This is a genomic window from Actinoplanes sp. HUAS TT8 (assembly GCF_051380535.1).
Taxonomy (GTDB): Bacteria; Actinomycetota; Actinomycetes; order Mycobacteriales; family Micromonosporaceae; genus Actinoplanes.
Window position 1 is genome coordinate 7,122,057 of record NZ_CP195646.1, and the last position, 56,764, is coordinate 7,178,820.

A 56,764-nucleotide genomic window follows, 5' to 3' on the forward strand; every position below is an offset into this window, starting at 1 on the left:
ACAGTTCTGCTACGCCGTGGCCGACGTGCTGTACAGCTTCGACATCTGGTCCACCGGCACGATGACCGAGCCCACCCCGAGCGACCTGCTCTACCTGAGCAGCACGGTCCTGGCCGGCGCCGCCGTACTGATCTTCATCCGGCGGCGCACCCCCGGCTGGGACCTCGCCACCGGAATCGACGCGCTCGTCGTGGCGATCAGCGCCGGACTCCTCACCTGGGAATTCTTCGTCGAACCGGTCGCGCGGGACTCCGACCTGACCTTCTCGGCGAAACTGACCGAGGTCGCGTACCCGATCCTGGATCTGATGCTCCTGATCCTGGCCGTCCGGCTGCTGCTGCGCTCCGGTGGGCGCACGCCGTCGCTCAACCTGCTCTTCGGGTACCTGCTGCTGATGTTCGGGGCCGACACCGCGTACGCCATCGTGGGTCTTCTCGGTGGGGAGAACGCCACCGAACCGTTCACGGGCGGCGTGTGGGTGATCTCGCTCGGCCTGATCGCCGCCTGCGCGCTGCACCCGAGCATGCGCGACTTCGACTCGCGCAGCCAGATCTCCGCGCCCGACGCCACCCCGGCCCGGCTCACCATGCTCACCTGCGCCGTCCTCATGGTGCCGGGCCTGCAACTCGCCGAACACCTGGCCGGGCTGCCCCTGAACATCCCGCTCACCAGCATCGCCTGCGCGATCATGTTCCTGCTCGTCCTGGCCCGCATGGCCGGCCTGGTCGCGGCCCAGCGCCGGGCCGCCGACACCGACGGGCTGACCGGCGTCCACAACCGCCGCTACTTCGAAGAAGCCCTGGTCACCGAGTGCCGCCGCGCCGCCCGGGCCGGCTACGGCCTCGGCCTGCTCATGATCGACATCGATCACTTCAAAAGAATCAACGACACGTACGGCCACCCGGGCGGCGACCGCGTCCTCCGCGAACTCGCCCAACGCCTCGCCGCCGGCGCCCGCGCCGGCGCCCTGCTCGCCCGCTACGGCGGCGAAGAGTTCATCGCGCTGATCCCGCACGTCACCGCCGGCGAACTCCCCCAGATCGCCGAACGAACCCGGATGGCCATCGCCGACCTGCCCATCGCCGTCACCGACCAGGCCCTGATCACCGTCACCGCGTCCGTCGGCGCCGCCGCCTCCCTCAGCCCCGCCACCGACCCGGCAGAGTTGCTGCGGGCGGCTGATCAGGCGCTCTACGCCGCCAAGTCGGCCGGGCGGAACCGGGCGGTGGTCGCCCCCGACCTCCACACCCCAACCCCCACCCGAACCTGACCCCACCCGTCCCCCATCCCTCACCACCGTCCCCACCAGCCACCAGCCAACGGTCGCCCACCGCTCGACCGCCATCCACCACCCAGCGGTCATGCACCGCCCGACGATCCCCCGGGGCCTCTGGTGGTTGGCTAGCACCAGCTCGGCTTGCCCGGCTGGCGCTGACGGCTCAAAACCGGCCGCGAGACAGCACTCTGCGCCAGCCCAAGCCGCGCAGCTGGCGCTGACGGCTCAAAACCGGCCACGAGACAGCACTGAGCACCAGCCCGGGCCGCGCGGCTGGCACTGACGGCCCGAAACCGGCCGCGCGGCAGCACTCAGCACCAGCCCGGGCCGGGCGGCTGGCACTGACGGCCCGAAACCGGCCGCGCGGCAGCACTGAGTGCCAGCCCGGGCTGCGCGGCTGGCGCTCAGTGCTGTTTCCCGGGCTCGATACACGCGTTGGCTGGGGTCGCTCGGCTGGGGTGCGATGGGCCGCCGGGCGGCTCGGGGCTCCTGGCCGGTGGGTGGGGGCGTGTGGGGGTGTGTCGGGTGGGGGTGGGAGGGGCGCGAACTGGTGGTCGCGGGGCATGTTCACGCCGTGGCAACCGGTCGTGGATAGGTTCGGGGCATGCCTGCCTCTGAGTATGTCCGGAACCTGCGTGACCGGGTCGGCCATGAACTGATCATGTTTCCGACCGTGGCGGCGATCGTGGTGAACGATCGTGGGGAAGTGCTGCTGCATCAGCGCAGCGACAACGCGAAGTGGAATCTGATCGCCGGGCTGATGGATCCGGGTGAGCAGCCGGCCGACGCGATCGTGCGGGAGGTCGAGGAGGAGACCGCGGTCCAGGTGAAGATCGAACGGCTGGCCGGGGTGGTGGCGCACGAGGTCACGTACATGAACGGTGACCACTGCCAGATGGTCAACATGTTCTTCCGGTGCCGGGCGGTCGGTGGCGAGGCCCGGGTCAACGACAGCGAGTCACTGGAGGTGTCCTGGTTCCCTCTGGACTCCCTGCCCGAACTGGATCAGTTCACTCACCGCATGCTGGCGCTCGCCCTGGAGGATGACGCCCCGCCGTACTTCGCCGCCCCGGGCGAGGGCGGTTTCTGACCGCCCGCCAGGCACACAGAGACCAGCGCCACCCGCCGGGCTCGAAGGAACCACCGCCGGCCCCCAGACCGGCCAGCCGTCCCGGAGCCGGGCCACCCGGTTAGGGCGGGGCCGACGCGAGGCCGGGCCACCCGGCCGCAGCGGGGCCAACGCGGGGCCGGGACGGGGTGGGGCCACCCGGCGGGGTGGAGCAGGCACGGGGTCGAGCAGGCCGCGGGGTCGAGCAGGCCGCGGGTCGAATAGGCCCGGGGTCGAGCAGGCCGCGGGTCGAGCAGGCCGCGGGTCAGGCCAGCCAGCCGGGGCGGATCAGGCCGGCCTCGTAGGCGTAGACGACCAGCTGCGCCCGGTCCCGCGCCCCCAGTTTGATCATCGTGCGGCTGACGTGGGTCTTGGCGGTGGCCGGGCTGATCACCAGCCGGGCGGCGATCTCGTCGTTGGAGAGGCCTTCGGCGACCAGGGCCATGACTTCGCGTTCGCGGTCGGTGAGCTGGTCCAGTTCGCGGGGTGGTTCGGGGCGGCGGCCGGTGCCGGAGCCGGCGAATTCGCCGATGACGCGCCGGGTGACGCTCGGGGACAGGAGGCCGTCGCCGGCGGCGACGGCGCGGACGCCGCGGATCAGCTCGACCGGCTCGGTGTCCTTGACGAGGAAGCCGGAGGCGCCGGTGCGCAGGGCTTCGAACACGTATTCGTCCAGTTCGAACGTGGTCAGGATGACGACCCGGGTGTTGGCGCAGGCCGGGTCGGCGGCGATCCGTTTGGTGGCTTCCAGCCCGTCGACGCCGGGCATCCGGATGTCCATGAGGACGACGTCGGGCCGGGTGGCCCGGACCAGGGTCACGGCCTGGACGCCGTCCGCGGCTTCGCCGACGACCTGGATGTCCGGTTCGGCGTCGAGCAACGCGCGGAATCCGGCCCGGACCAGCGCCTGATCGTCCGCCAGCACCACCGAGATCATTTCTCCCCCTCCGATGTAACGTCCGTAATGTCGGCACCGCTGTCATCCGGCGGATGGAGCGGCTCGGCGGCCTCGGGCGGCGGCCTGGTCGGCAGGATCACCGTGACCAGGAAACCCCCGGTAGGGGGCCGTCCCGCCTCCAGTCGCCCGCCCAGACTCTCGGCTCGCGCACGCATCCCCGCTATGCCACTGCCTTTGTCCGAATCCGGCGAGGCCGGGACGGACGGCGTGGACGCAGATGCCGGGGAAGCGGGCGGGGCCGGGGAGGCGGGCGGTGGCACCGGCTCGGCCGCGGCCGGGCCGGCGTTGCGCACGGACAGGTAGAGCGCCGCCGGCAGATACCCCACGGCCACATCCGCCTCGGGTTGCGGCCCGGCATGCCGGCGCACGTTGGTCAGCGCCTCCTGCACGATCCGATAGGCCGCCCGGTCCACCTCGGCCGGCAGTTCCCGCGGCTCCCCGGTGACGGTGGTCCGGACCGGGATGCCGGCCGTCGCCGTGAGCTCGTTCAACGTCTTCAGCCCGAGGACCGGCTGGCGCGGGGCGGCCTCGCCCTCGGTGCGCAGCACGCCGAGCACCGACCGGACCTCGCGCAACGCTTCCGCGCTGGCGCTCTTGATCGCGGTCAGCGCCTCGCGGGCTTGTTCGGGCCGCTGGTCCATGAGGTGCAGCCCGACGCCGGCCTGCACGTTGATCAGTGACAGGTGGTGGCCGAGCACGTCGTGCAGTTCGCGGGCGATCCGTAGTCGTTCCTCGGAGGCCTGCCGGCGTTCCTGCTCGGCGCGGGCCCGGGCCTGTTCGGCGCGGGCCTTGGCCTGTTCGGCGTAGTTCTCCGCGCGGATGCGGGCGGCGCCGCCGAGCAGGATGACCAGCCCGAGGCCGGTGGCGACCAGGCAGGCCTGCCCGGTCTTGGGTTGCACCGACGGGTCGAGGCCGAGCGGCCCGGCCAGCCCGAGGGTCACGCCCAGCCAGATCGCCCAGACGGTGGCGGCGCCGATCAGCGCGGTCTGGCGGCGACCGGTGCGGGCCAGGGAGTAGAGCGCCACGAAGGCGGGTGCGGCGTACACGGCGTGGAACGCCAGGTGGGTGGTGAGGAGGATCGACGCGGCCGAGGCGGCCAGGAAGACGCTGAGCGGGGCGCGGCGCCGCCAGAAGAGTGTCACCGGCCCGGCCAGGAGCAGCAGGGTGGTGAGGTTGTCCCAGGGCCGGAGCAGCCGCTCGTGGCTGGACAGGACGTTGGTGGCGATCATCTGGATGACCGTGGTCACGATCACCGCGTTGGACGGCCAGCCACGATGGGCCTGCCGGACCCGGTGCCGCCAGTGAGGGGCCGGGCCCGCGTCGGTGGAGGGTTCGTCGAATGACGACGGCCTCCGGACTCGCTCCCTCATGCCGCCGAAACTACGTCACCACAGCGCCCCCGGCATCGGCCCTGAGTCAGGAACCCCACGTACGACCACGGGCGTACGCCGCCACGCCGGGTACGCCCACGGACGTACGCGCAAGGGGTCTTGATCGTGGAAAGCACCGCGGACGAATGCGCCGCCGGGCCGACGTCGGGGCCGAACCCGGCGCGGACCCTGGGGAGCAGGAAAACGTCGAGGAGGACATCGTGCATCCCGAGAATCCCACCTGGTCCGGGCCGGCCCGGCTGCGGACCTCCGACACCGAGCGCGAGGAGATCGCCGAGGTCCTGCGCGCCGCGATGGCCGAGGGGCGACTGAGTCTGGACGAGGGCGAGGAGCGACTGACCACCGCGTACGGCGCGAAGTACCGCGACGAGTTGGACCGGCTGACCCACGATCTGCCGTTCGCCGGGCGGCAGGCGCTGGCCCGGATGCCGCACCGCCGGGCCGCGACACGCCGGTCCCTGCAGCGGCATGCCAGTTTCATCATGATCGTCGCGGGTGTCCTGATCGGACTATGGGTCCTGTCCGGGGCCCACTTCTTCTGGCCCTTGATCCCCATCTTCTTCCTGGTCACGGGCCTGATCCGGCACGCCCGGTGGGGTCGCTACGAGTTCCGGTACTCGCACCGGATGCACCTGCGGCACTAGCCCGAACTGTCGGGTGGCCGACTCCACTGCGTCCTCGACGTCCCGGTCGTTGATCTTCGTCCCACGCTCTGCGAGAGTGTCGCAGTTTGTTCGGGGAGGGACGACGCACATGATGGGTCCGTCGCACGCACTGTCGGGGGCGGCCGCCTGGCTGGCCGGCAGCTGGGCGCTCGATCAGTTCGCTGATTATCACCAGACGCCGCTGATGATCGGCGTGGGCACCGCGATGGCCGCCGGTGGCGCGCTGCTGCCCGATTTCGATCTGTCCGGGAAGGTGACCACCAACCAGGGCGGCGCCACCGTGGCCCGGACCTTCGGCGTGATCTCGCTGTTCGTGGCCGAGGTGATCGAGAAGATCTCGCTCGGCATCTACACCGCGACCAGGCAGAGCCGGGACCCGAAGCGGGACCACGGGCACCGCACGTTCACGCACACGCTGCCGTTCGCCGCGCTGATCGGCTGGGGCACGACCGCGCTGGCCGCGCACTACGGCAAGTGGGCGGTGGTCGGCATCATCTTCTTCATGGCCGGCCTGGCGCTGCGCGGGCTGTTCGAGAAGTGGGCCGAGAAGGCCGGCTGGCTGATCGTCACGCTCGCGTCGGCCGGCATCGCCTGGTTCACCGCGGCCAACCTGCCCGGTGACCGCGGTTATCCGCTGCTCGGCTTCGCGGTCGGCGCCGGCTGTGTGGTGCACCTGCTCGGCGACATGATCACGAAGAACGGCGTGCCGATCTTCTGGCCGATTCCGACCGGCCGCGGCCGGATGTGGCGCATGATCGGCATCCCGAACCAGTTCGCGGTGAAGGTCGGCGGCAAGACCGAGACGGTCATCCTGACCACGGCGTTCACGATCATCTCGTTCGTGTCGCTGATCGGCCTGTTCGCCCCGATCCTGCTGGAGCGCCTCCACCTCGACGTGTGGGCCTCTAAATAACTTGAAACCGATTATTCGGTACGGACGAGCCGCGCCAGCACCTTCTCGACGATCCGGTCCACGGGCAGCGTCGCGTCGATGCCCACGCCGCTCTCCTCCGGGGCCAGCGGTTCCAGGATGGCGAACTGCGAAGCCACCAGAGTGCCCGGCATGAAGTGACCCGACCGCCCGCTCACCCGGGCGGTCGCCACTTCCGGGGTCAGCACCAGGTGCACGAAGAAGGCCTGCTGATTCCCGCCGCGCAGCACGTCCCGGTACACCCTTTTGAGCGCCGAGCAGCTCACCACCAGGCCGCCGTCCCCGGCTTCGGCGATCTTCCGCGCGATCGCTTCGAGCCAGGGCGCGCGGTCCTCGTCGGTGAGCGGCACCCCGCCGTGCATCTTGGCCACGTTCGCCGGTGGATGAAAATCATCGGCTTCCGCGTACGGCACACCGAGCCGCACCGCCAGGGCCTGGCCGATCGTGCTCTTGCCGCATCCCGCGACGCCCATGACCACGATCGGCACCATCCGTGTTCCCCCTGTAGGTCAGTCGATCGAGTAGGCCAGGTTCGGCCGCAGCCAGCGTTCCACCTCGCCGACCGGCATGCCACGCCGGGCCGCGTAGTCCTCGACCTGATCCTTACCCAGTCGTCCGACGGTGAAGTACTTCGCGTCCGGGTGGGCGAAGATCAGGCCGCTGACCGCCGCGGCCGGGGTCATCGCGAACGACTCGGTCAGCGCCACCCCGATCCGGCTGGTGTCGAGCAGCTGGAACAGGTCCTTCTTCTCGCTGTGGTCGGGGCTGGCCGGGTAGCCCAGGGCCGGGCGGATGCCGCGGAACCGCTCGGCGTGCAGGTCCTCCAGCTTGGGCTGCGAGCCCGGCTCGAACCAGTCGCGGCGGGCCTTGAGGTGCAGGTACTCCGCGAACGCCTCGGCCAGCCGGTCGGCCAGGGCCTTGACCATGATGGCCTTGTAGTCGTCGTGCTCGGCCTCGTACTTGGCCGCGAGCTTCTCGGCGCCGTGGATGGCGACCGCGAAGCCGCCCAGGTGGTCCCCGGCCGGGGCGATGTAGTCGGCCAGGCAGCGGTTGGCCCGGCCGGCCGGCTTCTCGGTCTGCTGGCGCAGCATCGGGAAGCTCCGCCCGTTCTCCAGCACGATGTCGTCGCCGTCGCTGTGCGCGGGCCAGAACGCGTAGAGGCCGCGGGCCTGGAACGACCCGTCCGCGATGATCTGGTCGAGCATCGCGTTGGCGTCGTCGAACAGTTCCTGGGCGACCGGCTCCTTGAGGATCGCCGGGTACTTCCCCTTCAGCTCCCAGGCCAGGAAGAGGAACTGCCAGTCGATCATCTCGCGCAGCTCGGCGATGGTCGGCTGCACCTCGCGGACGCCGGTGAAGACCGGCGTGGGCAGCTCGGTGAAGTCGACGCGCTCGGCGTTGGCCCGGGCCTGGGCCAGCGTGAGCAGCGGCTGGGAGTGCCGCTTCTCGTGCTGCTCGCGCAGGCGCTCCTGCTCGGCCCGGTTCGCCTCGTCCAGCTTCAGCGACCGGTCGGCGTCGAGCAGGTCGGAGACGACGCCGACGACGCGGGAGGCGTCCAGGACGTGGACCGTGGAGCCGTCGTAGGCCGGGGCGATGCGCACCGCCGTGTGCTGCTTGGACGTGGTCGCGCCGCCGATCAGCAGCGGCAGCTTGAGCCCGCGGCGCTGCATCTCGGCGCCGACCGCGACCATCTCGTCCAGCGACGGCGTGATCAGGCCGGAGAGCCCGATCGCGTCGGCCCCCTCGGCGATCGCGGTGTCCAGGATCTTGGCGGTCGGGACCATCACGCCGAGGTCGATGACCTCGTAGTTGTTGCAGCCCAGGACCACGCCGACGATGTTCTTGCCGATGTCGTGGACGTCGCCCTTGACCGTGGCCAGCACGACCTTGCCCTGGCCGCGGGCGCCCTCGGCCTTGTCCTTCTCCATGTACGGCAGCAGGTAGGCGACCGAGCGCTTCATCACCCGGGCGCTCTTGACCACCTGGGGCAGGAACATCTTGCCGGAGCCGAACAGGTCGCCGACGATGCCCATGCCGTCCATCAGCGGGCCCTCGATCACGTCGAGCGCCCGGGGCAGCTTGAGCCGGGCCTCCTCGGTGTCGGCCTCGATGAAGTCGACGATGCCGTGCACCAGCGCATGCGAGAGCCGCTCCTCGACCGTCGTCTCGCGCCAGGACAGGTCGATCTCGCGCTTGGCGCCGCTGCCGGTGACCGTGGAGGCGAAGGTGACCAGGCGATCGGTGGCGTCCTCCCGGCGGTCGAAGAGCACGTCCTCGACCAGCTCCAGCAGGTCGGCCGGGATGTCCTGGTAGACGGCGAGCTGACCGGCGTTGACGATGCCCATGTCGAGACCGGCCCGGACCGCGTAGAGCAGGAAGGCCGAGTGCATGGCCTCGCGGACCACGTCGTTGCCGCGGAACGCGAACGACAGGTTGGAGATGCCGCCGCTGGTGCGGGCGCCCGGGCAGCGCTGCTTGATCCGCGGGAGGGCGTCCAGGAACGCCTTGGCGTACCCGTTGTGCTCGGCGATGCCGGTGGCCACGGCGAGCACGTTCGGGTCGAAGATGATGTCGGTCGGGTCGAAGCCGTCGCCGACCAGCAGGTCGTAGGCGCGTCCGCAGATCTCGACCTTGCGGTCGGCGGTGTCGGCCTGGCCCAGCTCGTCGAAGGCCATGACCACGACGCCGGCACCGAAGTCCCGGATCCGGCGGGCGTGGGCCAGGAACGGCTCCTCGCCCTCCTTGAGGCTGATCGAGTTGACCACGCCCTTGCCCTGCACGCACTTGAGGCCGGCCTCGAGCACGTCCCACTTCGAGCTGTCGATCATGATCGGGATCCGGGCCACCTCGGGCTCGGTCGCGATCAGGTTGAGGAACGTGGTCATCGCCCGCTCGCTGTCCAGCAGGTCGGCGTCCATGTTCACGTCGAGCAGGTTGGCGCCGCCGCGGACCTGGTCCAGGGCGACGTCGACGGCGGCCTGGTAGTCGTCGGCCTCGATGAGCCGGCGGAACTTGGCCGAGCCGGTCACGTTGGTGCGCTCGCCGATCATGACGAAGCCGGTGTCCGGGCCGATCGCGAACGGCTCCAGGCCGCTGAACCGGGTGGTCGCGGCCGGCGGGGCGATGACCCGCGGGGCGGTACCGGCCACCGCGGCGGCGACCTGGGCGATGTGGGCCGGGGTGGTGCCGCAGCAGCCGCCGACGATGTTGACCAGGCCCGAGTCGGCGAACTCGCCGATCAGCGCGCCGGTCTCCTCGGGCGTCTGGTCGTAGCCGCCGAACGCGTTGGGCAGGCCGGCGTTCGGGTGGGCGGCGACGAACGTGTCCGAGAGGCGGGCCAGCTCGGCCACGTGCGGGCGGGCCTCGGTCGCGCCGAGCGCGCAGTTCAGGCCGACGACCAGCGGGTGGGCGCGCTCGATGGAGCGCCAGAAGGCCTCCACGGTCTGCCCGGAGAGCGTGCGGCCGGAGAGGTCGACGATGGTGACCGAGACCCAGAGCGGCAGCTCGGGGGCGACCTCGTGGGCTGCCGCGATGGCCGCCTTGGCGTTCAGCGTGTCGAAAACGGTCTCGATCATGATGAGGTCGACGCCGCCTTCGGCGAGCGCCGAGATCTGCTGCGCGTACGAGGTCTTGACCTGATCGAAGGTGACGGCCCGGTAGGCCGGGTCGTCGACCTTGGGTGACAGCGACAGCGTCACGTTCAGCGGGCCGACGTTGCCGGCCACGAACCGGCGCCGCCCGTCGGCCGCCTCGGCCTCGTCGGTGGCCTGCCGGGCCAGCCGCGCGGCGGCCCGGTTCATCGCGGGCACCAGGTGCTCCAGCCCGTAGTCGGCCTGGGCGATGGTGGTCGCGGTGAACGTGTTCGTCGTGACGATGTCGGCGCCGGCCGCGAGGTACTGCCGGTGCATGTCCAGGATCACGTCGGGCCGGGTCAGGTTCAGCAGGTCGGGGTCGCCGGTGACGTCCTGCTCGTGGTCCGCCGGGATGACGTCGGCGCGGTAGTCGGCCGGGGTGAGCCGGGCCCCCTGCAGCAGCGTGCCGGCGGCGCCGTCCAGCACCAGGACCCGCTCGGTGAGGAGTTCGCGCAGCGTGGTGACGGTCTGAGTCACGGGTACACCTCCGAGAGAAGTCGGAGGCGCCCTTGTTTCGGGTGTATCACCGGTCGAGCGTGACGGGTGGGCCCGCTGCAGCGCCTCTCGGCCGGAGCAACAACTTTACCCGCGTTCTTACTTCGCGTCGGCGTAGGAACCAACCTCTGAGACGTCCAGCGGGAACCGCACCTCGGTGTCGCCGAAAAGCATCCGTCCGGCTCGGGCGGCACACTCCCGGACCGTCTCGGCCACCTGTTCGGCCTGCTCAGCGGGGCAGTGCACGACGACCTCGTCGTGCACGAACAGGACGAGCTCGGCGCGGGTGCCGGCCAGCGCGGTGCGCAGGGTGGCCAGCAGGATCAGCGCCCACTCGGCGGCGGTGGCCTGGATCACGAAGTTCCGGGTGAATCGTCCCCTCGCCCGTCCGGGTGGCGGTGCCACCTCATCGGGTGGATCCAGCCCGGCGTCGCGCGGCCCGGACGCCGGTGGGCAGGTGCGGCCCAGCCAGGAGCGGACCAGCCCGCCGTTCTCCCCGACCCGGGCGGCCTGCTCGACGTAGTCGAACGCGGTCGGGTAGTGCCGCCGGAGCACGGCCAGGGCCGGGAGCGCGTCGCCGCCGGTCTGCCCGTACATGGCGCCGATCAGGGCGATCTTGGCCTTGCCCCGGTCGCCGCCGAACGAGTTCTTGGCCAGCGCGGCGTAGAGGTCACTCTCGGCCGCGGCCCGGGCCATCCCCCGGTCGCCCGAGACCGCGGCCAGGACGCGGGGTTCGAGCTGGCCGGCGTCGGCGACCACGAACCGCCAGCCCGGATCGGCCACCGCCGCGCGGCGGATCACCTTGGGCACCTGCAGGGCACCGCCGCCCCGGGCACCCCAGCGGCCGGAGACGACCCCGCCCGGCACGTACTCGGCGTGGAAACGGCCGTCCCGCACCCAGGAGTCGAGCCAGGTCCAGCCGTTGGCCGTCCAGATCCGGTAGAGCTCCTTGAACTCCAGCAGCGGGCGGACCGCCGGGTGGTCGACCTGGCGCAGCACCCAGCGGCGGGTGTTCGGGATCTGGATGCCGGCCCGGGCGAACGCGCGGACCACCTCGGCCGGCAGGTCCGGATGCAGGCCGTCGGTGCCGAACGCCTGGTTGATCTCGGCGGTCAGCTCGGCCAGGCGGCGCGGCGGGCCCATCGGCTGGGGCGGGCCGAGCAGCTCGCGCAGCACCTGGTCGTGCACGTCGGCGCGCCAGGGGAAACCGGTGTGCCCCATCTCGGCGGCGACCAGAGCGCCGGCCGACTCGGCGGCCACCAGCATCCGGAAGCGGCCCGGGTGCTCGGTCTCGGCCAGGCGGCGCTGCTGATCGCCGTACGCCTCAAGCAGGTCTTCGATGTTGATCTTGTTGGGTGTGGCCGCCTCGAAGAGCGCGCCCTGGCTGAAACCGGGCGGCTCGGCGTCGGGACGCGCGTGATCGGGCGGAACCGGCCGGCCGTGCAACCGTGCGGTCACCGCGGCGAGCCCCCGTGGCTCACCCCAGCGACCGGCGTGCCCGAGCAGCAGCGCCTCGGTCAGTTCGAGGTCGTGACAGCGTGCGACCCGGACGCCGGCGCGCAGCAGCGCGGGGTAGACGTCGGCGGTGGCCGGCCACACCCAGCGCGGCTGCTCGGCGGCCTCACGCGCAGCGATCGCCGCCGGCAGGTCGGGCGCCTGGTGAGGCGCTCCGACCGGCCGCCCGTCGGCACGCAGATCCTGCAGCCGACCGTCAGGGAGAACCGCTACGAGCACACGGTCATTTCTACTTCACGGCGCCCGCGGTGAGGCCCGCCTGGATCTGCCGCTGGAAGATCGCGTACACGATGATCATCGGAATGATCGACAGGGTCAGCGCGGCGAACAGCGTGGACCACTCGGCGTGGTATCCGGCCTGGACGCTGATGTTGGCGATGCCCTGGGTGAGCACCCAGTTCGAGTCCGACCCGGCACCCTGCATGATCACCACGGGCAGCAGGTACTGGTTCCACTGGCCGACGATGTTGAAGATCGTGATGCTGATCAGGCCGGACTTGGCCATCGGCATCATGACCTGGAAGAACCGCCGCAGGTGGCCGGCGCCGTCCATCAGCGCCGCCTCGTCGATCTCGGCCGGCAGCGTCCGGAAGAACGCGGTGAGGAAGAACACCGTGAACGACAGCGAGTACGCGATGTAGACCAGGATCAGGCCGGTGAACGTGTTCAGCAGGCCCAGGCTCTTCACGATGCCGAAGATCGGGGCCAGCGCCATGAACGTCGGGAACGCCAGGCCGGAGACGAACAGGTAGTAGATCGCCCGGTTGCCCGGGAAGCGGTACCGGGCCAGCACGTAGGCGGCCATCGAGCCGAGCAGCATGGTGCCGGCCGTGCTGATGGCGACCACGACGATGCTGTTGATGAAGTACTGCCCGATGTGCGCCTCGGTCCAGGCGTCGGTGTACGTCTTGAACGAGAAGTGCTCGGGCAGGGAGAACGGCTTGCCCAGGAAGATCTCGGTGTTGCTCTTGAACGAGGCGAGCAGCACCCAGATCAGCGGGCCGGCGGTGGCCAGCGCCCAGATGAACAGGGCGATGTGCGCGACACCGTTGAGCGGGTTGAGCTTCCGCTCCCGGGCCGCCGCGGGGGCCGGCTTGGCCGCGACCGCGGGCGGGCTGGTAACGAGGTTCGTCATGTCTATTCTCCGCGGGTCAGGCGTTCACGGCGTCGCGACGGGTGACCCGCAGGGTCAGTGCGGCGAACGTCAGGGTCAGGAAGAACAGCACCACGCCGATCGCGGAGGCGTAACCGGCCTGCGAGTTCTGGAAGGCGTTCAGGTAGATCTGGTAGCTCAGCACCTGAGTCGCGTTGTTCGGGCCGCCCTTGTTCACCGACATGATGTTGACCAGGGCGAACAGGTCGAAGGCGGCGATGCCGAGGTAGACCCAGGCGACCTGCAGGGTGTCCCAGAGCAGCGGCAGCGTGATCCGGAAGAACAGCGTCACCTTGGTGGCGCCGTCCAGCGCGGCGGCCTCGTAGATCTCCTGCCCGATCGAGCCCATGCCGGCCGAGAAGAGCACCACGTAGAAGCCGATCTGCTGCCAGATCAGCACGACCGCGATGCAGACCAGCGCCCAGCGCTCGTCGGCCAGGAACAGCCACGGCGACCAGGAGTCCGGGAAGAGGCCGTTGAGCATGCCGCTGCGGTCCGAGCCGAAGACCCGGCCGAAGATCACCGCGACGATGGCCAGGGCCAGCAACTGCGGGAAGAAGAAGACGACCCGGTAGACCTTGGAGCCCCAGACGCCCTGGGTGGTGCCGCCCTTGCTCTTGCCGCCGACGTTCAGCAGGAACGCGAAGAACAGGGCGATCGCGATGGTGACGACCGGCATCGCGATCAGGATGTAGATGTTGTGCCGCAGGGCGATCCAGAACACCGGGTCGTCCCAGAGCTTCACGAAGTTGTCGAAGCCGATGTAGTGGAAGCCGCCGAAGCCCGACCAGTCCGTGAAGGACAGCTGGAACATCTGCAGATAGGCGCCGACCACGAACACCAGATAGAGCGCCAGCGGCACGACAAGGAAACCGATGATGAAGGGATACTTGCCGTGCCGCATGACGCCTACCTAGGGGTTGAGAAGAGCAGCTGGATCAGGAACGGGTGAACTTGGTGATCGAGGAGTCCTTCGCGACGGCCTGCGAGGCCGCCTCCATGGTGTCGCAGAACTTCTGCGCGTCGCCGCCCTTGAACATCAGCTGGTTGGCGGCCTCACGGGAGGCGTCGTCCAGCTTCTTGTACCAGGTGTCGAACAGGTAACCCATGAAGACGTCCTGGCCGGCCTTGCTCAGGGCGTCGTTCGCGCTGGTCAGACCGGGGCTGATGGTCACGCCGTCGGCCGCGCCGGCCACCACGGTGAGCGACTTGGTGAGCTTGGTGAAGCCCAGCGCCGCCTCCTTGGAGAGCATCGTGCGCAGGTACTCCTTGCCACCCTGCGGGTTCTTGCCCTTGGCGGCGGCGAAGTAGATCTCGCCGGCCGCGGCGTTGATCGCGGTCGCCGGGAGCTTGTCGGCCGCGGTGACGCTCGGGAACGCCATCATCGCGTACTCGAAGGTGGCCGGGGTGCTGGCCGCCTGCTCGTTCTCCAGCCACGAGCCGCACGGGTAGAAGGCGACCTTGTCCTGGTCCTGCTGGAGCTGCACCTCGGTGTGCTTGAGACCCAGGAAGGACTTGTCGATGTACTTGTTGCCGACCTCGCCCCAGGCCTTCGCGGCCTGCAGGACGGCGTCGTTCGTCCAGGCGCCCGGCTTCAGGTTGTCGATGTCCTTGAGCACCTGCTCGGTGCCGATCTTGGCGGCGCTCGTCATGATCGCGCGGACCATGTAGTACGAGGCGTTGGCGCCCGCGTAGCCGAACGGCGTGATGCCGGCCGCCTTGATCTTGTCGAGCAGCGCGGTGAAGTCGGCCCAGCTGGTCGGGATCGTCCAGCTGTTCTTGTCGAAGAGCTTCTTGTTGTACCAGAGGCCGAAGACGGTGAACGAGTAGTTCACCGCGAACGGCTTACGGGCGCCGTCGACGTCGTAGGTGCCCTGCTCGACCGCGCCCGGGACCAGGGTCTCGGCGACCGTCTTGCCGGCGATGTCCAGCGACGGGGCGGCGAACAGGTCGCTCAGGTCGGCCGCCTGGCCGGCCTTGACGATCGCGCCGAAGTCCATGATGTCCGAACCGGAGTTGTTGATCATGTCCGGCGGGGAGCCGGCGTTCAGCCGCGGCTTGATCGTCGTGGAGACCTGCTGGGTCGCCGAGTACGTGATCTTCGCGTCGGCCCACTTCTTGTTGAAGAGCGGGGTGTCGATGTCGGTCGCGTACTTGGTGCCGAGACCACCGTCGAAGATCACGATCTCGACGCCGGCCTTGGGGTCGATACCCAGCGGGTTGTCGGCCGACTTGGTGCCGGTCGCCTGCTTGGTGTCGCCACTGTCGTCGGAGCCGGCACAGGCGCTCAGGAAGCTCACGCCGGGCGCCGCGATCAGGCCGACCGCGGCAGCGCGGCGGAGCAGGGTACGACGGTCCACCGAAGAGGAGGTCATCTCTGACATCGTTGTCCTTTCAGGGTGTAACAGGGAGGGAGTTGGATCAGCCCTTTACTGCGCCGGCGGTCAGACCGGAGGCGATGTTGCGTTGCACGGCCAGGAAGAAGATCACGACCGGGATGGACGTGATGATCGAGCCGGCCATCAACGGCCCCCAGTACGTACCGTGGCTGGTCTGGTTCTGCATCAGCCAGGCCATCAGGTTCTGGTGGTCGTTGTCGTTCAGCGTGTTGATGATGATGAACTCGTTCCAGGCCTGGATGAAGCCGTAGACCGAGGTCGCCACCAGACCGGGACCGGTGAGCGGCAGGACGATCCGCCAGAAGACCTGGCCGCGGGTGCAGCCGTCGATCATCGCGGCCTCGTCCAGTTCCCGCGGGATGCCGGCGATGAAGCCGCGCAGCGTCCAGACCGTGTACGGCAGCAGGAGCACCACGTAGACCAGTGTCACACCGATGATCTTGTTGCCGATCAGGTCGGCCTTCTGAAGCATCAGGAACAGCGGGATCAGCAGAGCGACGAACGGTATCAGCTGCACCGCCAGCACCAGCAGGATAATCGCCCGCCGGCCGTAGAACTTGAACCGGGCCACCGCGAGCGCGGCCAGGAAGCCCACGACCAGCGCCGCCAGCACCGCCATGCAGGTGATCAGGATGCCGTTGATCAGCGAGGTCCTGAAGCCAGGAGCGTTGAACGCCGACGTGAAATTGTCAAGGGTCGGCGACTCCGGGAAGAACGTCGGGGTGAAGCTCGACCACTCGTTCTGCGGTTTGAACGAGGTGATCAGCACCCAGTACACCGGGAAGAACATGACGACGGCGAAGATCACGCCGCCGGCATTGGCGACGAAGTTGCCGAGCGGGCTGCGGCCGACCGTCATCGTGCCGTCGGCCTGCCGGTCGGCCTTCCGGCGCGGGGCCGGGGTGGTCATGACCGCCATCAGTCCACCTCTCCGATCTTGAACATCTGCCTGATGTAGACCGCCATCACGCTCAGCAGCAGGATGATCGTGAGCACCGCGATCGCCGAGCCCAGGCCGTACTTGTTCTGGTTGAACGCCTGCACGTACGAGTACGAGGCCAGCGTCTGGAACTCCGGCTCGGGCTTGCCGTCGCGCATCACCCAGTTCTGGGTGAACAGCCCGAAGTTCCAGATCACCGAGAGCGTCGTGACGATCACCAGCAGCGGCTTGAGGATCGGCACGGTGATGTTCCGGAACGCCTGCCACGCGTTGGCGCCGTCGACCGTGGCCGCCTCCATCAGCTCCTTGGGCACCTGGGTCAGGCCCGCGTTGAGCGTGATGGCCAGGAACGGGATACCCGCCCAGACCACACAGGAGGTGATCACGATCCAGCCCTGGGTGGGCGTGAAGAACCACGAGTGGTTCTGGAAGTTCACCCCGGGCAGCTTGTCGATCAGGTAGTTCACGACGCCGACGTCGGAGTCGGTCATCATCTTGAAGATCTGGGCCTGCACCAGGGCCGGCAACGCCCACACGAACATCATCGCGATGATCATGAGGAGTCGCACGGTCCGGTTGACCCGGCGCATCAGCAGCGCGACCCCGAGGCCGAGGAGCACGCTGAGCACCACCGACACCGCGGTGAAGAGGACGGTGCGCATGACGACCGACCAGAACGCCGAGTCGGAGAGCGCGTCGAGGTAGTTGTCGAGCCCGGTCCACGGCGGCGTCGCCCCGGACCACAGCTCCTTCAGCCCCATCTTCTGGAACGAGACCACGATCATCCGGCCGGCCGGGTAGGCCAGCAGGGCGGCCAGCAGCACCAGAGCCGGGGCGGAGAGCAGCCACGGGAGACCGGAACCGCCCGCCCGGCCACGCGACCGGCGCCGGGTGACCGGCGGCTTCGCGCCGGGTCCGGCCGGCCCGCTCTGCGCGCGGGCCGACGGCGAGTCGACGGCGTACATCAGCTTTCCTCTCTCACCGATAGAAGTACGGTGGGTGGCCCGCCCGCCTCGCGGTGGGCGGGCCACCCGGCCGTCAGCCGTTGAGCGTGCTGGTGATCTGCGCGTCCGCCGCGGTGGTCGCGTCGGCCAGGGACTTCTTGCCGGTCAGGATGTCCGACAGCATGTTCTGCAGGATGTTCGCCTTCTCGACGTCGGCCCACTTGCCCGAGGCCGGGACGGCCCAGCTGTTCTTGGCCGCCTCGGCCGGAACGGCCAGGGCCGGGTTGGACGCGGCGGCCGAGTCCAGCACCGCGGTGGCGTTCGGCAGCGCGCCGGCCTTGGCCAGGCCGGCCATCGAGGTGCTGTCGGTGAAGTACTTGATCCACTGGGCCGCGAGCTCAGCGTTCTTGCTCTTCACGGGCACACCGACGTTCGAGCCGCCGAGCAGCGACGGGATACCCGGCATCGGGGCGGCGGCCAGCTTGCCGTCGACCTTGGTCGGGACCAGCGGGGAGTTCGGGTCGTTCGGGTCCTTCTTGACCTTCTCGGCCGAACCCTGCTCCCAGCCGTTGCCGTAGAACATGCCGGCGTTGGCCTGGCTGAACACCAGGTACTGGTCGTTCTCGTCCTTGGTGACGTCGGCCTTCGAGTACTTCTTGACCAGGTCGACCCACTTCTGCAGGCCCGCCTGCGAAGCCGGGGAGGAGAGCTGGCCGGCCCACTTGTCGCCGTCCTTCTTGGCGATCTCACCACCGTTGGCCTTCACCCAGGACATCGCCGAGTACCAGTAGCGGCCCGGCATGTAGACGGCCCCGAACTTGGGGTCCTTGCTGCCCGCGGCCACCTTGTCGGCGTCGGCCAGGAACTCGTCGTACGTCTTGGGCGCGGCCGTGATGCCGGCCTTGTCGAACAGGTCCTTGCGGTAGATCAGGACCCGGGCGCCGGCGTAGTACGGCACGCAGTAGGTCTTGCCGTCCGACTCGCACGGGCCGGAGAGGCCGGTCAGCCAGGAGTCCGAGTTCTCGAAGCTCTTCTTGTCCAGCTCACCGAACGCGCCGGCGTCGACGTACTTCGGGAACTGGGTGTTGCCCAGCTCGACCACGTCCGGCACGTCGGAACCGGCCAGCGACGCGTCCAGCTTGGTGAGCACGTTCGCCCACTGCTGGTACTCGACGGTCACGTTCGCGCCGGTGGCGTCCGTGAACCGCTTGCTGGCGTCGTCGACGACACCCTTCCAGCCGCTCTGGGCGTCGACCATGAGCCAGACCTTGATGGTCTTGCCCTTGCCGTCGACCTTGCCGTCGGCCGAGGTCGCACCGTCGCTGTTCGAGGAACCACAGGCGGCGGCGCCGAGCAGCGTCGCAGCGAGCGCCGCGGCGACCGCGATCTTGCGCTTCACTTTTCCTCCCGAAGGGAATTCATGCATAAAAAGGTTATTGGTGCGTTTCATGCGTCTTTCGCCGCCTTGTGCCCGTGAACCGCCTGAGCGGTCCGCTGGAAAGCGGCGTGCGAGCGTTCGTGGGTCCGCTGCGCGACGGCGACATACAGAAGATCGAGAACCACCAGCTGCGGATGGCGCGCCGAAAGCGCATCCGGCCGGAAGGTGGTCGCCTGGGTGGCGGTGAGCAGGACGATGTCGGCGAGCTCGGCCAGCGGGGAACGGGGGAAACTGGTGAGCGCGATGGTGGTGGCGCCCCGGCTGCTCGCCTCCGCGAGCAGCTCGATCGTCTCGCCGGTCTCGCCACTGTGCGAGATGCCGAGCGCGACGTCGCCGGGCCGGGACAGCGCGGCGCTGGCCAGACCGTTGTGCACGTCGGTCCAGGCCCACACCGGGATGCCGATGCGGTGCAAACTGAACTGCATCTCCTCGCCGACCAGCGCGCTTCCGCTGGCCCCGAAGATGTTCACCCGCGCCGCGCCGGCGATCGCCACCGCGGCCCGATCCACCTCGGCCAGATCCAGCAGCGAGGCGGTGTCGTGCATGGCCCTGGTGTCGGCGGCCATGATCTGGCCGAGAACCCGCTCCAGGGGGTCGTTGGGCTGGATCTCCCGGCCGATGTCGACCGTCCAGCCGGACAGGCGGGCCCGGCCGGTCTCCGCGGCGATACCCAGCCGCAGATCCGCGTAGCCGTCGAACCCGAGCGCGCGGCAGAACCGGGTCACCGTGGCCGGCGAGGTTCCGGAGCGCTCGGCGAGCTCGACGATGGTGGCCCGGGAGGCCGCCGCCGGGTCGGCCAGGACCTGCTCGGCGACGCGCTGCAGAGCCCCGGTGAACTCCGGCAGTTGCGTGCGAACCCGGACCAGAACCCCTTGGTCGCTTTTTTCATTTGGGGTACGGCCGTGGTCCGGCATGTCGGTGCGCCCGGCATCCTTCCCGGTCTCCCGCTCGGTGCCCTTCTCGGCCCGGTCGGCCTTCTCGGCCTTCTCCGCACGGCCGTTCTCGGCCCGGTTGCGGACCTCGCCGCGGACCCAAAGGCCCTGCTCAAGCCGGTCCCGCATCGTCTGGTCGCTCCCGTCGGGCGCAGCCTGGTCGCGGGCCGGCGAGAAGGCGACCGCGGTCCACGCGGTGCCGTCCATCTCCGGCTCAGCCATCGGACACCCTTTCAGGAAGGACTGTTTACTGTCGCGGTAAAAGTTCTTACTAACGGGCCCCCTGTGTCAAGACTGTGGGTGAAGTTTTCAAACCGTTACCTGACCTGGGCCGATGAACGCGTGTTTCGGCGGTGCCGGATGACGGTCATCAATCCTGAAATAACCTTTACGGCGTGGCCGCCATCACATGTCCAACTTGCGCCCGTTTTGCCGTCGTCCGTTCGGTGCACTGAGCTGGCGTTTCGGTCGATGCGGTGATGGTCCGATCGGCTGATTCCAGTGACTCCACGAAACATCGCCGTTACTCCAGAAACAAGATCAAAATTATTTCCGGGTACGGCGGTGAGCCGCCCACCCCGCGCAGGCCCGCCCTCGCCGGCCCCGCCACCCCCGCCGCCTCCGCACCTTCTCGCAGGCCAACGCCCCCGCCGCGTCGTCCCCGACCCAGCCCCTGGAGCCCCAACGGACGCCGCCCCGCGTTACCACCAGGTTGCCGCCAGCCCCCACAACGCGCCCTCCTGCTTCGAGGAGGTCGAGGCAGCCCAGAGCACCAGCCGGACAGCACCAGCTGGCAGTGACGGCTGCGCCGAAGGCCCTGAGGCAGCCCTGAGTACCAGCCGGACGACACCAGCTGGCAGTGACGGCCGTGTCAAGGGCCTTGAAGCAGCCCTGAGCACCAGCCGGACGACACCAGCTGGCGGTGAGGGCTGCGCCGAGGGCCCTGAGGCAGCCTTGAGCGCCAGCTGGGGGCATCGGACGCGGGCTGGGGCCGGACGGGCGATCTTGCGGACTCAGCAAGCCAGCAGGGGCACGGCAGCCGGCGACGGCGGGATGGGTGGGGTCGCCGGGCGCGGGGGTGAGGTCGCCGGGCGGGAGGGGTGAGGGTGGGGCCGGGCGGGCGGGGGTGGGTTAGGGGGTGGTGGCGGTGATGGCTTCGGTGAAGGCTTGGGAACGGTGTTCGAAGTTGCGGAAACGGCCGTAACTGGGGGCGGCCGGGGAGAGCAGGACGACGCCGCCGGGCGGGGTGACGGCGCGGGCGATGCGGACGGCGTCGGCGAGGTCGTCGGCGTGGTGGGCGGTGATCTTCGGGAGGTCCGCCAGCTCGGACAGGATGCGGGGGCCGCTGTCCGGCATGCCGATTACGGTGAGTTCGCGGGAGGCGAGGAAGTCCCGCAACGGAGCGTAGTCGACGCCGCGGTCGGTGCCGCCGAGCAACACGGTGAGTGGGCGATCCTCGTACGCCTCGATGGCGTGGATCGTGGCATGCGGGGCGGTCGACAGGGAGTCGTCGACGAACGTGACGCCGGACGGGTCGAGGATCTCGGTGAGCCGGTGCGGGAGGCCCTGGAACGACCGGACGGCCGCCTCCAGCTCGGCCCGCAGGCCGACCACGTCGATGCCCATGCCGTCCAGGACGGCCAGCGCGACGCACAGGTTGCGCTCGTTGTGACGGCCCTTGAGCTGCAGCGCGGCTCGCGGGAAGAGGGCGTCGTCGCTGCAGAAGACCGTGCCGTCCTCGACCCGGAAGCGGGAGTCGTCGGCCGCCGCGGGGACCGGCGGGAAGTTGTTGCGGTCGGTCACGCCGCGGATCTCGTCGCGCAGGCGCTCGTCGACGCCGTTGACCACGATCAGATCCGGACCGTGGGCGAGGATGTTGAGCTTGTCGCGGTAGTACTCCCGCTCGCCGCCGTGGGCGTCGAGATGCTCCGGGAACAGCGACGTGACCACGGCCACCCGGGGGGAATCCTCCAGGTCGGCGCACTGATAGCTGGAAAGTTCGAGAACGTACAGCTCAGCCGGGGGAAGGTCGAGCAGGGGGATGCCGATGTTCCCGCCGTACGCGTTGGGGCGCCCGGCCGCCGCCAGCAGGTGGCTGATCAGGCTGGAGGTGGTGCTCTTGCCCTTGCTGCCGGTGACGCCGACGGTCGCCGCGGCGTGGTCGGCCATCCAGAGCGCGCTGCCGCCGGTGACCGGGATGCCCCGGCCGCGCAGGTCGGCCATGAACGGGTGGGTGGACGGCACGCCGGGCGAGCGGACGATGACATCGGCGCTGGCCAGGGCCGCGAAGGCGTGCTCGCCGCCGGCCAGCGGGGCGCGCGGGTCGTCCCACGGGTCGTCCAGGTAGCCGGCGCCGTCGTTCACGGCGATCAGGCGGGACGGTTCGTGAGCGGCGATCGCGGCGACCGCGGCGCGGCCCTCGCGGCCGGTTCCCCAGACCGCCACCGATCGGCCGCGCAGATCTGCCAGGCGCACGTCAGTCTCCCCCAGTCGGTTTTTCGCGGGACCGCACTAATATTGCCCGTCGGCCGTCAGACAGGAGTTTCCGGGTGCAGTTCGACGTCATGCGCTTCCCCTCGTACGCGTTCGACCCCTCGACCGGGGTCGCCACGTTCGACTACGTGCTCGACGGGCCGGAGCCCCTGCGGTTCACGGAGACGATCACGCTCCCGGTGCCGGCCGAGCCCCGGAACCCGGAGACCCTGCGGCGGGTGCTGGAGTTGCTGCACGTGGTGGCCGGGGTCAGCTACTACAAGGTGGGCGCCCCGCCGCGCGTGCTGGCGCCGCGGCCGGTCGCGCCCGAGGTGGCGACCTGGTTCACCCACGTCTACACCGACGGCCTGGCCGAGTATGCGTATCGCAACCAGCTCCCGCACGTGCTCGACCTCACCGTCGAGACGCCAGGCATGCTCGCCCCGGCGGCGCCGATCGAGGTCAGCGGGCGGCCGCTCTCCGCGGTCGGCGGCGGGAAGGACTCGATCGTCACGCTGGAGATCCTGCGCGCGGCCGGGCTCGACCCGGTGCCGTTCTCGGTGAACCCGAACCCGGTGATCGAGAACGTGAACGCCGCTTCCGGCCTGCCCGCGCTGGCCGCCCGCCGCAAGCTCGACCCGCGGCTGTTCGAGCTGAACAAGGCGGGCGCGCTGAACGGGCACATCCCGGTCACGGCGATCAACTCGCTGATCGCGATCGCGACCGCGGTCTGGCACGGGCTGGGCCCGGTGGTCATGTCGAACGAGCGCTCGGCCTCCGACCCGAACCTGATCTGGAACGGTCACGAGGTGAACCACCAGTGGTCGAAGGGAGTGTTCGCCGAGGGGCTGCTGCGAGATGCAGTGACGGCGCACACCGGGCTCATCGATCCGTACTTCTCGTTGCTCCGGACTCTTTCCGAGCTGCACATCGCGCGGCTGTTCGCCGATCACCGTGCGTACGATGATGTTGTTACAAGCTGTAACAAGGCTTTCAAGCTGCACGACCCGACGGCGCGGTGGTGCGGTGACTGTCCGAAGTGCCGGTTCGTGTTCCTGGCGATGGCACCGCACATGCCGCGGGAGCGGCTCGCGCACATCTTCGGGCACGACCTGTTCGCCGACGAGGCGCAGACGCCGGGCTTCCTGGAGCTGCTCGGGGTCGACGCGCACAAGCCGTTCGAGTGCGTCGGCGAGGCGGAGGAGTGCCTGGTCGCGCTCTCGATGCTCACCGACGACGCGCCGGTGCTGGTGGCGCTGCGGGCGGCCGTGCCGGCCTCGGCCTGGGACGACGCGTCGCACAGCAACGTGTTCACCCCGGGCGGCGAGCACCACATCCCGCCGGCCTACCTGAAAATCCTCACCGACGCGCTCTGAGCAGGCGCCGGCCCGAGAGGCCGGCGCCGCCAGGCGGTGGAAGCGGCGGCAGGCGAGGAACGACGTCAACGCGAGGCCAGCCGTCAGGTGACGGCGGGCGTCGGGCGAGGGCCGGGCGTCGGCGGGCGGCGGGCGTGGGCCAGGCCGCGGCGGGCGGCAAACCCGCCGGCGGCGCGGCTAGCCGCACTGGAGGACGAGCCAGGTCTGGTCGAAGTTGCGGGCGGCCAGGTCCTGGCGGCGGACCCAGTAGTAGAGGCGCCCGCTCTCCCCCCACGTCCAGTCCAGCTCGTCGTCGGTGTCGATCTGCCACAGCAGGAGCCAGTCGGTCGCGCCCGGCGCCAGCGCCTCGACCCGCCGGCCTTCGAGCCCGGCCGGGTTGCCGTGGTGGATGCCGTTCGCGGCCAGCTGGCATTCCAGCTGCATCGGCCCCTGCAGCAGGTCGGGCCAGCCGAAGACGCGGTGCAGCGGGACCTCGTCGTCGTTCTCCAACGACCCGTAGAAGTCCTCGATCGGGTCACGGCGCTGCCACCAGTGCTTTTCCGCGCGTACGGCGTCGACCGGCGGCTCGTCGATGGCGGGCACGGTGTGCACCACGGCGGCGGTGACGGCGTGCGCGGCGAACGATTCCTCGGCCCGGTTCGGGGCCGGGGCGGCCGTGCCCAGGGGCGCCGCGGTGACCTGCCAGTGGCCGGCGTCGGCCGGGTCGAATCCCCAGCGCTGTTCCTGCCAGTCGTAGAAGAAGCCGAGGACGGTCCCCGGGGGCAGCAGCGCGGCGCCGAGCCGGGCGTTGACGTCGTCGCCGTTGAGCTGGCCGAGGAAGGACTGCGCGTTGCCCGAGGGCGACCGTGGCCAGGCCGTGTCCGGGCTCAGCAGGGGTTCGCCGCCGAGGCGCGTGCCGGTGGTGTCCGGAGGGCAGGCCGGGCCGGTGGTCAGGCGCAGCGACGGGCGGGCCGTCTCGGCCAGGACGGTCCGCAGGGGCGGGGCGGCCGCCCCGAGGAGGTGGTCGTCGATCTCCATCAGCAACGAGTCTGCCCTGGTGGGCGGCGGGACGCGGGCTGATCCCGTACGGAAGGCGGATCTGAAAAAAATGTGCGGGGAGGGCCGGGCTATTCCGGGGCGTCGTGGTGGACGCGGGCCGAGGAGACGCCGAGCTCGCGCAGCGCGAGGATGGTCGAGGCCAGCATCAGCGGCGGACCGGCCAGGTAGACCTCGTGCCGCGACCACTCGCCGTAGGCCGCGACCGCGTCGGTGACCAGCCCGGACGGGTACGGCCCGGGGTCGCCCTCGGAGACCACCGGCACCACCGTCGCCCGCGGCGCCAGCCGGGACAACTCCATCAGGGCGTCGACGTCGTACAGCTCGTCCAGGTTCCGCACGCCCCAGAACAGCACCGCGGGCCGTGGATCCCGGACCGCGGCCAGGTGCGCGAGCAGCGCTTTCATCGGCGCCACCCCGGTGTCCCCGGCGATCATGAGGATGCCGCGGCCCGGCTCGGCCGGCAGGACCATCTCGCCCTCGGCGCGACTGACCCGGACCCGGTCGCCGACCCGGGTGTCGTAGACGAGCGTGCCGCTCACCCCGGTCTCGGTCTTGGCCCGGACGTGCAGCTCGATCACGTCGTCGAGCTGCGGGGCACCGGCCACCGAGTACGGCCGCCAGATGCCGGGGACGGCGTCGACCTCGAACCGCGCGTACTGCCCGGGGCGCCACGGCATCGGCAGGAACGGGCGCAACCGCACCACGGCCAGGTCGGGGCGGCGCAGCTCGTGGCCGATCACCTCGGTCTCCCAGACGGTCGGCTGGTAGGCGATGAGCGTGCCGCCGTGCACCAGCCACTCGTAGACGTGTTGCCACGTCCAGCGCCAGGCCTGGTCGAAGTCCTGCCGCCAGACGCCGGGGGCCATCCCGGCCCGGGTCGCCTCGGCCAGCGCCGCGCCGACCATCTGCAACTGGTTCCACTGCAGGCCGCACTCGGCCAGCGCGGCCCCGAGCTGGGCGCACCCGGCGACCAGGGCAGGCGGGTCGTCGAGCCGGTGCACGAGCCAGGTGAGCGCGCGGGCGAGCTGCTCGCGCTGCGAGTCCTCGGTGCCGGGCAGTGAGGTCAGCAGGTCGGGGCGGGCCTGCAGCAGCGCGGTCCAGAGCCGGCCGGCCACCTCGTCGACGCCGCCGGCGAAGGTCAGGCTGGTGCTGAGCAGGCGCTGAGTGTCCCGCAGGGCCGTCGTGTCGCCCGGGTCCATGCCGTCCGAGGCCAGGTTCTGGCGGGTGGTGGTGCGGGCGAAATGCGCCGCGTACTCCGCCGGGGTGACCGAGGGGAACTCGGTGCCGGTGGGGCCGATCGGGCGTGGGGCGGCGACCCCGGGGACGATCGGGACCGGGCCGACCGGGCCGGACGGGTTCACGCCGGTGATGGGATTGACCCGGCTGACGGGTACGCCGTAGGCGGCGCTCGCGCGGTCCGGTCGCCCCGGGCCGCGACCGCTGGCGCCCAGGTTGGAACGGCCCAGGACGGCGCCCTGGCCGCCGCGCCAGAGCAACTCGGAGCCGGCCGGGGGCCGCGGACCCGGGCTGTCGGCGGACGCGCTCGGCGGTGGCGGCGGATCAGCCGGCGTGGCCGGCGTCGCCGGAGCGGCCACCGGCTGCTCGGAGCGGGCCGCCGCCTTTGCCTTGGGGGCGGCCTCGCCGATCTCGGACAGCGCCGCGGCGGTGTCGGCCGCGCCGGCCTCGGCCGCGTCGGGCGCGCTCTGCCGCAACCGGATGGCCCGGAGCAGGCCGAGCAGATGGGGGTCGGATCCCGGACCAGACGACATCTGACACCCCCCGAGACGAACGTGCGAACAGTACAACCGTACTGCCGCGGACGACGGACCACCCGCGCCCATCTTCTCCCACGGTTCGGCCGCCGACACCCCGTCGGCGACCATCGGCACAACCCGTTGCCGGTTCCGCCCGTTCAGCCGCCCCCGGTCCCCGGACGGCCGGTCGGCAGAATGCTCGTGTGCCAGCCATCGCCATCACCAGCCCCGACGACCCCCGGATCGGCGACTACCGCGCCCTGACGGACCTCGAACTGCGTACCCGCTGGGAGCCGCCGAACGGCCTGTTCATCGCCGAGGGCGAGCTGGTCATCCAGCGGGCCCTGCGCGCCGGTTACCTCATGCGCTCCGCGCTCGTCGACGAGAAACGCGCCGACCAGCTCACCGGGCTGCCGGAGGACGCGCCGCTCTACACGGCCGCGCCGGCGGTCCTGGAGTCGATCACCGGTTTCCACGTGCACCGCGGGATTCTCGCCTCGTTCCACCGGCGTCCCCTGCCGACGCTCGACGAGCTGCTGGCCACGGCCCGGAACCTGGCCGTGCTGGAGGGCCTGAACACGCACACCAACCTCGGCGCGCTGTTCCGCAGCGCCGCGGCTCTCGGCATCGACGCCATCGTGCTGTCGCCGAACTGCGCCGACCCCCTCTACCGCCGCGCCGTGCGGGTCAGCATGGGCGAGGTGTTCGCGATCCCGTACACCAAGACCGACTCCTGGCCGGAACCGCTGGCCGCCGTCCGCGACGCCGGTTTCACCCTCCTGGCCATGACGCCCGCGCCCGACGCGGTCGCCCTTCAAGATCTAACCCAAGATCAGCGCGTACGACCTGCTCTGCTCCTCGGCGCCGAAGGTCCCGGCCTCACGCCGGAGGCGTTGACGGCCAGCGACGTGCGGGTCGCCATCCCGATGCACAACGGTGTCGACTCCCTCAACGTCGCCACCGCCGCCGCGATCACGTTCTACGAGCTCACCCGGGACGCCCCGCGCTGAGTTCAGTCCACCAGGTAGGTCACGTGGGTGGCCTGGCCGGACGGGCGGGCGTGCACCTGCCGGAACCGCCGGAGGGTGCCGCCCCTGAACAGCGGCGTGCCCGCGCCGAGCAGGACCGGGGCCAGGTGCAGGCGCAGCTCGTCGACCAGGCCGGCGTCGAGCGCGCCCCGGATCACCTCGGCCCCGCCCATGATCACGACGTCGTGGTCGCCGGCGATCGAGACGGCCTTGGCGACGGCGCTGGGCAGGCCGTCGACGACGAACGTCATGCGGTCGGCCAGACGTACGTGATCGGGTGGGTTGTGGGTGACCACCAGCACGGGTGGCTCGGCGGCGCGGTCGGCGCCGTACCCCATCCCGTCGTTCCACCCACCGGGGGCGTCGATGATGTCGAACAGCCGCCGCCCCATGATCACCGCGCCGGTGGCGGCGACCATCTCGTCGAGCACGTCGGCGTCGACCGGGTCGGGGTGCAGCGCCCAGGTGTGCAGCGCCTCGCCGCCGTCCCCCAGGCCGTTGGCGACACCCGGGTTCGGGCCGGTCACGAATCCGTCCAGCGACATCGAGATGTCGGCGATCACGCGCGTCATACCGACGAGTCTGCCTCGTTCCCGCCGCCCCGGCCGGTCGCCGGGGTGTGTTCAGGTGCTCGGCGGGTGATGCCCAGGAGCTCGGCGGGGCGGATTCAGGAGCTCGGCACCAGGCGGCCGCCGGTCCAGGCCAGCCCCATGCCGGCCGCGAGCAGCAGCAGGGCGCCGACCGTGGGCAGCGGCTTGACCGCGTACGACCCGGCGCCGAGCGCCACCGCGGCCAGCATCAGCAGGACGCCGTCGGCCGGGTTGACCAGCTTGGAGCGGAACACCGCCCAGCCGAGCAGCAGCACCCCGGCCCCGGACACCGCGCAGGCGGCCTCGACCAGCATCGGGATCTGCGCCGGGGTCATCGCGACCGCGTCGGCGGCGGTCGCCCGGGGCAGTGCGGCCAGCGGCAGCAGCAGGGTGGCGCCGGCCAGGGCGATCAGCAGGCCGGTCATCGCGATCCGGCGGGTCCGGGAGCCGGCCAGCAGCCCGGCCAGGGCGATCAGGGCGATGGTGGCCAGCCAGGCGGCGAGCAGGCCGACCGGGAGCGGGCCGGGCGGGACGTTCACGCCCAGGGTGAACCAGCCGTAGAGGACCGCGGCGGCGGGCAGCGCCCACAGCGCCAGCCGGGCGAATCTCCGCACCGACCAGATCCAGACGGCGTCCCGTACGGGAAGCAGGTAGTGGTCCGCGGAGGACCCGGCCGGCGCGGCGCCGACCCAGGCCGGGGCGACCCGCAGGGGCCGGCCGCTCGCGGTTTGACGATGGCTGATGCTCATGGCTCCGCCTCGCTCGCAGGGGCAACACGCCGAGCGGCCGGGGGAACCGGTCGGAAATCCGAGTCGAAGCATGTCAAATACGCAGGAAGCTGTGAGCCGTATCTCAGGAAATATCTAGAAATGCCGGACGGCCTGCCCTGAATCGGGCAGGCCGTCCGTTATTGAGTTCCGCTCAGGCTCGATCAGGCCAGGTCAGGCCGGTCTCGGCCCGGCCGGTCAGGCCCGCTCGGACTGGTTGACGCCGTTGTAGTCGGCCCCACCGATCGCCGACGACGGCGGCACCGGCGGCGGCGCCGGCAGCGCCGCGGTCTGGTCCGGGTCGCCCGAGACCTGCGCCTCGGCCGCCCGCACCTCGGCGTTCACCCGCTGCGCCTCGGCCGCCGCGGCCTCCGCCGCCGCCACCGCCTCGCGCTCGACCGCACCCGAGTCGACGTCGGCCCGGGGCACGTCGCCGACCATGTTGGCCAGGCCGCCGAGCGCGCCACCCAGACCCTCAAGGGCCTTGGTCAGCTCGGTCGGCACGATCCACACCTTGTTGGCCGTGCCGTTGGCGATCTGCGGCAGCGCCTGCAGGTACTGGTAGGCCAGCACCTTCTGGGACGGGTTGGCCGTGTGGATCGCGTCGAACACCGTACGGATGGCCTTGGCCTGGCCCTCGGCCTGCAGGATGCGCGACTGCCGGTCACCGTCGGCCCGGAGCACCGCGGCCTGCTTCTCACCCTCGGCGGTGAGGATCTGCGCCTGCTTGTGACCCTCGGCGTTCAGGATCGTGGCGCGGCGCTCCCGCTCGGCGCGCATCTGCTTCTCCATCGAGTCGCGGATGCTCGGCGGCGGCTCGATCGCCTTGATCTCGACGCGGGTGACCTTGATGCCCCACCGGCCGGTGGTCTCGTCGAGCACCGTCGACAGGTGACGGTTGATCTCCTCGCGGCTGGTCAGCGCCCGCTCCAGGTCCAGCGAGCCGATGACGTTACGCAGCGTGGTGACCGTGAGCTGCTCGATCGCCTGCAGGAAGTTGGCGATCTCGTAGGTCGCGCGCACCGGGTCGACGACCTTGAAGTAGAGCACCGTGTCGATCGACACGACCAGGTTGTCCGAGGTGATCACCGGCTGCGGCGGGAACGAGACGACCTGCTCGCGCATGTCCACCTTGCTGCGCACCGCGTCGACGAACGGGACCAGCAGGTTCAGGCCGGGGCTGAGGGTCCGCTTGTACTTGCCCAGGCGTTCGACGACGTCCATCCGCTGCTGCGGGACGATCCGGATGGACCGGACGATAGTGATCACCGCGAACAGCACGATGACTATGACGAGGACTGCGACGACTGCTCCCATGGCGCGCCTCTCTATGTGTGAAGGGTGAATCTCTCAGTGATCGGGCAGGTCATCGTGCCAGACCAGGGCGGTGGCGCCGCGCACCTTGACCACGCGGACCCGCTGGCCGGCGGCGAAGGTCTCGCGGCCGTCGAACGAGCGGGCCTGCCAGATCTCCCCCTCGATCCGGATCTGGCCGTGATCGGCGTCCACGTCCTCCAGCACCAGGCCGTGATGACCCTCCATCGCCTCGATGCCGAACGGGGTGTCGCCGGTCTCCAGCGCCGACCGGGCGTGGCGCATCACCACCGGGCGAATCGCCGCCACCGACAGCCCCGAGACCACGGCGAACACGATGACCTGCAGGATCAGGTTCGCACCGAGGGCGGCGGCGAGCGCCGCCGCGCCGGCACCGGCCGCGAAGAAGATGATCAGAAAGGTCGCGGTGAAAGCCTCGCCGATCACCAGGGCGATCGCGAGGATGATCCACAAGACGGCTTCCACATCTTCGATCGTGTCACGTCCACGCATCCTCGGCGATGCCTGGCTTCTGCGTAGCCGAATGCTGCTCGGACAGTTAGACCCGTCAGTCGCACAGCAGGAGGACCCCCACCGTGACACTGCTTCCGGAGACCGCCCGGCGGATCGACGAGATCGCCGCCCGCGCCCAGACGCACGGCCGGGTACCGTCGCTCGCCCTGGCCGTGGTCCGTGACCGGGCGGTGCTGCACTTCGCCGGCGCCGGGGAGAGCCCGCGGCCCGACCCGAAGACCCAGTACCGGCTCGGCTCGATCACCAAGACGATCACCGCGACACTCGTCATGCAGCTGCGCGACGAAGGCTTCTTCGCCCTCGACGACCTGCTCTACCGCCACTTGCCGGGCACCCCGATCGGCGGGGTGACCCTGCGCCAGCTGCTCGGACACGTCTCCGGCCTGCAGCGGGAGCCGGACGGGCCGTGGTGGGAGCGCAACCCCGGGGGCGACGTGGAGGAATTACTGGCCGGACTCACGTACGAGAAATTGATCGGTCCTCCGTTCCGGCGCTACCGCTACTCGAATCTCGCCTACGGCCTGCTCGGCGCGGTCCTCGCCCGTGTCACCGGGCAGAGCTGGAACGAACTGGTCACCAAACGCGTGCTCGATCCGCTCGGCATGAAACGCACCAGCTACCTGCCGGTCGAGCCGTACGCCCGCGGCTACGTCGTCCACGCCCTCGGCGGCGCCCCGCACGAGGAGCCGCGCCCCGACCCGGGCGCGATGGCCCCGGCCGGCCAGCTCTGGTCCACGATCACCGACATGGCCAAATGGGCCGGTTTCCTGGCCGACCCGGCGCCGGCCGTGCTGGCCCGCGAGACCGTCGACGAGATGTGCACCCCGGTCACCATCGACGACCTGGAATCCTGGACGTCCGGGCACGGGCTGGGCCCGCAACTGTTCCGCGTCGGCGAACGCGTCTACGTCGGCCACGCCGGATCCATGCCCGGCTACGTCGCCCACCTCGCGGTACACCGCCGCAGCCGGATCGGCGTGATCGTCTTCGCCAACGCCTACGGCCTGGCCGGCGACGAGAACATCAAAGGCCTCAGCCTGCGGACACTCACGACGGTCCTGGACAGCGAACCGGCCACCCCGGACCCGGCCTGGCAGCCCCCGCCGGCCCCGACGGGCGAAGCCGCGGAGATCTGCGGGCGATGGTGGTGGATGGGCCGCGAATACGACATCGCCCCCGACGGGGACACCCTGGTCATGACCGGCCCCCACCACCGCACCGAGTTCCGCCGGGAAGGCCCGGACCGCTGGCGCGGCCTCACCGGCGACAACGAGGGCGAGATCCTGGCCGTGCTGCGCTCCCCCGACGGCACGACCACCAGGATCGACATCGCCACCTTCGTGTTCAGTCGCGATCCGCGGCATCTCGCTTGACACCATTTCGCCGTACGGCGGAGCCGGCCCCGGCACCGGGCCGCAGCGCGCTCCCGGGCTCGGGGTGGGGGCCGGGTGGTCAGGCCGGGGTCAGGACCGGTTCGGGGGCCGGGGTTCGGGCGGTCAGGCCCAGGGCCAGGCCGAGGGCGACGGTGGCGATGCCGAGCCAGACCAGCGGCCGGGGTGCCGGTCCGCCGAGGGCCATTCCGGTCAGGGCGGCGGAGATCGGGGCCACGCCGGTGAGCAGGCCGGCGCGGCCGGGGCCGAGGCGGGTCACGCACGTGTACCAGAGGAGGAACGCCACGGCCGTGACCGCCACGGCCAGGTAGGCGCCGGCGACCACGTCGTCGGTGTGCAGGTGCAGGATCGCGGACGGTCCCTCGGTGGCCAGGCCCAGAATCCCGAAGATGACGGCGGCCATCCACGTCGTGTGGGTGGAGACGCCGAGCGGGCCGTGGCGGCCCAGCACCGGGACGGCGAGCAGGGTGAACAGCGCCTCGCAGAGGAACGTGACGACCGCCCAGAGGACGCCGGTGGCGTCGGCCCGGCCCAGGCCTTCGACCAGGATCGCGCCGAGGGTGACCACGGCGGCGGCGAACAGGACCCGGCGGGTGGGGGTGACCAGGGCGAGCAGGATCGGTACGCAGGCCACGGCGACGCCGAGGACGGCCGGTTCGGCGTGGCGGGCGCCGTGGACCAGGGCGATGTTGAAGACCAGGAGCCCGGCCACGGTGACGCCGAGCAGCCAGAACCATTCGGCACCGCGAGGCCGTTGCAGGGAGGCGCCGCGGAGACGGGTGAGGGGGCGGCGGGACCAGGCGATCAGAAGCAGACACGCCACGGCGTAGCGGAGGGCCTGAACGGTCAGGTTCGGTGCGTCCGCGAGGTGGCCGGAGACGGCGACGCTGCCGCCGACGAAGACCATGCCGGCCGCGCCGGCGAGGATGGGTAACGCCTTCATGCGTTCCATGCTGGGGGCCGGTATGGTCCGGTTCGAGGACCAATCCCGGCGGGATGAGGTGGACCAATCAGCGGCTCCGACTTTCTGCAGCTGCGGCCCGGGGAGGCGCCGGCCAAGGGTCTGACCGGCTGGCTCACCGACGGGTTGCGGACGGCGATCGCGGCCGGGCGGCTCGCGCCGGGGGCCCGGCTGCCGGCCACCCGGCTGCTCGCGGCCGAGCTCGGCGTCTCCCGGGGCGTCGTCGTGCAGGCCTATCAGCGGCTGGTCGACGAGGGGCGGGCCGCGGCCCGGACCGGTTCCGGGACGGTGGTGGCGCGTGATGCCGCGGTCGCGCCGAGGCCCGCGGCCGATCGGCGGCGGACGCTGCACGAGCTGCGGCTGCCGCTCTCCACTCCGGACGGCGTGGACCTGAACCTGTCCCCCGGGGTGCCCGATCTCTCGGCGTTCCCGCGGGCCGCCTGGCTGCGGGCGGAACGGGCGGCACTGGATCGGATGACCGCTTCCGATCTCGGTTACGGCGATCCCGGGGGCACCCCGCGACTCCGGGCTGTGCTGGCCGGCTGGCTCCGCCGTACGCGCGGGATTTCTGCCGAGGCGGACGACATCCTGGTGTGCGGCGGCGTAGCGCAAGGTCAGGCCCTCCTTGCGCAGGTTTTGGTGTCCCGCGGCGAAGCCGCGATGGGAGTCGAGGATCCAGGATCGCGCGGCACTCGCGATCAATTGACCCATTGGGGGGTACGGACGGAGCCCGTCCCCGTCGACCGAAAAGGAATACTGGTCGACTCGTTGTTGGAGAGCGGCCTGACCACCGTCCTGTTGACTCCGGCGCACCAGTTCCCGACCGGCGTCGTGCTCGCCCCGGATCGTCGTCGCGAGCTGCTGGCCTGGGCGAACGACCGGAACGGGCTGATCGCCGAGGACGACTACGACGCCGAGCACCGGTACGACCGCGCGCCCGTCGCCGCGTTGCAGGGTTCCGCACCGGATCAGGTCGCCTACCTGGGCAGCATCTCGAAGTCGCTGGCGCCGGGGATGCGGCTGGGCTGGCTGATCGCGCCGCGGCGGATGCAGGCCGAGCTGCTCGCCGCCAAGCACGCCAGCGACCTCGGCACGTCGGCGTTACCGCAGCTCACCCTGGCCGAGTTGATGATCAGCGGGGACTACGAGCGGCACCTGCGGACCGTGCGGGCCCGGCAGCGGGCGCGGCGCGACGCGCTGCTCGCCGGGCTGCGCGCGCACCTGCCGCGGGCCCGCGTGCGGGGCATCGCGGCCGGCCTGCACCTGCTGGTCGAGCTGCCCGAGGGCGACGACGTGGCGATCGCCGAGCGGGTGCGGGCCGAGGGTGTGCTGGTGCACCCGCTGACCTGGCATCGGCTGTTGCCCGGCCCACCCGGCCTGGTCCTGGGTTACGCCGCCCAGACGCCCGACCGCCTCACCGAAGCCGCCGCCCGCATCGGGAAGGCGCTCTAGTCCTCCAGGACCGTGACGTGGTCGATGAGGCGCTCCATGGAGTTGATCAACGGGGTCTCGACGTCCTTGTAGCTGTTGACCGACGACAGGATGCGCCGCCACATGTCCTGCGGGGTGCGGACGCCGATGGCGGCGCAGATCCCTTCCTTCCAGGGGCGGCCCGGCGGGATGACCGGCCACTTGCTCAGGCCGACCCGCTCGGGTCTGACCGCCTGCCAGATGTCCACGTACGGATGCCCGGTGATCAACACGTCCGGGTGGGTGACAGCCGCCACGATCCGGCTCTCCTTGGACCCCGGGACGAGGTGATCGACGAGCACGCCGAGGCGCCGCCGCGGGCCCGGACCGAACTCGCGCACGGCCGCGGCCAGGTCGTCGATGCCGTCCAGCGGCTCCACCACCACGCCCTCGATCCGCAGGTCGTCGCCCCAGATCCGCTCGATCAGGGCGGCGTCGTGGATGCCCTCGACCCAGATCCGGCTCGCCTTGGCCACCTGCGCGGTCACCCCGGCCACGGCGATCGACCCCGAAGCGGTGATCCTCCGCTGCGGCGGTGCCGCCGACGGCGCCGGTTTCCGCAGCGTGACCGTCCGGCCGTCGAGCAGGAACGCGGCCGGGGCCAGCGGGAAGTTCCGCCGCTTGCCGAACCGGTCCTCCAGCACCACGGCGCCGAGCTCGAAGCCCACGACCGCGCCGCAGAAGCCCGAGTCGGCGTCCTCGACCACCAGGTCCGGCTCGGCGTCCACCTCCGGAATCGTCTTGCGCCGGCGCCAGTTGCCGGACAGCACGTCCTCCCCATACATGGATCGCACGGTAACCCGTACTTTCGGACACGCCGGGGTGACGCTCCGAGTCGAGACAAGGTTCCCGGGTGGCACGTACCCTTGCTCGCATGTCACCCGCAGCAGATGCGGCCACCCGCACCGCCCGCCGGTCCACCCGATTCGTGGCCTGGGTGCGGGCCTGGCGCGCCGGACTGGTTCCGTTCGACGACCTGGCCGACGAGATCGCCGCCGACGAGGAACACCTCGTCGCCGATGCTCCGGGCACCTGGACCGATGTGCCGCTCGGCCAGGGCCTGCCGATCTTCGCCAAGCTGCATCCGGACGACATCCGGCTGGTCCTGCCCGTCCCCGGCGACCCGCGCGGCCTGCCCGGCCCGGGGCCGCTGACCGGCGCCGCGCTGCTGGCCGGTGAGGCGATCATCACACCCGACTTCGGGGTGGTGCCCGAGGTGCGCCGACACACGTCCGGCTCCGGTGTGGAGTTCGAGACCGTCGTCTGGCAGGTGCTGCCCACACCGGAGCATCGCCCGGTGTTCCAGATGGGCGCGGCCGAGGCCGAGGCGCAGCTGACCACCGCACTGGCCGAGGCCACCACCCGGCTCACCAAACTGGACGTGGCCCAGTGGAAACCGGAGCTGGCCGGCGCGTTGCAGGCGCTGCGGCGGCCGGAGAGCGCGGCCACCCTGCCACCCGGGTTCGACCCGCGCTCGCGGCGGCTGTTCGCCCGCGCCACCGTGCTCGACCAGGTGCTGGCCCTCGCCGGGACGAACGCGCCGGGCGGCGCCGTGAACGGTTACGAGGCGCAGCAACGCGACGAGGCGCTGCGCCCGCTGACCGCCGCGTGCCGGCAGGCGCTGGTCGCCGCCTGCAACGCACCGCTGCACGCATGAACACGGCCGCAGGCATCAGCGGGGAGGTGGCGGTGTGACTTCGGATCGGCATGCGCACTGCACGTTCTGCGGGGCGCGCTTCGTGCCCGATCAGCCGTGGCCGCGGCGATGCGCGGCGTGCGGTGAGACGACGTACCGGAATCCGACGCCGGTCGCGGTCGCGCTGCAGCCGATCGGTTCCGGTCTGCTGGTGATCCGCCGGGCCATTCCCCCGGCCGAGGGCCGGCTGGCGCTCCCCGGCGGTTTCATCGAGGTCGGCGAGACGTGGCAGGCCGGCGCGGCCCGGGAGCTGGGCGAAGAGACCGGCCTGAAGGCCGACCCCGCGGACGTACGGCATTTCGACACCCTCAGCGCGCCCGACGGCACCCTGCTCGTCTTCGGACTCCTGCCCGCGCTGCCGGACGCCACCGGCCTGCCCACCACCCCGCCGCCCGAGGAGGCCCTCGGCCTGGAGGTGCTCCGCGAGCCGGCCGAGCTGGGCTTCAGCCTCCACACCCGGGTGGCGGATCGCTGGTTCGAGCTCAGTCGATCAGGCCGGCTCTGAGGAGTTCGTCGAGCAGCAGACGGATCGCGGGAGCACAGCGCGGGGCGTCGGCGGTGGTGAACCAGGCCAGCTCGGCGATCTCGTTGGCGATCGCGGGCGTGGCGTCCGACTCGCCAGTGAAGCAGATCAGGCGGACCCGTGTGCCTGGTGGGCGGTTGTGGGCGGGCGCTTCGATCGTACGAAATAAGTTCAGTTTGTCAGGTTTTAAGGTGATGCCGACTTCCTCTTGCGTCTCCCGGGCGGCCGCCTCGGCATGGGTCTCGCCAAGCTCGGGCTTGCCACCAGGCAGGTAGAAGGCGTCGGAGTTGTTCGCGCGGACGACCAGGACGCGCCGATCCCGCACACACACCCAGGCGGCGGCGACCACCTCGCTCACGCCGGCAACGCCCTCATCGGCCACGAGCTCGCTCATGACAGCACGAACGGGACGCCGGACTCGAAACGGGCCAGATCCTCCAGCGTGCGGCGCGTGTTGAACCCGGCCGTCCCGGGCAGCTCGCCGACCGGGAAGAACGCGGCGTCGATCGTCTCGTCGGTCTCCCGCAGCAGCTCACCGGACCACGAGTCGGCCCGGCAGGCGAGCGTGACGTGCTGATACGGCTGGCCGTAGGCGCTCGTGGTCAACCCCTCGCCCGAATAGAGCGCGAACGGGGTGACCTGATGGACGGTCAGCCCGGTCTCCTCGAACACCTCGCGGATCGCGCAGTCGCGCAGCGTCTGCTCCAGCTCCATGGTGCCGGCGGGCAGCGCCCACCGGCCGTTGTCGCTGCGCCGGATCAGCAGCACCCGGCCCTCCGGGTCACGCAGCACGGCGCGCGCCCCGATCGTCATCAGCACCCGGCCCGGACCGACCGATTCCCGCAACTGCCCCAGATAGGACTCTTCCCAAGCCGGCACGGTTGCGACGTTATCCCACCGGTCCGACAAGTCTGCGCGAGCATGGGGAGCTGTGACCGGAACTCACCGGGCCGTGGCGCCGGCGCTGCTGGTCGCCGCCCTGATCCCGCTGCTGTCCGGCTGGTCCCTGTCGGTGGTGGCCAGCGGGTCGATGAGCCCGGCGGTCGAACCGGGCGACGTGGTGCTGACCGCGCCGCCGCCCGCGGAACGGCTGCGGGTGGGGGCGGTGATCCGGTTCCGGCCTGCGAACCGGGCGGGCCGGGCGGTCCTGCACCGGATCGCCCGGATCGACGCGCAGGGCCGGCTCGTCACCAAGGGTGACGCGAACCGGGTGGCCGACGCGGAACCGGTGCCGCCGGGCGCGGTGACCGGAATCGGACGGCTACGGGTGCCCTACGCGGGCCTGCCGGTCCTGTGGTGGCTGCGCGGCGACTATCTCCGGCTCGCCCTGGCCGGGGTGCTGCTGGTGATGCTCGGCCTGCTCGTGCCGGCCGGTCGGGCTCGGCACGAGCGGGCCGCCCGGGTCAGATCTCGTCGATGAGGTCCGCGACCGAGTTGATGATCCGCGACGGACGGTAGGGATACGTCTCCGACTCCATCCGGCTGCTGATGCCGGTGAGCACGAGGATCGTCTCCAGGCCGGCCTCCAGGCCGCAGAGCACGTCGGTGTCCATCCGGTCACCGATCATGGCCGTGGTCTCGCTGTGCGCACCGATCGCGTTCAGCGCCGAGCGCATCATCATCGGGTTGGGCTTGCCGACGAAGTACGGCTTCACGCCGGTCGCCTTGGAGATCATCGCGGCCACCGAGCCGGCCGCCGGGAGCAGGCCCTCGGTGGACGGGCCGGTCGCGTCCGGGTTCGTGCAGATGAACTTGGCGCCGCCGTTGATCAGCCGGATCGCCTTGGTGATCGCCTCGAAGCTGTACGTCCGGGTCTCGCCGAGAACCACGTAGTCCGGCTCGAACTCGGTCAGCACGTAGCCCGACGCGTGCATCGCGGTGGTCAGACCGGCCTCGCCGATCACATACGCCGTACCGCCCGGGCGCTGGTCGGACAGGAACTGCGCGGTCGCCAGGGCGGCCGTCCAGATCGACTGCTCGTCCACCTCGAAACCCATCCGGGTCAGGCGGGCCTGCAGGTCACGCGGGGTGTAGATGGAGTTGTTGGTGAGGATCAGGAACGGCTTGCCGGACGCCTTCATCCGGTTGACGAACTCGGGGGCACCGGGCACCGGCTCACCCTCGTGGACGAGCACACCGTCCATGTCGGTGAGCCAGCTCTCGATGGCTTTGCGTTCCTTCATTCAGCGGCTCCAGGTCGCTTAGCAGGGGGGCAGCAGTTCGTCGGGCAGACGTCCCAGGTCGGGAGCGTACCGAGCTTCGTGTGCGGTTGATCACTCAGCCGCTCCTGCACGAGCTCGCGCACCATCGCGACGAACCGCGGGTGCACACCGGGAGTGGCGGCACGGGCATAGCCGAGGCCGAGCCGGGCCGCGGTCTCCTTGGCCTCGTTGTCCAGGTCCCAGATCACCTCCAGGTGATCGGAGACGAAGCCGATCGGGCTGACCACCACGTCGGTGATGCCCTTGTCGGCGAGTGCGGCCAGATGGTCGTTGACGTCCGGCTCCAGCCACGGGACCTGCGGCGGGCCCGAACGGCTCTGCCAGACCAGGTCGTGACCGAGATCGGCGGCGGCCCGGGCCTGGACCAGCCGGGCGGTCTCCTCCAGCTGGGCGGTGTAGCGGCCGCCCTCCGGCCCGGCGTTGCGGGCCATGCCGGTCGGAATCGAATGCGCGGTGTAGACGACCCGGGTGGTCGCGCGGCGGGCCGGGTCCAGGGTCCGCAGGGCGGCGCCGACCGCCTCGGCGTGCGGGTCGACGAAGCCCGGGTGGTCGTGGAACTGCCGCAGCTTGCTGATCACCGGCGCCTTCGGGCCGACGGCCTTGCGGGCGGCGGCGATGTCCTCCCAGTACTGCCGGCAGGAGGAATATCCGCCGTACGCACTGGTGGCGAAGCCGAGTGCGTGTTCGACGCCGTCGTCGCGCATCCGGGCCACGGTGTCGGCCAGCATCGGATGCCAATTGCGATTTCCCCAGTACGCCGGCAGGCCGATGCCGTGCGTGGCGAACTCGCCCTCGACCGCGGCCAGGAGGTCGCGGCACTGCTGGTTGATCGGGGACACCCCGCCGAAGTGCATGTAGTGCTCACGCACCTCGGCGAGGCGCTCGTCCGGGACGCCGCGCCCGCGCACCACGTTGCGCAGGAACGGCATCACGTCATCGGGTTTCTCCGGCCCGCCGAAGGACAGCAGGACGAACGCGTCGTAAGCCACCACGCGTCCCATCCTGCCACCGGGCAACTCACCGAATGCGGGCGAACCCGACTCCTGTAGGCGGTGTCACGCTGTGCCCGATCGGCCTGCCCTCCCTGGCCCTCGCCTGCGAGGTCGCTGACCAGGGGTCAGGTGGCTGCCGCTCGGTGCGGTCGGTCAGGCCGCGATGGCGTGGTACCCGCCGTCGACGTGGACCATCTCGCCGGTGGTCGCCGGGAACCAGTCCGAGAGCAGGGCGCAGACGGCCTTGGCGGTCGGCTCCGGGTTGGTCAGCTCCCAGCCCAGCGGCGCCCGCCGCGTCCACGCGTCCTCGAAGTCGCTGAAGCCCGGGATCGACTTGGCCGCCATCGTGCGCAGCGGACCGGCCGACACGATGTTGCTGCGGATCCCGTGCTTGCCCAGGTACATGGCCAGGTAGCGGGAGGCCGACTCGAGCCCGGCCTTGGCCACGCCCATCCAGTCGTACAGCGGGTAGGCCTTGGTCGCGTCGAAGGTCATGCCGACGATCGAGCCACCCTGGTCCATCAGCGGCAGGCACGCGGTGGCCAGCGACTTGTAGGAGAACGTGGAGACGTGCAGCGCCTGCGCGACGTCCTCCCACGGGGTCTCCAGGAAGGTGCCGCCGAGCGCGCTCTGCGGAGCGAAGCCGATGGAGTGGACAACGCCGTCCAGCCCGTCGACGTGCTCACGGACCCGCGAACCGAGCGAGTCCAGGTGCTCCTGGTTGGTCACGTCCAATTCGATGACCGGCGCCGGCTCGGGGAGCCGCTTGGCGATCCGCTCCACCAGCGAGAGCCGGCCGAAGCCGGTGAGCACGACGGTGGCGCCGTTCTCCTGCGCGAGCTTCGCCACCGAGAAGGCGATCGAGGCGTCGGTGATGACGCCGGTGACGAGCAGCCGTTTGCCGGCCAGCAGTCCAGACAACATTCTCTCCTGAAAAAAGTTCTCGGAAAAACTCAGTGCCCCATCCCCAGACCCCCGTCGACGGGGAGCACGGCGCCCGAGATGTACGCCGCACTGTCGCTCGCCAGGAAGGTCACCGCGGCGGCGACCTCGTCGGCGGTGGCGAGCCGACCGGCCGGGACGGCCTTGATGATCTCGGCCTTGCGCGACTCCGGCAAGACGTCGGTCATCTCGGTCTGGATGAAGCCGGGCGCCACCACGTTCGCGGTGATGTTCCGCGTGCCCAGCTCCCGCGTGATGCTACGGGCCATGCCGACCAGACCCGCCTTCGACGCGGCGTAGTTCACCTGGCCGGGGCCGCCGTACAGGCCGACGACCGACGAGATGAAGATCAACCGGCCCCACTTGGCGCGCAGCATCTTGGCGCTGGCCCGCTTGGCGACCCGGAACGCGCCGGTCAGGTTGGTGTCGATCACCCGCTCGAACTGCTCCTCGGACATGCGCAGCAGGAGCGTGTCGTCGGTGATGCCGGCGTTCGCGACCACGACCTCGATCGGGCCGATCTCGGCCTCGACGAAGCTGAACGCGGCGTCGACCGACTCCGCGTCCGTGATGTCGCACTGGACGCCGAACAGGCCTTCGGGCGCGCCCGACCCACGGTGGGTGATGACGACCCGGTCGCCCTGCTTGGCGAACGCCTGGGCGATGGCCAGGCCGATGCCACGGTTTCCGCCGGTCACCAACACGGTGCGAGGCACAGCGCACTCCTTCGAGAGGTACGGGTCATACCCGGGTAGGGGGTACCGCAGGGCGACGACAGCGCCGTCACGGCGCCCTACCCTGCTGGGGATGGAGACTACCGACCGCTGGTCGCGAAACGGGGTAATGGGGCCGTTGGTTCGGCTCACGTTCGGTCGCGAGACACCGCGCCCGGCCGCCCGTGGGCGCTCCCGATACCTGCTCCCGTTGATCCTCTTCCTGCTGGTCGGCCTGGTCGCGGTCGTCTGGCAGGACCTGCTGGAGCACCGCACGCTGCCGGCCGTGGTGATCGGCGCGCTGGCGATCGGTTCGCTGCTCCCGGTGCCGATCGTCTACCGCTTCCCGCTGTACGCGTGGCGCCTCACCTTCGTGATGATCTTCCTCGGCGTGATCAACCACGCGCCCGGCGAGGCCTGGCCGTGGAACACGGTGCAGATCATCGTGACGCTGTTCGTGGTCGCCCGGCTCGCCGCGGTCAGCCCGTCCCTGGTCACCCTCTGGGCGGTCACGCTCACGGTGATCCCGGTCCTGCTGCTGGGCGGGCACAACTCCGGGGGCGCGGCGATCGCGGTCGCGGCCGCCGCGGTGATCGGCGACGTCCTCTACCGCGGCCGGCGCACCCGGGAGCTGCTCGCCGAGAAGGAGGAGCTCAACGAGCTGGAACGGGCCAAACGGGCGGTGCTGGAGGAGCGCACCCGGATCGCGCGGGAGATGCACGACGTGGTGGCCCACCACATGTCGATGATCGCCGTGCAGGCCGAGACCGCGCCGTACCGGTTGACCGGGCTGCCCGACGAGGCCAAGGACGAACTGGCGACGATCGCGGCGGCGGCCCGGGAGGCGCTGACCGACATGCGCCGGCTGCTCGGCGTGCTCCGGTCGGAGAACCAGGAGGCCGAGCGCGCCCCGCAGCCGGGGTACCCGGAGATCGCCGAACTGGTGTCCACCGCACGCAAGGCCGGGCTGCCGGTCACCGGCGACCTGCCGGCGATGGACGGGATCGACGGGACGGCCGGGCTCACGGCGTACCGAATAGTGCAGGAAGCCCTGGCCAACGCGGCCCGTCACGCGCCCGGCGGCCCGGTGTCGCTGATCGCTCGCGCCGACGGCGACGATCTCGAACTGCGCGTGGCCAACGAGCTGACCACGCCGCCCGGCCCCGCGCACAAACCGGGTCACGGATTGATCGGAATGCGTGAGAGGGTGGCGTTGCTCGGGGGCGAGCTGACCGCCGGGCCGGACGGCGCCGGGAGTTACCGGGTGCTGGCCCGCATCCCCCGGCAGCCGGAGGCTCGATGATCAGGGTGTTGATCGCGGACGACCAGGCGATGGTCCGCCAGGGCTTCGGCGCGCTGCTCGCCGCCCAGCCGGACCTGCTGGTGGTCGGCGACGCGGCCGACGGCGCGGCGGCGGTCACGGCGGCCCGGCAGCTGAACCCCGACGTGATCCTCATGGATGTCCGCATGCCGGTCATGGATGGTCTGGAAGCGACGAGACGGCTCGCGGGCGGCCCCGGCGGTGGCCCTTCGGGCGGCCCCAAGATCCTGATTCTGACCACGTTCGACCTGGACGACTACGTGTACGAGGCGCTGCGCGCGGGCGCCAGCGGCTTCCTGCTCAAGGACGCCCCGGCCGCCGACCTGGTGCAGGCCGTGCGCGTGGTCGCGGCCGGCGAGGCGCTGCTCGCGCCGTCGGTGACCCGCCGGCTGATCGCCGAGTTCACCACCCGCCCGCAGAAGAACCGGACCCGGCCGGTCGCGCTCAACGCGCTCACCCCGCGCGAGACCGAGGTGCTGCGACTGATCGCCCGCGGTCGATCGAACCAGGAGATCGCCGCCGATCTCGTGGTCGCCGAACAGACCGTCAAGACGCATGTCGGGCGGATCCTGACGAAGCTGGCGCTTCGCGACCGGGCGCAGGCGGTCGTCTTCGCCTACGAGACGGGCCTGGTCGCGGCCGGTGAGTGACCCGGACGGGTGTTCCGTGCCACCTGTGGGGATCCTGAGTTTCTTAAGTTGTCTTTAAGGGGTACAGTTCCCGGCGGTTCCCTGGCCCGACGACTTTGCGGAGGTGATCGCTGTGCGAGATAGCGATCCTCCTAGTCGCGGCCGGGACGCTCGTCAGCGTTTCTGATCGCTGACCAGACTCTCCCACCCGTTCCCACCGGCTCTGCCCTGCCTTCAGGGGAGCCGGCTGTGTCGTGCGCGCCGCGACACCCCGGAGCGGGCGTGGCCGCGACGTGACCCGCGCTCTTCCACCGCCAGTCACGATGCGGAAGTAGGTGGCCTCCACCATGAAGAACCTGATCGCTCCCATCGGCTTCACCGTGATGACCGCCTGGGTCGTCATGCTTTTCGTGCTCGCCTCGCACACTCCCTGATCTTCGGCCGGCCCGGAATCACGGCAGCCGGGACGTCCACAGCAGGCTCGTGGCCGCCCCGATCAGCGCCAGCAGCAACGCCGACGCGGCATACCACTGCGTCACCTCGCGCGGCTGCGTCCGGTGCCCGATCGAACTGCCCATGTCCTCGTAGACCTTCTTGAGCTCGCTCACCGACGCGGCCTCGTAGAAGTAGCCCTTCGTCCGTTCCGCCAGCTCCTGCAGCGAGAGCCGGTCCACCGGCACCCGCTGCAGCTGGCCGCGGATGTCCACCACACCGGTGTCGGTGCCGAACGCGATCGTGCTGACCGGCACGTTCGCCCCGGCGGCGGCGGTCGCGGCGTCCTCGATCGAGCGCCCGGACGTCCGGTACCCGTCGGAGAGCAGCACGATCCGGGCCGGGGGCGCGCCGTCGGCGCCGTCGGCCGGAATCGACCGGATCGCGTCCAGCGAGGTGAAGACCGCCTCACCGGTCGCGGTCGCCTCGGCCAGGGTCAGCGAGTCGATCCCGGCCAGCACCTCGGACCGGTCCTTGGTCGGCGCGACCAGCACGTTGGCCGCCTTGGCGAACGACACCAGGCCCAGGTTGTAGGTCGGCGGCAGCTCGTTGACGAACGCCTTGGCCGCCTCCTGCGCCGCCTCGATCCGGGTCGGCGCCACGTCGTCGGCCTGCATCGACAGCGACACGTCGATCGCCAGCATCACGGTGGCCCGCTCCAGCGGCTGCTGCTCGTCCACCGACGGGCGGGCCGTGGAGAACGCCAGCGCGGCCATCATCAGCAGGAACGCCGCCGCCGACACGTGCCGGCGCCAGCCCAGACCCTTCGGCGCAAGAGTGCGCAACAGGTCGACGTTGGTGAAGCGCATCGCGTACGACCGCTTGCGGAACTGCCGCCACACGTAGGCGCCGGCGACGACGAGAACGGGCAGCAGCGTGAGCAGCCACCACGGAGCCAGGAAGCGGATCATCGAGTGGTCCCCCGGGTGCGTGCGTGTCGTTGGGCGGCCACGAAGCGGACCATGTCCAGCAGCCAGTCGGTGTCGGTGCGCAGCCGCAGGTGCGAGGCGCCGGCCGCGCGCAACGCCCGGGCGATCGCGGCCCGCTGCTCCCCCGCCGCCGCCGCGTAGCGCTCGCGCAGCGCCGGATCGGCGGTCTGCACCTCGTGCAGGTCACCGGACTCCGGATCGGACAGGGTGAGCACGCCCACGTCGGGCAGCTCCAGCTCACGCGGATCGACCACCTCGATGGCCAGCACGTCGTGCCGCACACCGAGCTTGCGCACCGGCCGCGACCAGCTCTCCACCGGGGCCAGGAAATCCGAGATGACCACGGCCACACCGCGCCGCCGCGGCGGCCGGTTCAGCATGTCGATCAACTCACCCAGGTCGGCCCGACCCGGGCGGATCTGCGTGCGCGCAATGGCCCTGAGCAGGCCCTGAGCTTCCTTACGGCCCGGCCGGGCGGGCATCCGGACGGTCGACGGGCCGGGTGCGTCCGACGGCGTCGTCCGTTTCTTGAAAAACCCGGAAGACCCCTTTTCGCGTACGGCGGAGCCGGTGCCCACGACCGCACCGATCCGGTTGCCGCCGCGGGCGGTCAGGTGGGTCACCGCGGTCGCGGCCGCGATCACCAGGTCCTTCTTGAGCCACTTGGCCGTGCCGAAGTCGAGACTGGCCGACAGGTCGACCGCCATCCACGTCTCCAGCTCGCGGTCGGCGACCGTGCGCCGCACGTGCGGTCTCGTGGTGCGGGCGGTGACCGCCCAGTCCATCCGGCGCACGTCATCGCCCGGACGGTACTCCCGGGACTCGCCGGCCTCGGTGCCCGGACCGGGCAGCAGGCCCACGTAGTCACCCTGGAGCAGCCCGTCCAGCTTGCGCGTGACGAGCAGCTGGAGACGGGCGAGAACGGCCTCGGCCCGCGCCGCCTCCTCCACCGGCGCCGGCGTGATGCCGACCGGCTGACTCATGACGGTGCCCGCCCTGTCATGCCCTCCTGGCCCTCGCCGTCCAGGCCGCTCGGGAGCGCGGGTAGGCACAGCTCGGTGCGGTCGGTCATGACTGAGGGTGTCCGTGACTCGGCGCCGGCCACGCCTGGGCCGGCTGCGGCGGGTAGGACGGCAGGCCGGCCGGGATGCCGCTGGTGGGCTGGGCGCCGTTCGGGTAAGTCCCGTTGGGGCCGTGGCTGCCGTTGGGCGAGGTGCCCTGGCGGGACGCGACCGAGGGCATCGGGACCATCTGCATGATCCGGGCCACGATGTGGTCGGCCGGGATGTCGTCGGCCAGCGCGTCGTAGCTGAGCACCAGGCGGTGACGCAGGATGTCCGGCGCGACGTCCTGCAGGTCCTGCGGCAGCGCGTAGTCCCGCCCGCGGAGCAGGGCCAGCGCGCGGGTGGCGCGGACGATGCCGAGCGACGCGCGGGGACTCGCACCGTACTGAATCAGCTGGGCGACGTCGGGCATGCCGTGCTGGGCCGGGTCGCGGGTGGCCAGCACCAGCCGGACCGTGTAGTCGACCAGCGCGTTGTGCACGAAGACCTGGTCGGCCCGGCGCTGCAGGGCGAGCAGATCGTCCGGGGTGAAGACCTGCTTCGGCTCCGGCGCGCTCACGCCCATCCGGTAGACGATCTCGCGCTCCTCGGCATCGGTCGGGTACCCCACGATGATCTTCATGAGGAACCGGTCGCGCTGCGCCTCCGGGAGCGGGTAGACGCCCTCCTGCTCGATCGGGTTCTGCGTGGCCATGACCAGGAACGGGTCGGGCACGTCGTAGCTCTTGCCGCCGATCGACACCTGGTGCTCGGCCATCACCTCCAGCAGCGCCGACTGCACCTTGGCCGGCGCGCGGTTGATCTCGTCGGCGAGCAGGAAGTTCACGAACACCGGGCCGAGCTCGACGTCGAACTTCTCGTTGCTCTGCCGGTAGATCCGGGTGCCGACGATGTCGGCCGGAACCAGGTCGGGGGTGAACTGCACCCGGGAGAACGTGCCACCGACCACCTTGGCCAGAGTCTCCACCGCGAGGGTCTTGGCCACACCGGGCACACCCTCCAGCAGGCAGTGACCGCGGGCCAGCAGCGCCACGAACATCCGCTCGACCATCCGGTCCTGGCCGACGATGACCCGCTTGACCTCGAACATCGCCCGCTCGAGCTGCGACGCGTCATGCGCCGGCGGGACCGGCACGGCCCCCTCGGGGCTGGTCTCGGTCTCGGGCGTGCCTGGCTGCGCCACCGGTCCTCCAGAACGGTCATGATCCGCCGGCTCGGATGCCGACGCTCAAGACTTACACGACAGAAAACTACACACGGCTGAGAGGTTCCTAGGAGCATAGAAACCACCACCGTCATCCGACCGTCATCATCATCCCGGTCGCTGACGATCACCGCAGCCCAGGGCACTATCGGCCGAACATGTTGATCTTTCTGCGCGATCCGCCGGAACGGGCACGCTCACCGGGTGGATACGCGAGTCCGTGAACCGTGTAGCATTTGCGTTGTCGCCGGGCGACTTCCCCCGTGGTCGCCCGGCGCATAACCTCCTTTTATTTCTCCCAAGTCGTTTCCTTATATGTTGGTCGACATGGTTGAGGAACTCCCCCCGCAGTGCTCCGCCAAAGGCTGTCGCGCGGCGGCAGCCTGGCAATTGTTCTGGAACAATCCCAAGCTGCATACTCCGGAATACCGCAAGACGTGGCTGGCCTGCGACGATCATCGGATTTCCCTGGGAGCGTTCCTGGAAGCGCGCTCGTTCCTGAAGGAAGTGACGCCTTTCGTGTCGTCGGACGATGCCTCCGTCTCCTAGTCTCTAGATGTGAGCCAGCCTTCCGTGCCCATCGCCGTCGATGCCCTGCAGCCGTGGCCGGACACGGTGCAATGGCGTCCCGTCTCGCCCAAACTGATCACCGTCGACCTGATCGGACTCGCCGTCTGGCAGGTGATCCTCGTCGGCGGGCTCGCCGTCGCCTGGTTCTTCGCCGGCGGCTGGGGCTGGCTCGCCGGCATCGCCGCGGTGCTGCTGCTCGGCGTCTGGCGGGCCACCGTCGCCGTCCGCGGCGTGCGCGCCTGGGGATACGCGGAACGCGACAACGACCTGATGGTCCGGCACGGCCTGCTGATCCGGCGGCTGACCATCGTGCCGTACGCGCGGATGCAGTACGTCGACGTCACCGCCGGGCCCATCGAGCGGGCGTTCGGGCTGGCCACCGTGCAACTGCACACCGCCGCGGCGGCCAGCGACGCCCGCGTGCCCGGCCTGCCGCCCGAGGAAGCGGCCCGGCTGCGCGACCGGCTGACCGCCCTCGGCGAGGACCGGGCCGAGGGCCTGTGACCACCACGCAGACCCCCGAGCAGGCCGGGCGGCAGCGGCTGCACCCGCTCAGCCCGCTCCTGCACGGCGCCAAGACGCTCTCCGTGATCATCGTGGCGCTCTCCTGGCAGACGCTGAACCGGCTCGGCCTGGTCCACTTCGCGGCCGTGGTCGGCATCATCGCGGTCGGCGCGGTGATCTTCTCGGCGATCGGCTGGTGGAACACCGGGTACCAGCTGATCGCCCGGGAACTGCGGATCTCCGACGGGCTTCTCTGGCGGCGCAACCGGGCCATCCCGCTCGACCGGCTGCAGTCCGTCGAACTCCGGCGGCCGCTGCTCGCCCAGCTCACCGGGCTGGCCGAGCTGCGGCTCGAAGTGGTCGGCGGAAGCAAGACCGAGGCGCCACTGGCCTACCTGACCGTGCGCGAGGCCTCCGCGCTGCGCGAACGGCTTCTCGCGCTCTCCGGCCGTACCCCTCAATCGGTTGATCTTGATCTTCCTGAGAGACCGGCCTCGACCTCCCTGTTCGCGGTCCGCAACCGCGACCTGCTGATCAGCCAGCTGCTCACGCCGCAGGCGTTCCTCCTGCCGGTCGGCGTGGCCTGGGTGATCACCCAGTTCGTGATGGAAGGCTCGTGGACCTTCATCGGCATCGCCAGCACGGTCACCGCCATGGCCGGCGTGCTGCTCCAGCCCATCCGGCGGGTGCTGCGGGACTGGAATTTCCGGCTCGCACGCGACCCCGGCGGGCGGCTGATGCTGCACTACGGGCTGACCGAGACCCGCAGCCAGGTGGTGCCGCTGCACCGGGTGCAGGCGGTGCGGATCACCTGGCCGTTCCTGTGGCGGCTCAGCGGATGGCTCTACCTGCAGCTGGACGTCGCCGGGTACGGGGCGCCGGAACACGGCAACGACACCGGGTCCGATCGGCTCCTGCCCGTCGGCGACCAGCACGCGGCCCGATTCCTGGTCGGCACCGTGCTCCCCGGCGTGGACGTGTCGACCCTGGCCACCACGCCGCCGCCGGCCCGGGTGCGGTGGCTGCACCCGATCGGGCTGCGGTTCATGGGAGTCGGGCTGCATCCGGACGTGCTGGTGACCCGGCAGGGGCGGATGTCGCGGGAAATGATGCTGGTGCCGTACGCGCGGCTGCAGAGCGTGCGGGTGGTGCAAGGGCCGTTGCAGCGGATGCTCGGGGTGGCGACCGTGTACGCGGACGCGGCCGGGAGCCGATCCGGGGCGGCCCGGGATCGGGATCTGGCCGAGGCCTGGGCGCTGGCGGATGAGTTGGCGCGGCGGGCTCGGGAGGCGCGGCGGGTGGCGCCTTCCTCACCGGCTCCCGGGTCGCCTTATGGGCCGCCGGCTGCTTCCGGGTATGTGCCGGGTCCGGGTTCGCCGGCCTTCCCGCCGCCGGTTTCCGCGACGTCCCCTGATTCCGCGCTGCCGCCTCTGTCCGCGCCGCCTTCGGTTTCCGCGCCGCCTGTGGCCCCGCCGTCCGTGGCTGCGCCGCCGTCGGTTTCCGCTCCGCCGGGCGGGCCGGTGCCGCCTTCTGTCGGGCAACCGGCTGACGAGACGTTCTGGCAGCGGCCTCCGCGGGCATAGGCTGTCGTCATGGAGCTACCGGAGTTCGCTCCCGGCCTCGGCGCCCGGGTCGAGTTGACGGTCACCGATGCCGACACCGCGCAGTCCGTCGGCTCCGGAGACGTGCCGGTGCTGGCCACACCCCGGGTGCTCGCGCTCGCCGAAGCCGCCACGGTCGCCGCGACCGCCCGGCAGATGCCCGGCGGGATCACCACCGTGGGCACCCGCGCCGAAGTGGAACATCGCGCACCGACACCCGTCGGGCGGACCGTCATCGCCCAGGCCACCCTGGCCAAGGTGGACGGGCGGACACTCTTCTTCGACGTGATCGTGCGGGACGGGGAGAGCGTGGTGGCGGAGGTCCGGGTCGAGCGGGTGCTGCTGGATCGGCAGCGCTTCATCGCCCGCGCCCTCGGCGACTGACCCCAAGCCTCCCACCCGACACCGAACCTCCCGCCCCGCGCCCGACACGCGGCCCCGCGCCCGACACCCCGCGCCCAACACCCCGCGTCCGACGCCTCGCGCCCCGCGGCCGACGCCTCGCGCGCCCAATGCCCCGCGGCCGGCCTCGCGCCCCGCGGCCGACGCCGGAACTCCTGCCCCGAGGCTGACACCGAACCTCGCGGCCGGCGCCGAGCCTCGCATCGACGAACGACCCGCGCCTCGCCCGCGGTCTTGGTCACCCCTGCGGGCGGGGCCCGCTTCCGGCTGGTGCTGAGGGCTGCCTCAATGCCCTTGAGACAACCCTCAGCACCAGCTGAGAGCGGGACCCCGCGCCCGCAGGCCGTGGCAGGCACCAGCTGGCGCACAGGGGCGCCTCGGGGTCCTTGAGACAACCCTCAGCACCAGCTGGAAGCGGGACCCGCGGCGCGGGGCGGGCGGCTGCATCGGCTGGCGCTCGGGGTTGGGGGCGGGCGGTGGCCGGCGCTCAGGGCGGGCGGTAGGCGTTGGGTGGCGGCGGGCCACGGTGGGTGGCGGCGGGCCACGCTGGGTGGCGGCGGGCCACGGTGGGCGGTGGTGGGGGTTGGAGGCCGTTGTGGGGTGGGAGGCGGTTGTGGGGTGGGGTCAGAGTTGGCCCCAGCGGGCGGTGACCTCGGCGGGGGTGGGCATGGCGGTGGCGCCGCCCTGGCGTTCGCAGACCAGGCCGGCGACCGCGAGGGCGTAGCGGACGTGGCGCTGCCAGCCGGCCAGGCCGGACGGGCGGCCGTCGGTCAGGAGCTGGTGGACCAGGGCGCCCATCACCGAGTCGCCGGCGCCGGTGGCGTCGATCGCGGCGACCGCGGGGGCCGGGAGCAGGGCGGCGCCGTCCACGGCGGCGACGTGGGCGCCGCGGGAGCCGCAGGTCACGACGACGGCCTGGGCGCCGAGGGCGCGGATCCGGTCGGCGGCGGCGGCCGGGTCGCTGTCGCCGTAGAGGAGTTCGGCGTCGGCGGAACTGAGCTTGACCAGGTCGGCGGTGGCGAAGAACTCTTCGACGAGCACGCGCAGGGCGGTCAGGGCGGCCGCGTCCGGAAGCAGTTTCGGGCGGACGTTGGGGTCGAACACGCGCAGGCCGCCGAAGGTGGACCAGGCGTCGCGGGCGGTGGCCCGGAACGGCTCACGGAGCAGGCAGATCGAGCCGGTGTAGAGGACGTCGGCACCGGCCAGGATCGTGCGGTCCAGGTCGTCCGGGGTGAGCAGCGCGTACGACGGGGGTTCGCCGTAGAACGTGAACGCCGGCTCGGCACCCTCGAACGTGGTGACGGCCAGCGTGGTCGGGACGTCGACGCGGCGGACGCCCTTCTCGCCGACGCCGGCCTCGGCCAGGAACGCGGCGATCCGGTCGCCGAGGACGTCGGTGCTCAGCGTTCCCCCGTACTCCACCTGGCCGCCGAGGCGGGCGGCGCCGACCGCGACGTTGAGCGGCGCGCCGCCGATCGCCTGGCGGTAGATCTGCTCGCCGTCCAGGTCGTCCTCGAGGAGATCGATGAGCGCCTCGCCCAGCACCACCGCGTAGCCCATGCCAGTCCTTCCGTAACGCATCGAGGATGTCAGCCTCGCTCTCCGGGGCGGGGAAATCCAGCCTGAGGTTCCGACACCGGATAAATCCGCTTTTGCGAGAATTAGAGGATGCATAACAGGCGAATGATCATGATCTTGCCCGCGGCGGTCACCGCGACGTGCCTCGCCGCCCAGCCCGCAGCCGCCTCGGCAGCCACCACCGCCACCGCGGCCACGGCGGCCACGGCGGCCACGGCCGAGCCGGTCCCGGGCGTCGTCGCCGGCCCGGCCGCCGGGACGGCGGGGAGCGCGGCTTCCGGAGCGACCGCCGGGCGGGGACCGGCCGTTTTTCAGACGTGGCGGCCCGGGGCCCAGGCGATCACCTACGACGTCCGGGTGGTGCCGCCAGGGGCGACCGCGGAGGTTCAGTTCAGTTCGACCGGCCACAACCTGTGGGTACGGTTGGAGGTGACCGGGCTGGTGCCGGGGCGGTCCTACGGCGCGCACATGCACGTGGGCGGTTGCGGGGCCGATCCGCGGGCGGCCGGGCCGCACTACCAGCACCGGCATGATCCGGCGGCGACCGCGGACAAGCCGTCGTCCGATCCGCGCTACGCCAACGCCGGGAACGAGATCTGGCTGGACTTCACCACCGACGGGCGTGGGGCCGCGGTCGCGAGCCGGGAGCAGCACTGGATGTTCTCGGACGATCAGCTGCCGCAGTCGATGGTGCTGCACGCCGAGACGACCAAGACCGCGCCGGGGGTCGCCGGGACCGCGGGGGCGCGTGTCGGTTGTCTCAAACTTCCTTTCGGGTACGGCGGTGGCCACTGACCTGAAGGTGACCGCGGAGCGGACGGGATCGTAGAACCCGTCCACAGGTTTTGTGCTCTGACCGCAACCACCCGACCACATCGCCCTTTCGGGCCTCGCGTTCTGGCCGCGCCAGCGGCCTGCGAGGGTCGGAAGGGTCCCCGCGGGAGCGACGATCCGGACCACGGCGGACCGGGGCAATGAGGAATTTGCTCCTGAATTTGATCTTGAGGAGTCGGGTGGGCCACCGGGCACTGCTTTTCGTCGGGGGCAAGCGGTAACGTCGGGTTACAGCTGAGAACGGAGGCACCCCACGATGGCGCAGAAGGACGGCGGCGCGCAGCCCGCGCCGAAGACGGAGTCCCACGACCCCGCCTTCCCGGAAGCGTTTCTGCAGTTCATGCGCACCGGCTGGCGGGAGGATCCGATCTCCGTCGCCCCGGTGCCCGAGGTGCCGAACTATGCGAAGCGGCGGGCCGCGCTCTCCGAGGCGTTCCCCGGCGAGACGTTGATCATCCCGAGCGGGAACGAGAAGGTCCGGGCCAACGACACGGATTACCCGTTCCGGCCCGGCAGCGACTTCTTCTACCTGACCGGCGACCGCGACCCGGACAGTGTGCTGATCCTGCACCCGACCGCGTCCGGGCACGAGGCGGTCCTGTTCACCCGGGAGCGCAACTCCAAGGAGACCGACCGGTTCTTCCGGGACCGCAACGGTGAGCTCTGGGTCGGCCGCACCCACACCCTGGGTGAGAAGTCGACCGAGCTGGGTCTGGAGACGGCCTCCCTGGGCCACTTGGGCTCGGCTCTGGCCCAGTCGGCGCCCGGCCGCACCCGGGTGCTGCGCGGCCTCGACCCGAACGTCGACCGCGCGATCCTGGCCTACGAGCCGGACCGGGCCAAGCCTCGCGACCGCGAGCTGGCCTGGACGATCTCCGAGCTCAAGCTGGTCAAGGACGAGTGGGAGATCGCCCAGCTGCAGGCCGCGATCGACGCCACGGTCCTCGGCTTCGAGGACGTCGCCCGGGTCCTCCCGGCCGACCGTGGCGTCCGGGAGCGCCTGCTGGAGGGCGTGTTCGGGCTGCGCGCGCGGCACGACGGCAACGATGTGGGTTACACCTCGATCGTCGGCGCCGGTGCGCACGCGACGATTCTGCACTGGGTGCGGAACACCGGCGTCACCAAGCCCGGTGAGCTGCTGCTGATGGACATGGGCGTGGAGGGGCACAACCTCTACACGGCCGACGTGACCCGCACGGTCCCGGTCTCCGGCACGTTCACCCCGCTGCAGCGCCAGGTGTATGACATCGTCTACGCGTCCCAGCAGGCCGGCATCGAGGCGGTCAGGCCCGGCGTGCACTTCAAGGACGTGCACAAGGTCTGCATGCGGGTGCTCGCCGAGGGTCTGAACGACCTGGGCCTGCTCCCGGTCAGCGTGGACGAGGCGATGGCCGACGACAGCACGGTCTACCGGCGGTGGACGCTGCACGGGTTCGGTCACATGCTCGGCATCGACGTGCACGACTGCTCGCACGCCCGCAACGAGACGTATCGGGAGGGCGCGCTCGGCGAGGGCTACGTGCTGACGGTGGAGCCGGGGCTCTACTTCCAGCCGGAGGACGAGCTGGTGCCCGAGGAGCTGCGCGGCATGGGCGTCCGGATCGAGGACGACGTGCTGGTCACCGCCGACGGCTGCCGGAACCTGTCGGACGGGCTGCCGCGGACGTCGGCCGAGGTGGAGACGTGGCTGGCGGCTCAGCGGGAGGCCGGGCCGCGCCTGCCGGTCTGACCTGGCCACGGTGTGAGCAGAGCCGGGCGCCGCATCCGCGGTGCCCGGCCCAGGACGTCAGCCGGCCCGGCCCGATCCGTGTGTCAGCCGGCCTTGTAGTCCGAGACGTTCCAGCATTCGGCGCCGGTGGCCTCGCCGGTCACGTTGATCGTGACCTTGACCGGGTGGCCGTCGGCGGTGTCGTACTCGGTGCTGACCTCGCCGCCGTCGTCGGCGGTCGTCTGCGCCATCTCGACCAGCTGCTTCAGCGTCGGGACCTCGATCTCCTCGCCCCCGTCACCGGTCACCGGGCCCAGGTCCACGTCGGCCGACGGGTCCGGCGCCGCGGTCCCGCCGCCCACCCGGGAGGACGAGGCGATCGCGCCGCCCTGCACCGTCGCCTGGTACTTCCCGGTCGGCTTGGCCGGGTCACAACCCCGGGTCAGCGTGAACGAGTAGGAGGCGGGCTCCGTCCACGGCGGCGCCGACGCGGCCACGACCGGGGCGGCGGCCGACGCCGAGGCCCCCGGGTCGGTGATCTTCGGCTTCTCGGAGGAACTGCACCCGGCGAGCAGACCGACGAGAGCCACCGCGCACAGGGCACGCTCGAACCGCACCACAACCTCCGCTTCACGCGGCCGCCGACCACCGGCGAGCCACGCGGCGCAATCTAGCGCAGCCGGTCGAGTCCCATGGTCACCAGGGCTTGACGATCACGGCGTTCCGCTCGGCCGGGAGGAGAACGCGTAGGTCGGTCCGGGCTACGGCGGCGGTCATCCCGAGAGGCCGGCCACGAAGACGGCGACCTGACGGGCCGGGACGGTCAGTTCGGCGCCGTCGAGGTTGGTCACCGCCGAGGCGCCCCGCAGCAGCGGATCCACCGAGGCGGTCAGTTCCGGGTGCAGTCGCAGCGTCCCTTCCTCGGGCACCACCTGGCAGGTCGGTTCGTCGGTGGCGTTGAACACGACCACGATGCGCCGCCAGCGTTCGTCCAGGCCGGTCCCGTCCAGGCACATCACGATCACCCCGGGTGTCTCGCCGGGCCCGCCGAGCGGGAACGTCAGCCGCCGCTGCACCTCGTCGGCGGTGGGGAGCCCGAAGACCGGTGACGAGCGGCGGATCCGCAGCAGTTCCCGGTACCGCGACGCGGCCAGGTTGATCACCTCGGCGCTGGGCACGAGCGCCGGGTCGGCCAGCAACGGCCGCGCGAAATCCCATTTGTCGGCGTTGTCGGCGTAGGGCGGCAGGCCGACGCCGAACCCGTTCCCCTGGCCCGGATCCCACCGGATCTGGTTGAACCAGTCCCCCGAGTTGAACGAGTTCCGATCGAGCGACTTCGACCGCAACCGCTCGCTCCCCAGCGCCACGAACCCGGCCCCCTGCCCGAGCACGACCAGCGCCAGCGCGAGCACCTGCATCCGGGCGCGATCCACCGCGCGGGTGGTGACCGGCAGTTTGAAGGCCATCGCGTCGTACAGGATCTCGTTGTCGTGCGCGTCGACGTAGTTGATCGTCTCGCCCGGCGAGGCGGCATACCCACACGGCGAGCCGTTGTAGTCGACCTGCGCCCCGCCCCGCTCGACCCCGTCGTGGTTCACGAACCGGTACGTCGCCAGACCGCCCGCCAGACCGACTTTGATCAGGTCGTGGAAGGCGCCGGGCGTCCGTGACCCGAGCCCGGTGGCGAATCCGGGCACGCCCGGGTCGTCGCCGAACGCGCCGCCGCCGCGGGCCGCGTCGCGCATCCGGTCGTTGAACGAGCCGATCCCGGTGCCGGCCATGTTGACCTGCGTGGCCTGCGCGAACCGGGCGTCGTAGGCGACCTCGCCGAAGTTCCACCCCTCGCCGTACAGGCAGATGTCGCGCCCGTGCTCCACGCGATGGTCGAGGGCCAGGCGCGTCTCCAGGATGTTCGACCGCGGGTGGTGACCCATCAGATCAAACCGAAAACCGTCGATTTTGTACGCCTTGGCCAGCGTCACCAGCGAATCGATGACCAGCTTGCCCATCATCATGTTCTCGGGCGCGGTGTTCGGGCAGCAGGTCGACTCCGCGGTGCTGCCGTCGGCCAACAGCCGGTGGTAGTAGCCGGGCACGATCCGGTCGAGCACGCTGAACCGGTCGAGCCCGTCGCCCATCGTGTGGTTGTAGACGACGTCGAGCACCACGCGCAGCCCGGCCCGGTTCAGCCCGGCCACCGCGGCTCGCATCTCCCGGATCCGGGCCGGGCCGGCCGGGTCGGTGCTGTAGCTGCCCTCGGGCGTCGTCCAGTGCCACGGGTCGTAGCCCCAGTTGTAGCCGTCCTGGTCGGCCACGGCCATCACGGCGTGCTGCTGCTCGGGCGAGTCAGGCGGGAAGCTCGCCAGGT

Annotated in this window: 51 protein-coding genes and 1 pseudogene (2 of these 52 only partly in view); 19 read left to right on the top strand and 33 right to left on the bottom strand. The window is 71.0% G+C overall.

All coding sequences use genetic code 11. The annotated features are described in order from the left end of the window. Positions 1 to 1,270, top strand: partial view of a GGDEF domain-containing protein gene (locus tag ACSHV8_RS31435; RefSeq protein WP_436521602.1) — the 3' portion only. Its footprint begins 209 nt before the window's first position; 1,270 of the gene's 1,479 nt are visible here — the last part of the coding sequence; its start codon lies off the left edge, out of view; the stop codon is at positions 1,268 to 1,270. A gap of 610 nt (positions 1,271 to 1,880) precedes the next feature. Beyond that, positions 1,881 to 2,366, top strand: coding sequence for an NUDIX hydrolase (locus ACSHV8_RS31440; protein ID WP_436521604.1), 486 nt, complete (start codon positions 1,881 to 1,883; stop codon positions 2,364 to 2,366). A gap of 283 nt (positions 2,367 to 2,649) precedes the next feature. Here ACSHV8_RS31440 and ACSHV8_RS31445 read toward each other — a convergent pair whose 3' ends face one another. Beyond that, positions 2,650 to 3,321, bottom strand: coding sequence for a response regulator (locus ACSHV8_RS31445; protein ID WP_436521606.1), 672 nt, complete (start codon positions 3,319 to 3,321; stop codon positions 2,650 to 2,652). Further along, on the bottom strand, positions 3,318 to 4,712 hold the full coding sequence (locus tag ACSHV8_RS31450; RefSeq protein WP_436521608.1) for a sensor histidine kinase: 1,395 nt from the start codon (positions 4,710 to 4,712) through the stop codon (positions 3,318 to 3,320). The genes ACSHV8_RS31445 and ACSHV8_RS31450 overlap by 4 nt, the downstream gene beginning before the upstream one ends. 221 nt (positions 4,713 to 4,933) lie before the next feature. Between ACSHV8_RS31450 and ACSHV8_RS31455 the strand changes: the two genes are divergently transcribed. Beyond that, the gene (locus ACSHV8_RS31455) at positions 4,934 to 5,377 is read left to right on the top strand and encodes a DUF1707 domain-containing protein (RefSeq protein WP_436521610.1); all 444 of its coding nucleotides are present in this window, start codon (positions 4,934 to 4,936) and stop codon (positions 5,375 to 5,377) included. Between the two features lie 109 nt (positions 5,378 to 5,486). After that, a complete protein-coding gene (locus ACSHV8_RS31460) occupies positions 5,487 to 6,311 on the top strand; it encodes a metal-dependent hydrolase (RefSeq protein ID WP_221326610.1) in 825 nt (274 codons plus the stop codon). 11 nt (positions 6,312 to 6,322) lie between these two features. Here the strand turns inward: ACSHV8_RS31460 and ACSHV8_RS31465 are convergent, their stop codons facing one another. From ACSHV8_RS31465 to murD, 11 genes are all read right to left on the bottom strand, one after another. After that, positions 6,323 to 6,820, bottom strand: coding sequence for a gluconokinase (locus tag ACSHV8_RS31465; protein ID WP_436521613.1), 498 nt, complete (start codon positions 6,818 to 6,820; stop codon positions 6,323 to 6,325). Between the two features lie 18 nt (positions 6,821 to 6,838). Next, the gene (gene metH, locus ACSHV8_RS31470) at positions 6,839 to 10,438 is read right to left on the bottom strand and encodes a methionine synthase (RefSeq protein ID WP_436521615.1); all 3,600 of its coding nucleotides are present in this window, start codon (positions 10,436 to 10,438) and stop codon (positions 6,839 to 6,841) included. Between the two features lie 117 nt (positions 10,439 to 10,555). After that, entirely contained in the window at positions 10,556 to 12,190 is a 1,635-nt protein-coding gene (locus ACSHV8_RS31475) for a bifunctional 3'-5' exonuclease/DNA polymerase (RefSeq protein WP_436521617.1), read from the bottom strand. 10 nt (positions 12,191 to 12,200) lie between these two features. Further along, positions 12,201 to 13,106: a carbohydrate ABC transporter permease gene (locus ACSHV8_RS31480; protein ID WP_436521619.1), complete on the bottom strand. Its 906-nt coding sequence runs from the start codon at positions 13,104 to 13,106 to the stop codon at positions 12,201 to 12,203. Positions 13,107 to 13,122: 16 nt separating this feature from the next. Then, entirely contained in the window at positions 13,123 to 14,028 is a 906-nt protein-coding gene (locus tag ACSHV8_RS31485) for a carbohydrate ABC transporter permease (RefSeq protein WP_436521621.1), read from the bottom strand. Between the two features lie 34 nt (positions 14,029 to 14,062). After that, complete coding sequence (gene ngcE / locus ACSHV8_RS31490) at positions 14,063 to 15,508, bottom strand: N-acetylglucosamine/diacetylchitobiose ABC transporter substrate-binding protein (protein ID WP_436521623.1); 1,446 nt, start codon at positions 15,506 to 15,508, stop codon at positions 14,063 to 14,065. Between the two features lie 37 nt (positions 15,509 to 15,545). Continuing rightward, the gene (locus ACSHV8_RS31495) at positions 15,546 to 16,442 is read right to left on the bottom strand and encodes a carbohydrate ABC transporter permease (RefSeq protein WP_436521625.1); all 897 of its coding nucleotides are present in this window, start codon (positions 16,440 to 16,442) and stop codon (positions 15,546 to 15,548) included. After that, positions 16,442 to 17,428 carry a carbohydrate ABC transporter permease gene (locus ACSHV8_RS31500; protein ID WP_436521627.1) on the bottom strand — a complete coding sequence of 329 codons (987 nt, stop codon included), beginning with the start codon at positions 17,426 to 17,428 and terminating at the stop codon, positions 16,442 to 16,444. The genes ACSHV8_RS31495 and ACSHV8_RS31500 overlap by 1 nt, the downstream gene beginning before the upstream one ends. 73 nt (positions 17,429 to 17,501) lie before the next feature. Then, on the bottom strand, positions 17,502 to 18,806 hold the full coding sequence (locus ACSHV8_RS31505) for an extracellular solute-binding protein (protein ID WP_436521629.1): 1,305 nt from the start codon (positions 18,804 to 18,806) through the stop codon (positions 17,502 to 17,504). A gap of 47 nt (positions 18,807 to 18,853) precedes the next feature. After that, positions 18,854 to 19,759 (bottom strand): MurR/RpiR family transcriptional regulator, encoded by a 906-nt coding sequence (locus tag ACSHV8_RS31510; RefSeq protein WP_436536972.1) that lies wholly within the window; start codon positions 19,757 to 19,759, stop codon positions 18,854 to 18,856. Between the two features lie 1,149 nt (positions 19,760 to 20,908). Further along, positions 20,909 to 22,252 (bottom strand): UDP-N-acetylmuramoyl-L-alanine--D-glutamate ligase, encoded by a 1,344-nt coding sequence (murD, locus tag ACSHV8_RS31515; protein WP_436521631.1) that lies wholly within the window; start codon positions 22,250 to 22,252, stop codon positions 20,909 to 20,911. A gap of 89 nt (positions 22,253 to 22,341) precedes the next feature. Between murD and ACSHV8_RS31520 the strand changes: the two genes are divergently transcribed. Continuing rightward, complete coding sequence (locus ACSHV8_RS31520) at positions 22,342 to 23,625, top strand: hypothetical protein (RefSeq protein ID WP_436536974.1); 1,284 nt, start codon at positions 22,342 to 22,344, stop codon at positions 23,623 to 23,625. Between the two features lie 177 nt (positions 23,626 to 23,802). On the opposite strand, the gene ACSHV8_RS31525 is transcribed toward ACSHV8_RS31520, so the two are convergent. Then, a complete protein-coding gene (locus tag ACSHV8_RS31525) occupies positions 23,803 to 24,642 on the bottom strand; it encodes a YwqG family protein (protein WP_436521633.1) in 840 nt (279 codons plus the stop codon). Positions 24,643 to 24,731: 89 nt separating this feature from the next. Next, the gene (locus ACSHV8_RS31530) at positions 24,732 to 26,432 is read right to left on the bottom strand and encodes a flavohemoprotein (RefSeq protein ID WP_436521635.1); all 1,701 of its coding nucleotides are present in this window, start codon (positions 26,430 to 26,432) and stop codon (positions 24,732 to 24,734) included. 188 nt (positions 26,433 to 26,620) lie between these two features. On the opposite strand from ACSHV8_RS31530, the gene ACSHV8_RS31535 reads away from it, so the two are divergent. Further along, a complete protein-coding gene (locus tag ACSHV8_RS31535; RefSeq protein ID WP_436521637.1) occupies positions 26,621 to 27,427 on the top strand; it encodes a TrmH family RNA methyltransferase in 807 nt (268 codons plus the stop codon). 2 nt (positions 27,428 to 27,429) lie between these two features. On the opposite strand, the gene ACSHV8_RS31540 is transcribed toward ACSHV8_RS31535, so the two are convergent. The 4 genes from ACSHV8_RS31540 to ACSHV8_RS31555 form a co-directional block, all read right to left on the bottom strand. Then, positions 27,430 to 28,017: a dihydrofolate reductase family protein gene (locus tag ACSHV8_RS31540; protein ID WP_436521639.1), complete on the bottom strand. Its 588-nt coding sequence runs from the start codon at positions 28,015 to 28,017 to the stop codon at positions 27,430 to 27,432. A gap of 95 nt (positions 28,018 to 28,112) precedes the next feature. Then, the gene (locus ACSHV8_RS31545; protein ID WP_436521641.1) at positions 28,113 to 28,784 is read right to left on the bottom strand and encodes a hypothetical protein; all 672 of its coding nucleotides are present in this window, start codon (positions 28,782 to 28,784) and stop codon (positions 28,113 to 28,115) included. A 216-nt stretch (positions 28,785 to 29,000) separates the two neighbouring features. Continuing rightward, positions 29,001 to 30,119 carry an SPFH domain-containing protein gene (locus ACSHV8_RS31550; RefSeq protein WP_436521643.1) on the bottom strand — a complete coding sequence of 373 codons (1,119 nt, stop codon included), beginning with the start codon at positions 30,117 to 30,119 and terminating at the stop codon, positions 29,001 to 29,003. A 33-nt stretch (positions 30,120 to 30,152) separates the two neighbouring features. Next, positions 30,153 to 30,602 (bottom strand): NfeD family protein, encoded by a 450-nt coding sequence (locus ACSHV8_RS31555; RefSeq protein WP_436521645.1) that lies wholly within the window; start codon positions 30,600 to 30,602, stop codon positions 30,153 to 30,155. Between the two features lie 110 nt (positions 30,603 to 30,712). Here ACSHV8_RS31555 and ACSHV8_RS31560 point away from each other — a divergent pair, with 110 nt between their 5' ends. Beyond that, positions 30,713 to 32,023: a serine hydrolase domain-containing protein gene (locus tag ACSHV8_RS31560; RefSeq protein WP_436521647.1), complete on the top strand. Its 1,311-nt coding sequence runs from the start codon at positions 30,713 to 30,715 to the stop codon at positions 32,021 to 32,023. Positions 32,024 to 32,102: 79 nt separating this feature from the next. Here the strand turns inward: ACSHV8_RS31560 and ACSHV8_RS31565 are convergent, their stop codons facing one another. Beyond that, complete coding sequence (locus ACSHV8_RS31565; protein WP_436521649.1) at positions 32,103 to 32,984, bottom strand: DMT family transporter; 882 nt, start codon at positions 32,982 to 32,984, stop codon at positions 32,103 to 32,105. 144 nt (positions 32,985 to 33,128) lie between these two features. On the opposite strand from ACSHV8_RS31565, the gene ACSHV8_RS31570 reads away from it, so the two are divergent. Next, a complete protein-coding gene (locus tag ACSHV8_RS31570; protein WP_436521651.1) occupies positions 33,129 to 34,454 on the top strand; it encodes a PLP-dependent aminotransferase family protein in 1,326 nt (441 codons plus the stop codon). Here ACSHV8_RS31570 and ACSHV8_RS31575 read toward each other — a convergent pair. Then, on the bottom strand, positions 34,451 to 35,257 hold the full coding sequence (locus ACSHV8_RS31575; RefSeq protein ID WP_436521653.1) for a DUF3097 domain-containing protein: 807 nt from the start codon (positions 35,255 to 35,257) through the stop codon (positions 34,451 to 34,453). The two genes, ACSHV8_RS31570 and ACSHV8_RS31575, sit on opposite strands and share 4 nt — an antisense overlap. An 89-nt stretch (positions 35,258 to 35,346) precedes the next feature. Here ACSHV8_RS31575 and ACSHV8_RS31580 point away from each other — a divergent pair, with 89 nt between their 5' ends. Both ACSHV8_RS31580 and ACSHV8_RS31585 read left to right on the top strand, forming a co-directional pair. Then, positions 35,347 to 36,129 (top strand): hypothetical protein, encoded by a 783-nt coding sequence (locus ACSHV8_RS31580; RefSeq protein WP_436521655.1) that lies wholly within the window; start codon positions 35,347 to 35,349, stop codon positions 36,127 to 36,129. A gap of 34 nt (positions 36,130 to 36,163) precedes the next feature. Further along, a complete protein-coding gene (locus ACSHV8_RS31585; protein WP_436521657.1) occupies positions 36,164 to 36,673 on the top strand; it encodes an NUDIX domain-containing protein in 510 nt (169 codons plus the stop codon). Here ACSHV8_RS31585 and ACSHV8_RS31590 read toward each other — a convergent pair. Together ACSHV8_RS31590 and ACSHV8_RS31595 are read right to left on the bottom strand one after the other, a co-directional pair. Next, a complete protein-coding gene (locus ACSHV8_RS31590) occupies positions 36,651 to 37,085 on the bottom strand; it encodes an NUDIX hydrolase (protein WP_436521659.1) in 435 nt (144 codons plus the stop codon). The two genes, ACSHV8_RS31585 and ACSHV8_RS31590, sit on opposite strands and share 23 nt — an antisense overlap. Next, entirely contained in the window at positions 37,082 to 37,504 is a 423-nt protein-coding gene (locus ACSHV8_RS31595; RefSeq protein WP_436536976.1) for an NUDIX domain-containing protein, read from the bottom strand. The genes ACSHV8_RS31590 and ACSHV8_RS31595 overlap by 4 nt, the downstream gene beginning before the upstream one ends. 118 nt (positions 37,505 to 37,622) lie before the next feature. Here ACSHV8_RS31595 and ACSHV8_RS31600 point away from each other — a divergent pair, with 118 nt between their 5' ends. After that, positions 37,623 to 38,111 carry a signal peptidase I gene (locus tag ACSHV8_RS31600; RefSeq protein ID WP_436521661.1) on the top strand — a complete coding sequence of 163 codons (489 nt, stop codon included), beginning with the start codon at positions 37,623 to 37,625 and terminating at the stop codon, positions 38,109 to 38,111. On the opposite strand, the gene ACSHV8_RS31605 is transcribed toward ACSHV8_RS31600, so the two are convergent. From ACSHV8_RS31605 to ACSHV8_RS31620, 4 genes are all read right to left on the bottom strand, one after another. Beyond that, positions 38,095 to 38,874, bottom strand: a complete 780-nt coding sequence (locus ACSHV8_RS31605; RefSeq protein ID WP_436521663.1) for an HAD-IIA family hydrolase — start codon at positions 38,872 to 38,874, stop codon at positions 38,095 to 38,097. The two genes, ACSHV8_RS31600 and ACSHV8_RS31605, sit on opposite strands and share 17 nt — an antisense overlap. Further along, positions 38,871 to 39,902, bottom strand: coding sequence for a ferrochelatase (locus tag ACSHV8_RS31610; RefSeq protein ID WP_436536978.1), 1,032 nt, complete (start codon positions 39,900 to 39,902; stop codon positions 38,871 to 38,873). Before ACSHV8_RS31610 ends, ACSHV8_RS31605 begins: the two co-directional genes overlap by 4 nt. Before the next feature lie 156 nt (positions 39,903 to 40,058). Further along, positions 40,059 to 40,826, bottom strand: a complete 768-nt coding sequence (fabI, locus tag ACSHV8_RS31615; protein WP_436536980.1) for an enoyl-ACP reductase FabI — start codon at positions 40,824 to 40,826, stop codon at positions 40,059 to 40,061. 32 nt (positions 40,827 to 40,858) lie between these two features. Beyond that, the gene (locus ACSHV8_RS31620) at positions 40,859 to 41,563 is read right to left on the bottom strand and encodes a beta-ketoacyl-ACP reductase (protein ID WP_436521665.1); all 705 of its coding nucleotides are present in this window, start codon (positions 41,561 to 41,563) and stop codon (positions 40,859 to 40,861) included. Between the two features lie 91 nt (positions 41,564 to 41,654). Here ACSHV8_RS31620 and ACSHV8_RS31625 point away from each other — a divergent pair, with 91 nt between their 5' ends. Together ACSHV8_RS31625 and ACSHV8_RS31630 are read left to right on the top strand one after the other, a co-directional pair. Continuing rightward, positions 41,655 to 42,863: a sensor histidine kinase gene (locus ACSHV8_RS31625; RefSeq protein WP_436521667.1), complete on the top strand. Its 1,209-nt coding sequence runs from the start codon at positions 41,655 to 41,657 to the stop codon at positions 42,861 to 42,863. Beyond that, positions 42,860 to 43,531: a response regulator gene (locus ACSHV8_RS31630; RefSeq protein WP_436521669.1), complete on the top strand. Its 672-nt coding sequence runs from the start codon at positions 42,860 to 42,862 to the stop codon at positions 43,529 to 43,531. The genes ACSHV8_RS31625 and ACSHV8_RS31630 overlap by 4 nt, the downstream gene beginning before the upstream one ends. Before the next feature lie 431 nt (positions 43,532 to 43,962). On the opposite strand, the gene ACSHV8_RS31635 is transcribed toward ACSHV8_RS31630, so the two are convergent. From ACSHV8_RS31635 to ACSHV8_RS31645, 3 genes are all read right to left on the bottom strand, one after another. After that, complete coding sequence (locus ACSHV8_RS31635; protein ID WP_436521671.1) at positions 43,963 to 44,913, bottom strand: VWA domain-containing protein; 951 nt, start codon at positions 44,911 to 44,913, stop codon at positions 43,963 to 43,965. Beyond that, entirely contained in the window at positions 44,910 to 45,914 is a 1,005-nt protein-coding gene (locus tag ACSHV8_RS31640) for a DUF58 domain-containing protein (RefSeq protein ID WP_436521673.1), read from the bottom strand. Before ACSHV8_RS31640 ends, ACSHV8_RS31635 begins: the two co-directional genes overlap by 4 nt. 85 nt (positions 45,915 to 45,999) lie before the next feature. Further along, complete coding sequence (locus tag ACSHV8_RS31645) at positions 46,000 to 47,178, bottom strand: AAA family ATPase (protein WP_436521675.1); 1,179 nt, start codon at positions 47,176 to 47,178, stop codon at positions 46,000 to 46,002. Positions 47,179 to 47,526: 348 nt separating this feature from the next. On the opposite strand from ACSHV8_RS31645, the gene ACSHV8_RS31650 reads away from it, so the two are divergent. The 4 genes and pseudogenes from ACSHV8_RS31650 to ACSHV8_RS31665 all read left to right on the top strand — a co-directional run bounded on the left by ACSHV8_RS31650 (position 47,527) and on the right by ACSHV8_RS31665 (position 50,258). Beyond that, complete coding sequence (locus ACSHV8_RS31650) at positions 47,527 to 47,748, top strand: hypothetical protein (RefSeq protein ID WP_436521677.1); 222 nt, start codon at positions 47,527 to 47,529, stop codon at positions 47,746 to 47,748. A gap of 9 nt (positions 47,749 to 47,757) precedes the next feature. Then, a complete protein-coding gene (locus ACSHV8_RS31655; protein WP_436521679.1) occupies positions 47,758 to 48,273 on the top strand; it encodes a PH domain-containing protein in 516 nt (171 codons plus the stop codon). Further along, positions 48,270 to 49,571, top strand: a pseudogene (locus tag ACSHV8_RS31660) (PH domain-containing protein); the annotation flags it as partial. The gene ACSHV8_RS31655 and the pseudogene ACSHV8_RS31660, both read left to right, overlap by 4 nt. Before the next feature lie 294 nt (positions 49,572 to 49,865). Then, complete coding sequence (locus tag ACSHV8_RS31665; RefSeq protein WP_436521681.1) at positions 49,866 to 50,258, top strand: thioesterase family protein; 393 nt, start codon at positions 49,866 to 49,868, stop codon at positions 50,256 to 50,258. Positions 50,259 to 50,900: 642 nt separating this feature from the next. Here ACSHV8_RS31665 and ACSHV8_RS31670 read toward each other — a convergent pair. Beyond that, positions 50,901 to 51,836, bottom strand: a complete 936-nt coding sequence (locus ACSHV8_RS31670) for a carbohydrate kinase family protein (RefSeq protein WP_436521683.1) — start codon at positions 51,834 to 51,836, stop codon at positions 50,901 to 50,903. A gap of 123 nt (positions 51,837 to 51,959) precedes the next feature. Between ACSHV8_RS31670 and ACSHV8_RS31675 the strand changes: the two genes are divergently transcribed. Both ACSHV8_RS31675 and ACSHV8_RS31680 read left to right on the top strand, forming a co-directional pair. Next, the gene (locus ACSHV8_RS31675) at positions 51,960 to 52,649 is read left to right on the top strand and encodes a superoxide dismutase family protein (RefSeq protein WP_436521685.1); all 690 of its coding nucleotides are present in this window, start codon (positions 51,960 to 51,962) and stop codon (positions 52,647 to 52,649) included. A gap of 295 nt (positions 52,650 to 52,944) precedes the next feature. Next, on the top strand, positions 52,945 to 54,417 hold the full coding sequence (locus ACSHV8_RS31680) for an aminopeptidase P family protein (protein WP_436521686.1): 1,473 nt from the start codon (positions 52,945 to 52,947) through the stop codon (positions 54,415 to 54,417). Between the two features lie 83 nt (positions 54,418 to 54,500). Here the strand turns inward: ACSHV8_RS31680 and ACSHV8_RS31685 are convergent, their stop codons facing one another. Both ACSHV8_RS31685 and pulA read right to left on the bottom strand, forming a co-directional pair. Next, positions 54,501 to 55,013: a hypothetical protein gene (locus ACSHV8_RS31685; RefSeq protein ID WP_436521688.1), complete on the bottom strand. Its 513-nt coding sequence runs from the start codon at positions 55,011 to 55,013 to the stop codon at positions 54,501 to 54,503. Between the two features lie 156 nt (positions 55,014 to 55,169). After that, positions 55,170 to 56,764 carry the 3' portion of a pullulanase-type alpha-1,6-glucosidase gene (gene pulA / locus ACSHV8_RS31690; RefSeq protein WP_436521690.1) on the bottom strand. It continues 1,570 nt past the right edge of the window, so 1,595 of the gene's 3,165 nt are visible here — the last part of the coding sequence; the start codon falls outside the window, past its right edge; its stop codon occupies positions 55,170 to 55,172.

Coding starts and splice junctions, on each gene's coding strand:
- ACSHV8_RS31590 (WP_436521659.1), bottom strand. CDS start 37,085: ATGAGCGAGCTCGTGGCCGATGAGGGCGTTGCCGGCGTGAGCGAGGTG.
- ACSHV8_RS31630 (WP_436521669.1), top strand. CDS start 42,860: ATGATCAGGGTGTTGATCGCGGACGACCAGGCGATGGTCCGCCAGGGC.
- ACSHV8_RS31625 (WP_436521667.1), top strand. CDS start 41,655: ATGGAGACTACCGACCGCTGGTCGCGAAACGGGGTAATGGGGCCGTTG.
- ACSHV8_RS31665 (WP_436521681.1), top strand. CDS start 49,866: ATGGAGCTACCGGAGTTCGCTCCCGGCCTCGGCGCCCGGGTCGAGTTG.
- ACSHV8_RS31650 (WP_436521677.1), top strand. CDS start 47,527: ATGGTTGAGGAACTCCCCCCGCAGTGCTCCGCCAAAGGCTGTCGCGCG.
- ACSHV8_RS31525 (WP_436521633.1), bottom strand. CDS start 24,642: ATGGAGATCGACGACCACCTCCTCGGGGCGGCCGCCCCGCCCCTGCGG.
- ACSHV8_RS31550 (WP_436521643.1), bottom strand. CDS start 30,119: ATGGGAGCAGTCGTCGCAGTCCTCGTCATAGTCATCGTGCTGTTCGCG.
- ACSHV8_RS31675 (WP_436521685.1), top strand. CDS start 51,960: ATGATCATGATCTTGCCCGCGGCGGTCACCGCGACGTGCCTCGCCGCC.
- ACSHV8_RS31670 (WP_436521683.1), bottom strand. CDS start 51,836: ATGGGCTACGCGGTGGTGCTGGGCGAGGCGCTCATCGATCTCCTCGAG.
- ACSHV8_RS31465 (WP_436521613.1), bottom strand. CDS start 6,820: ATGGTGCCGATCGTGGTCATGGGCGTCGCGGGATGCGGCAAGAGCACG.
- ACSHV8_RS31640 (WP_436521673.1), bottom strand. CDS start 45,914: ATGAGTCAGCCGGTCGGCATCACGCCGGCGCCGGTGGAGGAGGCGGCG.
- ACSHV8_RS31680 (WP_436521686.1), top strand. CDS start 52,945: ATGGCGCAGAAGGACGGCGGCGCGCAGCCCGCGCCGAAGACGGAGTCC.
- ACSHV8_RS31485 (WP_436521621.1), bottom strand. CDS start 14,028: ATGCGGCACGGCAAGTATCCCTTCATCATCGGTTTCCTTGTCGTGCCG.
- ACSHV8_RS31575 (WP_436521653.1), bottom strand. CDS start 35,257: ATGTATGGGGAGGACGTGCTGTCCGGCAACTGGCGCCGGCGCAAGACG.
- ACSHV8_RS31605 (WP_436521663.1), bottom strand. CDS start 38,874: ATGAAGGAACGCAAAGCCATCGAGAGCTGGCTCACCGACATGGACGGT.
- ACSHV8_RS31480 (WP_436521619.1), bottom strand. CDS start 13,106: ATGACGAACCTCGTTACCAGCCCGCCCGCGGTCGCGGCCAAGCCGGCC.
- ACSHV8_RS31510 (WP_436536972.1), bottom strand. CDS start 19,759: ATGCCGGACCACGGCCGTACCCCAAATGAAAAAAGCGACCAAGGGGTT.
- ACSHV8_RS31580 (WP_436521655.1), top strand. CDS start 35,347: ATGTCACCCGCAGCAGATGCGGCCACCCGCACCGCCCGCCGGTCCACC.
- ACSHV8_RS31460 (WP_221326610.1), top strand. CDS start 5,487: ATGATGGGTCCGTCGCACGCACTGTCGGGGGCGGCCGCCTGGCTGGCC.
- ACSHV8_RS31565 (WP_436521649.1), bottom strand. CDS start 32,984: ATGAAGGCGTTACCCATCCTCGCCGGCGCGGCCGGCATGGTCTTCGTC.
- ACSHV8_RS31450 (WP_436521608.1), bottom strand. CDS start 4,712: ATGAGGGAGCGAGTCCGGAGGCCGTCGTCATTCGACGAACCCTCCACC.
- ACSHV8_RS31440 (WP_436521604.1), top strand. CDS start 1,881: ATGCCTGCCTCTGAGTATGTCCGGAACCTGCGTGACCGGGTCGGCCAT.
- ACSHV8_RS31530 (WP_436521635.1), bottom strand. CDS start 26,432: ATGTCGTCTGGTCCGGGATCCGACCCCCATCTGCTCGGCCTGCTCCGG.
- ACSHV8_RS31500 (WP_436521627.1), bottom strand. CDS start 17,428: ATGTACGCCGTCGACTCGCCGTCGGCCCGCGCGCAGAGCGGGCCGGCC.
- ACSHV8_RS31635 (WP_436521671.1), bottom strand. CDS start 44,913: ATGATCCGCTTCCTGGCTCCGTGGTGGCTGCTCACGCTGCTGCCCGTT.
- ngcE (WP_436521623.1), bottom strand. CDS start 15,508: ATGTCAGAGATGACCTCCTCTTCGGTGGACCGTCGTACCCTGCTCCGC.
- ACSHV8_RS31540 (WP_436521639.1), bottom strand. CDS start 28,017: ATGACGCGCGTGATCGCCGACATCTCGATGTCGCTGGACGGATTCGTG.
- ACSHV8_RS31595 (WP_436536976.1), bottom strand. CDS start 37,504: ATGACGATCGGGGCGCGCGCCGTGCTGCGTGACCCGGAGGGCCGGGTG.
- ACSHV8_RS31520 (WP_436536974.1), top strand. CDS start 22,342: ATGCGCTTCCCCTCGTACGCGTTCGACCCCTCGACCGGGGTCGCCACG.
- ACSHV8_RS31445 (WP_436521606.1), bottom strand. CDS start 3,321: ATGATCTCGGTGGTGCTGGCGGACGATCAGGCGCTGGTCCGGGCCGGA.
- ACSHV8_RS31495 (WP_436521625.1), bottom strand. CDS start 16,442: ATGGCGGTCATGACCACCCCGGCCCCGCGCCGGAAGGCCGACCGGCAG.
- ACSHV8_RS31545 (WP_436521641.1), bottom strand. CDS start 28,784: ATGAGCATCAGCCATCGTCAAACCGCGAGCGGCCGGCCCCTGCGGGTC.